Consider the following 56,306-nt stretch of genomic DNA (forward strand, 5'->3'; position numbering starts at 1 on the left):
TTGATACCGTATGGTATCAGTGGTAGGGGAGCGTTCTAAGGGCGTTGAAGCTAGATCGTAAGGACTGGTGGAGCGCTTAGAAGTGAGAATGCCGGTATGAGTAGCGAAAGACGGGTGAGAATCCCGTCCACCGTATGCCCAAGGTTTCCTGGGGAAGGCTCGTCCTCCCAGGGTTAGTCAGGACCTAAGCCGAGGCCGAAAGGCGTAGGCGATGGACAACAGGTTGATATTCCTGTACCACCTCATTTCCGTTTGAGCGATGGAGGGACGCAGAAAGATAGGGTAAGCGCGCTGCTGGATATGCGCGTCCAAGCAATTAGGCTGATGTGTAGGCAAATCCGCACATCATAAGGCTGAGTTGTGATGGCGAGGGAAATATAGTACCGAAGTTCCTGATTCTACACTGCCAAGAAAAGCTTCTAGCGAGGAAATAGGTGCCTGTACCGCAAACCGACACAGGTAGGCGAGGAGAGAATCCTAAGGTGAGCGAGAGAACTATGGTTAAGGAACTCGGCAAAATGACCCCGTAACTTCGGGAGAAGGGGTGCTCTTTTGGGTGCAAGCCCGGGAGAGCCGCAGTGAAAAGGCCCAAGCGACTGTTTAGCAAAAACACAGGTCTCTGCGAAGCCGCAAGGCGAAGTATAGGGGCTGACGCCTGCCCGGTGCTGGAAGGTTAAGAGGAGGGGTTATCCCTTACGGGAGAAGCTCTGAATTGAAGCCCCAGTAAACGGCGGCCGTAACTATAACGGTCCTAAGGTAGCGAAATTCCTTGTCGGGTAAGTTCCGACCCGCACGAAAGGCGTAACGATTTGGGCACTGTCTCAACCATAGACTCGGTGAAATTATAGTACCTGTGAAGATGCAGGTTACCCGCGACAGGACGGAAAGACCCCGTGGAGCTTTACTGCAGCTTGATATTGAATTTTGGTACAGCTTGTACAGGATAGGTAGGAGCCTGAGAAGCCGGAGCGCCAGCTTCGGTGGAGGCGTCGGTGGGATACTACCCTGGCTGTATTGAAATTCTAACCTAGAGCCGTTATCCGGCTCGGAGACAGTGTCAGGTGGGCAGTTTGACTGGGGCGGTCGCCTCCTAAAGAGTAACGGAGGCGCCCAAAGGTTCCCTCAGAATGGTTGGAAATCATTCGAAGAGTGTAAAGGCATAAGGGAGCTTGACTGCGAGACCTACAAGTCGAGCAGGGACGAAAGTCGGGCTTAGTGATCCGGTGGTTCCGCATGGAAGGGCCATCGCTCAACGGATAAAAGCTACCCCGGGGATAACAGGCTTATCTCCCCCAAGAGTCCACATCGACGGGGAGGTTTGGCACCTCGATGTCGGCTCATCGCATCCTGGGGCTGTAGTCGGTCCCAAGGGTTGGGCTGTTCGCCCATTAAAGCGGTACGCGAGCTGGGTTCAGAACGTCGTGAGACAGTTCGGTCCCTATCCGTCGTGGGCGCAGGAAATTTGAGAGGAGCTGTCCTTAGTACGAGAGGACCGGGATGGACACACCGCTGGTGTACCAGTTGTTCTGCCAAGAGCATGGCTGGGTAGCTATGTGTGGAAGGGATAAGTGCTGAAAGCATCTAAGCATGAAGCCCCCCTCAAGATGAGATTTCCCATAGCGTTAAGCTAGTAAGACCCCTGAGAGATGATCAGGTTGATAGGTCAGAGGTGGAAGCGTGGTGACACGTGGAGCTGACTGATACTAATCGGTCGAGGACTTAACTAACAAGTTTGATAATGACATTATCTAGTTTTGAGGGTACGAAGTACTCGAAATGAATATAAATCAGGTGATTATTGCGAAGAGGTCACACCCGTTCCCATACCGAACACGGCAGTTAAGCTCTTCAGCGTCGATGGTAGTTGGGGGTTTCCCCCTGTGAGAGTAGAACGTCGCCTGGTTAATTGAAAAACATCAGCTTATAGGCTGATGTTTTTTTGTGTTCAAGTTGAGAATTGACTCAAACGATTTCCGAGATGAAATGCAAGGACTAAGAGACTCCTGAGAGAAAGTCAGGCCACCTAGATTCAATAAAGTGTATGAACCAAAGGATAGTACGTCCACAGAGAGAGTGTGGATTTAAAAGGAAGTACCGTCAACTTTGACCAAGCTATGGGCTTTACGTGGTTATTAGGTTTGCTCATATATGAAAAAGAAAAAGCATTTACAATCATAAAGGAACTAAGGTTAAAACTGCGATATAAAAAACATCTTTAATTAAAATCTCAAAATGCAGCACCATATTAAAAGAATTTTCATATATTACAGAAAAATAGGCCATAAATTGTATAAAAAGTTTTTAATTTGCAAAACTAGTTAATAGACAAAATTGTTTAATCAATATAGCAGATTTTAAAAAAACTTTTCTGAGGAGGAATAAGGGTGAGTGTTTTAACAAAGTGTGTAATATGTGAAGAGAACAAAGAAAAAGGTATCCATGTAATACATGCATTTATTTGTTGCGAATGTGAAAAGGAAATAGTAACAACTGATACAAGTGAACCTGCTTATAATACGTTTATTGAAAAACTAAGAATTATTAATTCCGTGAAAGAAGAAATTGTGAACTAGTGATTTTTCGAATTTCATCGATATGCTAATTATTTCAAACAGACATTAGTTGTGGTCTAAGCGAGTATAGTAAGTTAAAATAATATTATAAGATGAAGGACCGATTATAAAATACAAGGTACCTCCACCATAGTTAATTACTTTGAGTTCTAGTTCCTAATTAGTAACTAGGGCTTATAGTAATGGTGAGTATTTGTATTAAAATCGGTTTTTATTTTGTGAAATAATAGTAAATAAAAATTAAAATTAATATCTTAAAAGTACTATAAATTAAATGTAAAATTGTCTATGTTGTAATATGTTAATATTCGATAGACTTAATAGAGTTAAAAAGGAAGCGTAAGAATAAATGGAAAATATGCCGCTAGTGAACGCATTAAAACACTTTGTTTCACGAAATACAATATCACTTCATGTCCCGGGACATAAAAATGGGAAGCATTCATATATAAATGAGTTAGAACTGCCAGATTTATTGAAATATGACGTTACAGAATTAAACGGTTTAGACGATATGCATTATCCATCTGAAGTTATTTATGAAGCCCAAAAACTTTTGTCAGATGTTTATGGAGCAGATGAGAGTTTCTTTCTTGTGAATGGATCGACCGTTGGGAATTTAGCATCTATTTTAGCCTTATGTAGTGAAAACGATGAAGTATTAGTTCAACGAAATTGTCATAAATCAGTTTTCCATGGTCTTTCAATTGCAGGAGTAAAGCCTATTTTTTTACCTTTAGATATAGATCAAGATTTAGGACAACCATTAGGGATAAGTACACTAAGAACAATGGATATTATTAATAGTAACCCGAATGTAAAAGCTGTTATTTTAACAAATCCGAATTATTATGGAATGTCACAGAATTTAGTTGAAGTGATCGATTTAGCACATAAAATGAATATTCCAGTCATTATTGATGAAGCACATGGCGCCCATTTTGTTATAGGAGACCCATTTCCAATTGATGCAATATCAATGGGAGCTGATATAGTTATCCAATCTGCTCATAAGACGCTTCCGGCGATGACAATGGGGTCATATTTACATATTAAATCGAACTTAGTAAGTGTAGACAAAATTAGAGAGATGTTAAGAATGCTACAGAGTAGCAGTCCTTCTTATCCAATAATGGCTTCACTTGATTACTCAAGAAACTTTGTAGAACAATTTTCAATCAATCATGTACGAAGACTTCAAAATACAATCAATCAATTTATAAAAGAACTGTGTGAGTTACCAGCAATAGAAGTAGTAACGACTAAACATTCTTCATATCAGCAAGATCTATTAAAAGTGACTTTAAAAAGCACATTAGGACATACAGGAAAACAACTGCAGGCCATACTTGAAGACGAAGGTATTTTTATAGAACTTTCAGATTGGGCACATGTCCTATTCATATTACCGCTAGACGAACAATTTAATTACAATGAATTGATAAACAGAATTAAAAATGCCACTTCTAAGTTAACAAGAGTTGAAAATGAGCATCCTCAAATTGTTGTACCAACCCTTAATAGTGAAGTGATATATAGTTATGCTTTATTAAAGAAAAAACAGAAAACCTTAAAAGATTTACAAGAATCAATCGGTGAAATTTCAGCAGAAAATATTGTACCATATCCACCAGGTGTGCCGGTTTTATTAAAAGGTGAGATAATAACAAAAGAGCATGTTGATTATATAGTGAAAATTTATCAATTCGGAATAACTATTCACAACCTATATGAAAATAAACAACTACAAATTGAAGTGCTAATCTAGGAGGGAAATGATTGAAATCTTTATTTATTACGTTTGAAGGACCTGAGGGTGCTGGGAAAACGACTATTATTAATATGATTACAGAAGAACTTTCTAAACGAGAGTTAAATTTTATTTCCACGCGTGAGCCAGGTGGAATACGTATAGCTGAAAGTATTAGAAATATCATCTTAAATCCAGAGAATATAGAAATGGATATACGTACGGAAGCACTTTTATATGCTGCTGCTCGTAGGCAACATTTAGCAGAAAAAGTAGTTCCTGCTTTAAAAGAGGGGAAACTAGTATTATGCGATCGATTTATTGACAGTTCTCTTGCATACCAAGGAGTTGGTAGAGGCATTGGAATAGATGAGATTTACCAAATTAACCAATTTGCAATCAATGGATTGATGCCGGATTTAACAATCTACTTTGAATTAGACCCTAAAATCGGCTTAAATAGAGTTCATCAATCTGATGAGAGGGAAGTAAACAGATTAGATCTAGAAGAATTAGATTTTCACATAAAAGTTCAAAGTGGTTACTCAGAAATAATGAATAGAGAACCAAATCGTTTTAAAAAAGTAGACGCATCCAAATCTATTGATGAAGTTTATCATAATACATTACAAATTATATTAGATAAACTAGCAGACAAAAAATAATTAACTTCGATAGTTAGATTACATGAACAATAAATTTATGAACTGGTATAATAGAGGAGAAATAAGTTTTGTACTTAATGGAGGTTCTTAAGTGAAAATCGATCAAAACTTAGTAGCAAAATTAAATAGTGAACGAAAAGATTTACGACAAACTCAAACAAACTCGACAAACTTCCAATCGCTAGTTCGAAAAAATGAATCAAAACTACAAATAGAACAATTAAATCGTTTAATTAGCGAGATAGAAGTTCAAGGAGAACGTTTAGCAAAAGGAAAAAATTTAAGAGATTTGGCTAGATTTAAACAATTAGTTAAACGCTTTTTAAAGGAAACAGTAGATCATGGAATGGATTTATCAGAGCACATTAGTTGGGGAGCTGGAGGATCAGTTTCATCCATGCAGATTGTGAAGTTAATTGATGAAAAACTAATCGAATTAACAGAGAATATGATGGAAAGCGAAAGTGAAAGCATCCATCTATTAAACAAAATTGGAGAAATAAAAGGATTATTAATCAATTTATATACATGAGTAGGTGAAACATGAATACATCTTGGGATGAACTAACTGAGCGTCAGCCAGTGGCTACAAAAATGTTAAAAAATGCTGTGATGAAAAACAGAGTGGCTCATGCTTATTTATTTGAAGGTCCAAGAGGAACTGGTAAGAGAGAGCTTGCCATATACTATACAAAGGTATTACTATGCGAAAATGTAAAAGAGGCAGCTCCTTGTGGGACTTGCCGAAACTGTAAGCGTGTCGATTCAGGTAACCATCCAAATGTTTATATCATTGAACCTGAAGAAACGTCGATAAAAAAACATCAGATTCAACAATTACAGGAAGAGTTTTCCAAAACAGCAGTAGAGTCAAACCGCAAAATATATATCATCGATCATGCAGATCGAATGACTTCGAATGCAGCAAACTCATTACTAAAGTTTTTGGAGGAGCCTGTTTCTATTACAACTGCTTTTTTATTAACTGAACAAATACAACAAATATTACCAACGATTCAATCCCGATGCCAATCAATACATTTTAACCCATTACCTATAAAATATTTCGAGGCACATTTAAATAATATTGATATACAACCTCAACTAATCCCACTACTATCAAGAGTTACCAATAGTGAATCTATAGCAGTCCAAATCGCACAAGAAGAATGGTTTGCACAAGCAAGAGATTTAGTGATAGAATTATATGAAGCATTAGTTACCACAAAAAAAGATAGTCTTTTAGTGTTACAACAAAATGTTTCTCGTCATTTTGATTCAAAAGATCAAATACAGATGATGCTAGATATGCTTGTATTAGCCTTTAAAGACATGCTATATATATATGCTGAGCAAGAAAAAAATGTTGTTTTCAAAAATGAAGAATCTTTAATGAGACAAGCATTAAACCGCTATTCATTAGAAAAGATAACGACTTGTTTAGAAATCATTCTTGATGCTAAAAAACGTTTAACATCAAACGCAAATATGGTGTTAGTTTTAGAGCAAATGATTATAGAGCTACAGGAGGGATTGTAGATTGTGTACGAAGTAGTCGGGGTACGGTTTAAAAAGGCAGGAAAAATCTATTATTTCGACCCAAATGGATTAACAATCCTTAAAGATACATTTGTCATCGTTGAGACGGTGAGAGGGATTGAATTCGGAAAAGTAGTTGTACCGAATAAAAAGGTTGGAGAAAATGATGTTGTCCTTCCTTTAAAAAAAGTTATGCGATTAGCTGATGAACATGATCGTACGATAGTTGACGAGAATAAACAATCGGCTAAAGAAGCTTATGAAGTTTGCTCAAGTAAGGTTATGCAACATGAACTAGATATGAAATTAGTTGATGTCGAATATACGTTTGACCGAAATAAAGTCATTTTTTATTTTACAGCAGATGGTAGAATAGACTTTAGAGAATTAGTAAAAGATTTAGCGGCGGTGTTTCGTACTCGAATTGAGCTTAGACAAATCGGTGTACGAGATGAAGCAAAAATGCTTGGTGGTATAGGACCATGTGGCAGAATGTTATGTTGTTCAACATTTTTAGGAGATTTTGAACCTGTATCGATTAAGATGGCAAAAGATCAAAATCTATCTTTAAACCCAGCAAAAATATCAGGACTATGCGGCCGATTAATGTGCTGCTTAAAATATGAAAATGATGAATATGAGGCAGCGAAAGAACAGCTACCTGATTTAGAAGATATCATTGAGACTACTGAAGGTCCTGGAAGAGTAGTTGGTTTAAACATCTTAGAACGAGTTATTCAAGTAGAATTGATTAAAAAAGAACGCGTTGTGGAGTATACCCTGGATGATTTAATTCACGAGGGAGTCGTTTCAATACAAACCACAGATTAAGAGGTGGTAAGATTGGACAAGAAGAATATATTCTTATCTCTTTCCAATATGGAAGAACAAATTCAAGATCTATCGAAACAGCTTAGTGACTTAAAACAGTATATTGCTGAGCTTCTAGAAGAAAACCACTACACAAAAATTGAGAATGACCATTTACGTCATCGCTTAGGTTTAGATCAACGTGTAGAAGAAAAAGAACAGATGAAAGACCCAAAGAAGAAAAAAGTTCAAAAAGACAAAGATCTTGGTGAAGGATACGATAATCTCGCTAGACTATACCAAGAAGGCTTTCATATTTGTAATCTTCATTATGGAAGTGTTCGTCACGATGAGGACTGTCTGTTTTGTTTATCTTTCTTTGATAAAAAGTAATATTAGGCTATTCCAGAAGAAGCGGGCGTTTACCTACTAATTGTAAACAATGAATATACAAATAATCATTGTTGCTAAGGTATTTGACGTAATTTCATATGGAATAGCCTCTTTGTATTCTTTTCTAGTTATTTATTGACTGAAAAGGTAATGATAAAAAGATAAAAATTAGTTAGAAGATCGAAAGGAATTAACTATGCTTAAGGGTGATGAACGTTTAGATTACTTATTAACCGATGATATGCGGATTATACAAAGTCCAACTGTATTTTCGTTTTCCTTAGATGCAGTTCTATTGTCGAATTTTACGTATGTGCCAATTCAAAAAGGCACGATTGTCGATTTATGCTCAGGTAATGGAGTAATTCCATTAATGTTACATAGAAGAAGCCATGCAAATATTATAGGCGTGGAAATACAAGAACGATTATATGATATGGCAAAACGAAGTATCGAATATAACAAATTAGAACAAAAAATTTCAATGATTCTTGATGATTTAAAAAATGCCCCTTCTATAATCGGAAGAGAATTTGTCGATGTTGTCACTTGTAATCCACCATATTTTCAAGATATCCCAACATCAGAACAGAACTTAAATGAACACTATGCGATAGCAAGACATGAAATAAAGACTAATTTAGATGAGGTAATAATTGCAAGCAAGCAGTTATTAAAGCATGGTGGTAAACTTTCAATGGTTCATCGTCCAGGTAGGTTGTTAGATATTGTTACGACAATGAGAAACCATGGAATTGAACCGAAAAGAATGCAATTCATCTATCCGAAAATGGGAAAAGAAGCAAATACACTTCTAATTGAAGGAATTAAAGGTGGTAAAGCGGATTTAAAGATTCTACCACCGATTTATGTATATGAAGAAAATAATGAGTACACATTGCCTATGAAGGAAATTTTATATGGAAAACAGTAAACATTATTTATATGTTTTAGAATGTAATGATGCATCCTTTTATGCCGGATATACGACTAATATTGAACGTCGAATTAAACAACACAATGATGGAAAAGGTGCAAAGTATACGAGAAGTAGAGTGCCTGTAAGATGTATATATCAAGAGGAGTTTTTATCAAAAAGAGAAGCGATGCAAGCGGAATACGCTTTCAAACAATTAACTAGAACGAATAAAGAACGATATATGAGAGAAGGAAAAAACAATGATAAAGAGCCAAAAGAGTTTTTTAAATGAAGAGATAGGATGTCTTTATTTAATACCAACTCCTATAGGTAATTTAGAAGATATGACCTTTCGAGCGGTACGCATACTAAAAGAAGTAGATTATATTGCAGCAGAGGATACTCGGAATTCAAAGAAACTGTGCAATCACTTTGAAATTTCTACTCATTTAGTTAGTTACCATGAACATAATAAGGAAAAAGCTGGGTTAAAAATTGTCGAAGATTTAAAGAAAGGTATGAAGGTAGGATTGATCAGTGATGCAGGTATGCCATGTATTAATGATCCAGGTTATGAGTTAGTACAACTTTGTTTAGAAGAAGGAATTTCAGTCATATCTCTACCTGGTGCAAACGCAGCATTAACATCATTAATATCTTCAGGTTTACCAACTGATTCATTTTTATATATAGGGTTTTTAGCTCGTCAAAAAAAGGATAAGAAAAAACAGCTCGAAACGTTAAAAGGGCAGCGTAGTACAGTATTATTGTATGAATCTCCACATCGCTTAAAAGAAACATTGCAAGCAATCGATGAAGTTTTAGGAAATCGAAAAATAGTACTTTGTAGGGAACTAACAAAGAAATTCGAAGAGTTTATACGTGGTTCAGTTAGCGAAGCGTTAAACTGGGCAATAAATGAAGAAGTGCGTGGAGAGTTTGTTATCGTTTTAGAAGGGGCTTCTGAAGAAGAAGCTAAAAACCAAGAAGACTGTTGGTGGGAAACTTTAACGATTAATGAACATGTCGACTTTTACATCAACGAAAAAAACGAAAAGAGTAAAGAAGCAATCAAACTGGTAGCTAAAGATCGTTCACTAAATAAAAGAGATGTTTATGCAGAGTATCATGAATTGTAAAATTTATAAAATGAAGTTGGCTGTCTAAGTAGTAAGTATTTCTCTTCTTTTTTTGCATCATGAGTTTAATCATATTTATTTAGTAAAAAGAAAGTACAAAAATTAGACAGCCTCTTCAAAATAGGATCTACTTTTCAGATAAAAACTGCTCAATTTCAAATTTTAACAGTTCTGCACCTTTTTTACTTAAAACAATTTTACCATCACTAAGTTCTAGATTTGTTTTTGAAATTTCACCAGTCATTAAACAAGTTAAATTTGGCTGGTATTTTTTAAGGACAATTCGATCTTCTTGAACAAATATTTCAAGTGTATCTCTTTCTGAGATGTTTAATGTTCTACGAAGTTCAATTGGTATAACGACACGACCTAGTTCGTCTACCTTTCGTACAATACCTGTTGATTTCATGTTTAGTCCTCCTATGCAAAGTATTTATTAAAGAAATTAATTTAATATCTTTAAGTGATCTGATTAAATATTGTCTAAAAACGTACTATTGTTTGAACATAACAAGAAAATGTATGTATATTTACGAGAAACAATAGAAATAGATGTTACTATTGTGTAAAATTTAACTTAGAAAATAAGCATGAAGAAGTAAATTGATGGAAAATGCAGATAACTTATTTTTCATTTTATAATGAAATGCAAATTCATGCGAATAATTTAGTGTCAATATTTAGAAATTATTTAAAGGAGGAGATTCTGGAATGAGTAATAAAACATTTTATATTACAACACCAATTTATTATCCGAGCGGAAAATTACATATAGGTCATGCATATACAACAGTAGCCGGAGATGCTATGGCTAGATACAAGAGGTTACAAGGGTTTGATGTCTTCTATTTAACAGGAACTGATGAACATGGTCAAAAAATTCAACGAAAAGCTGAAGAGTTAAACGTTTCACCCCAAGCATATTTAGATGACATCGTTGTTGGGATTAAGGATCTTTGGACGAAACTAGATATTTCATATGATGATTTTATCCGCACAACTGAAACTAGACATAAAGAGATTGTTGAGAAGATTTTTAAACAGTTACTCGATCAAGGTGATATTTATTTAGATGAGTATGAGGGATGGTATTCTGTACCGGATGAAACATTTTATACAGAAACGCAAATTGTAGACCCTCTTTATAATGAAGAAGGTAAAATAATTGGAGGTAAGAGCCCTGATAGCGGCCATCCAGTTGAATTAGTAAAAGAAGAATCTTATTTCTTTAAAATGAGTAAATACGCTGATCGACTTCTAAAGTATTATGAAGAAAATCCAGAATTTATCCAACCGGAGTCTCGTAAAAATGAGATGATTAATAATTTTATCAAACCAGGTTTAGAAGATTTAGCCGTTTCACGTACATCTTTTGACTGGGGTGTAAAGGTACCTGGAAACGCAAAACATGTTATATATGTTTGGATTGATGCGTTATCTAACTATATTACAGCTCTTGGTTATGGTTCAGATAATGAGGAAAACTATAAGAAATATTGGCCTGCAAATGTACATTTGGTCGGAAAAGAAATTGTACGTTTCCATACGATTTATTGGCCAATTATGTTAATGGCATTAGATTTACCATTACCTAAAAAGGTTTTTGCACATGGCTGGTTATTAATGAAAGACGGTAAAATGAGTAAATCAAAAGGAAATGTTGTAGATCCGGTTGTATTAATCGATCGCTATGGATTAGATGCACTACGCTATTACTTATTACGCGAAGTACCATTTGGTTCAGATGGAATATTCACTCCAGAAGGATTCGTAGACCGCATTAACTTTGATTTAGCAAATGATCTTGGAAATTTATTAAATCGTACAATTGCTATGATTGAGAAATATTTCGATGGAAATATCCCTTCGGTTAAAGGAGTATTTACTGCATTTGATGAGAATCTTCAACAAGTTGCAAAAAATGCAAGAGAATCTGTAGAAGAAGCAATGGAGAAGATGGAATTTTCGGTTGCATTAACAAATATTTGGCAATTTGTTAGTCGTACGAATAAATACATTGATGAAACACAACCATGGGTACTTGCTAAAGATGAAGAAAGAATTCAAGAACTAGCTTCTGTTATGGCGCATTTAGCAGAGTCATTAAGACAAGTGGGTATATTGTTAAAGCCATTTTTAACACAAACTCCAGCAAAAATATTCTCTCAATTAGGTTTAAGTGACGAAGCGATCTTGTCATGGAATAGTTTAAATGAATTTGGAGCTATTAATGAAGGAATTAAAGTTAAAAAAGGTGGACCAATATTCCCTCGCTTAGAAACTGAGGTTGAGGTTGCTTATATTAAAGAACAAATGCAGGGAACTGTAAAACCAGTTGAAGAAAAAATTGAAGAAGCAGTTCCTGAAATTACAATTGATGAATTCTTTAAGGTACAACTTAAAGTTGCAGAAGTAAAAGAAGCAAGTGCGGTAAAAGGAGCTAAAAAACTTCTTAAACTTCAATTAGATTTAGGCAATGAATCAAGACAGGTTATTTCGGGTATCGCTGAATACTATCAACCGGCGGATTTAGTTGGTAGAAAAGTAATCTGTGTTACAAACTTAAAGCCAGCTAAGTTAAGAGGCGAATTATCTGAAGGAATGATTCTTGCGGGGAGTATTGAAGGTAAACTTTCTCTTGCAACGATCGATCAAACTTTACCAAATGGTACGATTATAAAATAGTGTTACTAGGAAAAGTGTTTCGTGTAAAACTATACATGGGACACTTTTTCTTTTGTCATTTATTTTTCTGAAATAATTGTTATAACGTGATGAAATATGTAGTATTCTCTGTGAAACACTTAAAATGATATGAATTTGTTGGAATTTGGTAAATGTAACAGAAGTTTTGTTAGAATATGTCATTATATGAAGAAAATATTACAGGTAGATTACAATAGTAAAATTACGATAATTGTCTAATAATGTAACTCGTATAACCAAAGTCCTGGTTTTTCAGGGGCTTAACTTAAAAAAACACTAAAATTTTATTAGAAATTAATTAATTTTAGCTGTTTCTATTTGTAACGGAATTGTTAACTGTGCGTTAGGTAAGAAATTTATCGGTATGCTAGACTAAATCTCAGATGGACGAAGGAGAACTTAAAATGCTTTTTGATACACATGTACATTTAAACGCTGATCAATTTAAAGAAGACCTTGAAGAAGTTATCAAACGATCACTTGAAGCAGGAGTTGTTCATCAAGTAGTTGTTGGTTTTGATCGACCAACTATTACGAAAGCTATGGAATTAATAGAGCAATATGATTTTCTATATGCAGCGATTGGCTGGCATCCAGTTGATGCAATCGACGCAACTGAAGAAGATTTTGAATGGATTAAAGAGCTTTCTAAACATCCAAAAGTAGTAGCAATAGGCGAAACTGGATTAGATTATTACTGGGATAAGTCACCAAAGGAAATACAACAAGAAGTATTCCGCAGACAAATTCGCCTGGCGAAAGAGTGTGAATTACCAATCGTTATTCACAATCGTGACGCAACCGAAGATATTGTTACAATTTTAAAAGAAGAAAATGCATCAGAAGTAGGCGGCATAATGCACTGCTTCGGCGGAAGTGTGGAGACTGCAAAAGAATGTATCGATATGAACTTCTATATTTCTTTAGGAGGACCGGTTACATTTAAAAATGCAAAAAAACCAAAAGAAGTTGCGACTGAGATTCCGTTAGATAATCTGTTAATCGAAACGGACTGTCCATACTTAACTCCACATCCGCATAGAGGAAAAAGAAACGAACCTAGCTATGTATCACTTGTTGCTGATGAGATTGCACGTTTAAAAGGTATTTCAGTTGAAGAAGTTCAATTAAGAACATTTGAAAACGCATGTAAAATCTTTCAGATTAACAAATGATTTTATGAACTAGAGCGAATAGATTGGATTCGTCACAGTTCACGTATGAAGAGTTGAAGGATTTGTCGAAAAAAAACTCTTCTACTTCTAAATCTAGTAAACATACATTCAGTAGAGTAGAAGCACTAGTTAATAGGTTTGGAGCTAGTCAATCTTTTTTCTCAAAGTAAAGGAGGAGTAAATCGTGATAGACGCGAATAGGTTACTTTCTAGACTTGGGAGTAGTAAAAAACTAGCAGTACAACTTGCAGGAGCTTTAGTTTTCACTGGATCAGTAGGTACAGGAGCATATGAGGGACTTAAAGAACAAGTAACTCTTGAGGTAGACGGGAATGAACAGGTTATTCAAACACATGCAAACACTGTGGCTGAATTATTAAAAGAACAGAACTTAACAATAACGAATAATGATGAGATTTATCCTTCTGCTGATACAAAAATTTCAGATAAAATGGACGTCGTCATTCAACATGCAAAGTCTGTTAAATTTACAATTGATGGGCAAGAAAAAGTCATTATGACAACTGCTCAAACTGTCCAAGAATTATTAAAAGAACAAAAAATTAAAGTAAAACCCAATGATATTATCATGCCAGGGCCATCAACACCATTAAAAGAAAATGAAAATGTTACTTATGAGAAAGCTTTTCCAATAGTACTTAATGATGGTGGTGTACCTAAAAAAGTATTTTCAACTTCGACTACTGTCGCTGACTTTTTAGAAAAACAGCAAATTACATTAAATGAATATGATCGAGTTGAACCAGCGGTTGATGCAAAGGTTGAACAAAACGATACAGTTCGAGTGATACGCGTGGAAAAAGTCAACGATGTGGTGGAAGAATCATTAGATTACCGTGAAAAAGAAAAAGTGGATTCCTCAATGTATAAAGGGGAATCTGCAGTTATCACAGACGGTGTAAAAGGTCTTGTTAAACGTAACTTTGAATTGATCAAAGAAAACGGAAAAGTTGTTTCTAAAACACTTATTGATGAAACGATTTTAAAAGATCCTGTTGATCGAGTTGTTGCTGTCGGAACAAAATCAGTACCTTCTTCAAGTGCACTAGTTAAATCTAGCGCGCCTAAAGTAAATAGTAAGGTTAAAGAAATGTATGTAGAAGCAACTGCATATTCACCTTATGATGCTGGAATGAGTGGTACAACTGCAACTGGTATTAATATTCGTAAAAACCCTAATATGAAAATGATTGCGGTTGACCCGAATATTATTCCTCTTGGATCTAAAGTATGGGTAGAAGGCTATGGTGTTGCAATTGCTGGGGATACTGGCGGTGCAATAAAAGGTCGTAGAATTGATATTTTAATGCCTACAAAAGATGACTGTTTTGATTTTGGTCGTCGTACAGTGAAAATTCGTATTATAAGCTAATCTATTTAAAATAAATAGTTGAGATTGTAAAAGTAGAAGGATAAGTCCTTCTGCTTTTTTTTATACTATTTTTAACATGGTATGAAGTTTTTTTATCCTTATGGTATGATTACAATACTTGAATTGGTTGGAGGAACAAATGAAAATTAAAGAAATCATTGTCGTCGAAGGTAAAGATGATACAGCGGCAATAAAAAGAGCTGTTGATGCAGATACAATTGAAACAAGTGGATCTGCCATAAATAAGGAAACGTTACAATTAATTAAACATGCACAAGAGACAAGAGGGGTCATTGTATTTACTGATCCTGATTATCCTGGTCAACGTATACGATCAATTATTAAGGAAAATGTACCAGGTTGTAAACATGCTTTTTTACCAAAAGAAGAAGCGGTTCGTTCAGGTAAAAAAGGATTAGGTATTGAGCATGCGACAAGAGATTCGATTCGAAATGCCTTACTCCATGTTAAACAAGAATTTATCGAGGTTGAGTCTGAAATTACAAAAGAAGATTTAGTTGATGCGGGATTTATTGGGCATCCAAAGTCAAGCGAGAGACGAGATAAACTCGGTAAAATACTTAATATAGGATATACAAACGGAAAGCAGCTAGAGAAACGTCTACAAATGTTTCAAATTTCGAAAGAAGAGTTTGGGCAAGCTGTAAATAAAGTTTTAATGGAGGAAAAGTGATGAAGGATATTGCAACACCAAGTCGTACAAAGGAAATACTGGCAAAGTACGATTTCTTTTTTAAAAAAAGTTTTGGTCAAAATTTCTTGATTGATACAAATATACTAGAGAATATTGTAAGTTATGCTGACTTAACTGGAGAAAGTTGTGCAATTGAAATTGGTCCTGGGATTGGAGCTTTAACTGAACAAATTGCCAAACGTGCTAAAAAAGTTTTAGCATTTGAAATTGATAATCGACTAATACCGATTTTAGAAGATACATTGTCACCTTATGATAATATTCAAATTGTAAATGAAGATGTATTAAAAGCGGATGTAGAAAAAGCAATTGAAGAATATTTACCAAATGAAAAAGACATTATGGTGGTTGCCAATTTACCTTATTATGTGACGACACCAATTATTATGAAGTTATTAAAAGAGGGATTACCGATAAGAGGTATAGTCTGTATGCTTCAGAAGGAAGTTGCTGACCGCATTGCAGCTAAACCTGGAACAAAAGATTACGGATCACTTTCGATAGCAATCCAATTTTATACACATGCCTCAACAGTAATGACTGTACCTCGAACAGTATTTATGCCACAACCGAATGTTGATTCAGCTGTCATTAAGCTTGTGAAAAGAGATCAACCAGCAGCCGAGGTTATTGATGAAGCATTCTTTTTTGAAATTGTAAGAGCTAGTTTTGCACAACGTAGAAAAACGTTAAATAATAATTTGTTAAGTAATTTCTCACAACTGAAAAAAGATAAATCGATTCTTGAAACATGCCTAACAGAAGCTGGAATAGTAGGTACAAGAAGAGGCGAAACATTGTCCATACAGGAATTTGCTACGTTGAGTAATAGTCTATATAAGTATTTAAAATAACAAGTTTTTATAGGTAGAATCTAAACTTATTGATTAAATAAGTTTGGATTCTTTTTTTTGAGTCGATTTCAATAATTCAATCTAATCACCCTTTTCTAGGTCGATACATAATCTAAAAAAAGAGAGCAGAATCGTAGTGGGTACTTAAGTCATTTTGGAGGGGAAGGCATGAATATTAATATAGGAGATATCGTAGAGCGAGCATCTTATAAATATGACTTACTTTTTCGTGTAGTGGAGATAAAACAAAACGGTGATGAAGTAATTGCTATTTTATATGGTGACGATTTTCGTTTAATTGCTGATGCGCCTTTATCCGACCTGCGAGTGATTATAGAATCTGAGTATCGCGAAAAAGGTAGAAGATCTTCTGTAGAAATTGAACAGAATTACAAATTATTTAGAAGAGAGACGCTTGAACAAAAAGAAAAAAGAAGGTTTGAAGCAACAAACGGTTATCGAACTGACGTCAACTTATTTCAGATACCAGGTCGTGTACTTCATATAGATGGAGATCCACTTTATTTAAAAAAGTGTATTGAAATGTATAATAAAATGGGGGTACCTGTTGAAGGTATCTATTGTAAAGAAACAGAGCTACCAACAAAAATTGGGTATTATTTAGATCATTATCGTCCTGACATACTCGTTATTACAGGTCATGACGCATATACGAAAGCAAAAGGTGTAGTTACTGACTTAGATGCTTATCGACATTCAAAATACTTTGTTGATGCTGTAAAAGAAGCGAGAAGAAAAGTTCCATCATTGGATCATCTAGTTATTTTTGCTGGGGCATGCCAATCTCATTTTGAGGCGATTATTCGTGCTGGGGCAAATTTTGCTAGTTCACCAACTAGAGTCAATATCCATGCTTTAGATCCTGTCTACGTAGTCGGGAAAATAAGTTTCACATCATTTATGGATCGAGTGAATGTTTATGAGGTTGTGCGTAATACGATTACTGGAGAAAAAGGTCTAGGTGGGGTAGAGACAAAGGGAATACTAAGAACAGGATTGCCTTTTCAATCAATGGAAGAATAAAAATTTAGATTTTCTACATCAACGAGAACTCGTTAGTAGAAAATCTTTTTTTAATTTTCATACATAACTTTATGAATTATACAAATAATATATTGGACTTGAAAATTTTTATTGACAGGTATCTAGTCTCGTTGGTATAATTTTATGTTTTGTTGACGTAGTTTACATAATATGGTATACTTGTCAGAGTGAGGTGGTATGAAATGGCAAAGAAATTATCTGAAATAAAGGATACTTTAGATAGTCATGTTGGACAACGACTTACATTAAAAGCAAACAGCGGGCGCAGAAAAACTGTGGAACGCTCCGGTGTATTAGCAGAAACATATCCATCCATATTTGTAGTACAACTAGATCAAGAAGAGAACGCATTTGAACGCTTATCTTTTAGTTATGCAGATATTTTAACAGAAACAGTTGAATTGTTTTTCTGTGATGACCATACAAGTGAACTAATGGCGAACGGACAGTAGATTATCTACTGTCTCTTTTCTTTTTCTCTCTTTTCATTAAATAAAATTACATATATTACACATACTATGCGTGTCGAAGATGAAAAGGGGGTTGCTTTTTTTGGGTAGAAGAAGAGGCGTAATGTCAGAGAAGTTTAAAGAAGAGCTTGCAAAAGATCTTGGTTTCTATGACGTTGTTCAAAAAGAAGGCTGGGGAGGCATCCGAGCGAAGGATGCCGGGAACATGGTTAAAAGAGCAATCGAATTAGCTGAGTTACAATTATCAAATAAGCAACAGTAATGAATATTCACTTCGACAAAACCGAAGCAAGATGCTTCGGTTTTTTGTGACCTTTACAATCGAAAACCCAGCGAGAAATAGCACTTTCTAATGGTTACATTTTTCTTATGACTTAATTATGATACAATAGCAAAAAAAGTAGTGTTCATAAGAAGGTGAGAATAGTGAAGTTAATGGTGAAAGCTCCTGCGAAAATTAATCTTTCGTTGGATGTAGTAGGAAAAAGGAACGACGGATATCATGATGTGAAAATGATAATGACAACAATTGATTTAGCCGATCGAATCGAATTAGAGCTTCTTCAAGAGGATCGAATTATTGTTACGTCACATAATCGATATGTGCCTGATGACCAACGGAATTTAGCTTACCAAGCTGCTATCATATTAAAAGATATGTTCGGAGTTAAACAAGGAGCGCATATTTTTATTACTAAAAATATCCCTGTTGCTGCTGGTTTAGCAGGAGGAAGCTCAGATGCTGCAGCTGTTTTAAGAGGTTTAAATAAGCTTTGGAATCTAAATTGCACGTTAGATGAATTGGCTGAGATAGGATCGAAAATTGGTTCGGATGTTTCTTTTTGTGTTTATGGTGGAACAGCAATAGCAACTGGACGCGGTGAAAAAATTGAGCATATCGATGCGCCACCGCCGTGCTGGGTAATTCTAGCGAAACCAAGTCAAGGTGTTTCGACTGCGACGGTTTATCAAAAATTAAAACTAGATGATGTATCCCATCCAAATGTGGATAAAATGGTCCAAGCTATTTCTGAAAAGAAATATTACGACATTTGTTCTTCTTTAGGAAATGTATTAGAAACAGTTACTTTACAATTACATCCTGAAGTTGCAATGATTAAAGAACAAATGAAGCGTTTTGGAGCGGATGCAGTTTTAATGAGCGGAAGTGGACCGACGGTATTTGGTTTAGTAAGGCATGATTCAAGAATGAATCGTGTTTATAATGGATTAAAAGGTTTTTGTGACCAAGTTTATGCTGTTCGTATGCTTGGTGAACGTGAAAAACTTGATTAAAAACGAATATTATTATAAGATTTTGTTAAAATATTCGTGATTAGAGGTGCTCACATGAAAATTAGAAGAAGCTCTCGTCTTGTAGGTATGACCCATTATTTGTTGCATCATCCGCAACAGTTAGTATCATTAACTTTTTTTGCTGATTTGTATGCATCTGCAAAATCTTCAGTTAGTGAAGATTTAGGTATTATTAAGCAGACGTTTGAACAACAAGGAATTGGAACATTGATGACTGTGCCTGGAGCAGCGGGCGGAGTTAAATATATTCCTAGTATTAGCATTCAAGAAGTAAATAATTTAATTGAAGAGTTATGCGATTTACTTCAAAAACCAGACAGAGTATTGCCTGGTGGATATCTATATATGACAGACATACTAAGCAATCCTAACTATGTCAATAGTGTGGGACGTATGTTTGCATCGATTTTTGGTAAGAAAAAAGTGGATATTGTTATGACAATTGCAACTAAAGGAATACCACTTGCGTACGCAGTTGCAAATTATTTAAATGTACCAGTTGTTATCGTTCGTCAAGATAACAAAGTAACAGAAGGTTCAACTGTAAGTATTAATTATGTATCTGGTTCTTCAAAACGAATTCAGACGATGGCACTAACGAAAAGAAGCATTGAGGCCGGTTCAAATGTTTTAATCATCGATGACTTTATGAAAGCTGGCGGAACGATTACTGGCATGAAGAATTTATTAAAAGAATTCCAAGCAAACGTAGCTGGTATTGGTGTATTAGTAGAAGCCGTAAATATAGAAGAGCGATTAGTAGAAGATTATATCTCGCTTGTTAAATTATCAGAGGTAAATGAAAGAGAACAACTTATTCGAGTTGAAAAAGGTAATTTCCTAGAAGAATCATTTATTAAAACGGAATAGCACACAAATAATGTGTAAGCTAATTTCATAATAATAGAGGGGAAGAGTACATATGCAAATAATCCATACTGATCATGCACCAAAGGCAATTGGTCCATATTCCCAAGCAGTTATTGCTAATGGCCTATTATACACTTCAGGACAAATTCCTTTACGTGTAGATGGAACAATTGTTGAAGGCGGAATCGAAGAACAAACAAAACAAGTATTTGCTAACTTAAAAGCAGTTTTAGAAGAAGCAGGTACTGATTTAACGAAAGTAGTAAAAACAACTGTGTTCTTAAAAGACTTATCAACCTTCGTGAATTTCAATGGAATCTATGAGGAATTTTTCAATGAACACAAGCCAGCTAGAAGCTGTGTAGAGGTCGCAAAACTACCAAAAGATGTACTTGTAGAAATAGAATGTATAGCAATTGTTTAAAACCTGAAAATTTTTCAGGTTTTTTTTTGTAAATTCCTAAATTTTACATAAATATTTCCGATAAATTACTTGAGGCCTCTGATTTGATGAATTTTTTTAAAAATTAAATAAATTACATAAAAATTTTCCAAAAAGAAGGAAATTTTTGAAAATTGTTGAAACTAACTAGTATTGCTTAAAGATGAAAAAGGTGGTGAACAAGATGGAAGTGACAGACGTAAGACTACGCCGCGTAAACACGGAAGGTCGTATGAGAGCAATCGCATCAATCACTTTAGATCATGAATTTGTCGTTCATGATATTCGTGTAATTGATGGTAATAACGGTTTATTCGTAGCAATGCCAAGCAAACGTACTCCGGATGGAGAATTCCGTGATATCGCTCATCCGATTAACTCTTCAACTCGTAGCAAAATACAGGATTCTGTATTAGCTGAATATCACCGTGTAGGTGAGTTAGAAGAAGACTTTGAAGAAGCAGGTGCTTCTTAAAAATATGACCAAAAAGAACCCGTTAATGTATAATGGGTTCTTTTTTTATGGTATAATAACAAAGATGTAAATTTGATAAAAATTGTTAAAATTAGCATTTTAAGCTTTCTAGTATGGGTAGATAGATTGATGGAGGATGACTATGTCAAATAAATATGCGATTGTTCTAGCAGCAGGTAAGGGCACTAGAATGAAATCAAAATTATATAAAGTACTTCATCCTGTTTGTGGGAAACCAATGGTTCAGCATGTAGTCGATCATGTAAAATCAGTGGGCGTACATACTGTTGTAACTGTTGTTGGTCACGGAGCAGAATTAGTTAAAACACAATTGGGTGAAAATAGTGAATACGCTCTTCAAGCAGAGCAATTAGGAACTGCACATGCTGTAATTCAAGCAGCGCCACTTTTAAAGGATAAAGAAGGTACTACTTTAGTTATTTGTGGAGATACACCATTAATAACACCTGAAACAATTCAAGCCCTTTTTGAAGAGCATGAAAGATTGCAGGCAAAAGCTACCATTTTAACAGCTCACCTTGAGGATTCTACTGGTTATGGTAGAATAATTAGGAGCATAGATGGATCAGTACAAAGAATTGTTGAGCATAAGGATGCAACGCCTGATGAACTTACAATTCAAGAAATAAACACAGGCACATATTGCTTTGATAATAAAGCATTATTTGAAGTGTTAAATGATGTAAACAACGATAACTCACAAGGTGAATACTACTTACCCGACGTTATTGAACTACTAAAGGCTAAAGATGAAACTGTAGCCGCATACAAAACATCAAACTTTGATGAAACGTTAGGTGTTAACGATCGTTATGCCTTATCGTTTGCCGAAACACTAATGCGTAAAGAAATTAACAAGAAGCATATGCTAAATGGAGTAACAATTATTGATCCATTAAGCACTTATATTTCTGCTGATACTGTGATTGGCTCAGATACGATTCTTTACCCGGGCACGATGATTTATGGAAATAGTATTATTGGATCTGATTGTACAATTGGACCGAATACTGAAATCATCGATAGTGAAATTGGAAATGAAACAAGCATAAAACAATCAGTTGTACATGAGAGTAAAATTGGCGATTCAACGACTGTTGGACCATTTGCTCATATTCGTCCTGCAACGACATTAGGTAATGAAGTTCGTATTGGAAACTTCGTTGAAACAAAAAAAGTAACATTTGGTAATGGAAGTAAGGCTTCGCATTTGAGTTATATAGGTGATGCTGAAGTAGGTCAAGGTGTAAACATAGGCTGCGGTTCGATTACGGTAAACTATGATGGGAAAAATAAGTTTAAAACAATTATTGAAGATAATGTATTTGTTGGATGTAATTCGAACTTAATTGCTCCAGTTACAGTTAAAAAAGGTTCATATATTGCAGCTGGTTCAACGATTACAGATGAGGTTCCAGAAGATTCTCTTGCTATTGCAAGAGCAAGACAAGTGAACAAAGAAGGTTACTATAAAAATTAATTATAGATAAAAAGAAAAAAGCGGAGGGTACACGAAACATGCCTAATCAATATCCAGACAAGCATTTAAAAGTATTTACTCTTAATTCCAATCCTAAATTAGCAGAAGAAATTGCAAAGCATATTGGCGTAGAGCTTGGTAAATGTTCAGTTTCTCGTTTTAGCGACGGAGAAGTGCAAATTAATATAGAAGAAAGTATTCGTGGTTGTGATGTATTTATCATTCAATCGACTAGCTTCCCTGTAAATGAGAGTATTATGGAATTATTAATCATGATTGATGCGCTAAAACGTGCATCTGCTAAGACAATAAATCTAGTGATTCCTTACTATGGTTACGCTCGTCAAGATCGTAAAGCTCGTTCACGTGAGCCGATTACTTCTAAATTAGTTGCAAACCTACTTGAAACAGCAGGTTCTACTCGAGTAATTACTCTTGATTTGCATGCGCCACAAATTCAAGGATTCTTTGATATTCCAATCGATCATTTATTAGGTGTACCTATCCTTTCTGACTACTTTAGAAAAAAACAGCTTGAAGACATCGTAATTGTTTCTCCAGATCATGGTGGCGTAACAAGAGCTCGTAAAATGGCTGATCGTCTAAAAGCACCAATTGCAATCATTGATAAACGTCGTCCAAGACCAAATGTTTCGGAAGTTATGAATATCATTGGTAATATTGAGGGTAAAACTGCCATCTTAATTGATGACATTATTGATACAGCAGGAACAATTACACTTGCTGCCAACGCATTAGTTGAGCACGGTGCGAAAGATGTTTATGCTTGCTGTACACATCCTGTTTTGTCTGGACCAGCGATTGATCGTATTGAAAACTCTTGTATTAAAGAATTAGTTGTAACTAATTCAATTTGTCTTGCTGAAGAGAAGAAGACAGAAAAACTTGTAGAATTATCAGTTGCAGGCCTACTTGGTGAAGCAATTATTCGTGTATATGAAGAACAATCAGTAAGTACTTTATTTGATTAATAAAATTATATGGTATGATATCTTTAATTTAACGAAATGAGGACGTAGCCTGAAGTGGTTACGTCTTTTCGTAATATAACTGAGCGAATAGTAAAGTGTAAATAAGACAAATAAACGACTGGAGGGACACATGGATGAAAATGTTTGTCGGGTTAGGAAATCCTGGAAGAGAATATGAGAGAACAAGACATAATATAGGATTCATTGCGATTGATGAATTAGCTCACCGCTTTGGGATGCAATTGAACCAACAGAAATTTAATGGTGTATATTCATCTGGAATAGTAAATGGAGAAAAAGTTTTTTTAGTAAAGCCTCTTACATATATGAATTTATCTGGAGAATGCGTGAGACCCTTTATGGACTATTTTGGTGTGGAATTAGAAGACTTAATTGTACTTTATGATGAGATGGATATTCCAACAGGCAAATTACGTTTACGTACAAAAGGCAGTGCAGGTGGACATAATGGGATTAAATCTTTAATACAACATTTGGGGACACAAGAGTTTCAACGTATTCGTATTGGTGTGGACCGACCAAATGGTATGAGTGTAGTCAATCATGTACTTTCAAACTTTCATGAAGAGGAAGTAGCCGAAGTAGTAGATAGCGTCAAAAAAGCAGCAGATGCATGTGAATACTTTTTAAAACATCCATTTGTAGAAGTTATGAACCAATATAATAAAAAATAAGCTCAGCACTATTTTATTGTTTTTAGACAGAGAAGCCATGAAATACTGCGGAAAAATGAGAAGCAAAAGACCCCTGGACCATAAACGTGAAAGGACTTAGTTGTTTGTCCGCAGAAAAGAGTCGACTCTCGTGTATGTCAACAATATAGTTTAACAAAGCCAAAAAATAAAAAAACAGGAATTTAAGCCTCCGTATTGAATAAGTATAGTTAGTACAATCCATACTGTATATATGAATTTTTTGTTGTATGGAGGCATTATGGAATTATTAGAATGTCAATGTAGGTATTGTCAAAAATTAATAGGTAGATTTGAAAAACAGCAATTGCTACAGATTTCGTCTTATTATTGTCATTCATTTGATGCTGAATTAAGTGATTTTGTAAATTTTATTCAATCTCCTAACCAAGTTGTTCAAATAGTGTGTGAGGATTGCGAAATGGCTCTTACTGAATTTCCGCATTATCATCAATATAAGAATTTCATAAATTAAATTGCCTTTGGTTAGATACCTAAGGCGTTTTTCTGTTTTAAATTTCGAAATTATTACAAATATAAACTTCAACTAAGGGTATGTGTTGAGAAATAGACTTAGATTGACTGTTAGGGGAGATTAGCTTCGTGATTGGTTTAATCGAACAATTTAACCAGTATAAAGATATTAAAAAAGTAATAAAGGGAATTAAGGATGGACTAAGAGAACAATTGGTTACAAACTTAACAGGATCTGCAAAAACTTTGTTGGCTGGTGCAGTTTTTAAAGAGACTGGAAAAACGCAGTTAATCGTAACAAATAATCTTCTTCAAGCTCAAAAAGTATTCGAGGATTTAAAATCGGTTGTAGGAAAAGATAAGATATTTTTATATCCAGCAAATGAACTTATTGCGTCTGAGATTGCCGTTTCAAGTCCAGAACTTAGATCGCAAAGATTAATAGCGTTAAATAGTTTAATGTCAAATAAAGCATCTATTATTGTAACACCTGTAGCCGGTGTTGTAGGATTCCTTCCTTCTCCCGAACTATGGGCTAGTTATCAACTTCACTTTGAATTAGGTGAAGAAATTGATTTACCTAATTTGATTTCACAGTTTGTTCAAATGGGATATGAGCGAGTTGGTATGGTTGAAAGTAAAGGTGAATTTAGTGTGCGAGGCGGGATTCTAGATATATATCCTTTAACGTACGAAGATCCGATAAGAATTGAATTGTTTGATACAGAAATTGATTCAATCCGTTCTTTTTCGCCAGATAACCAGAGATCGATTAATAAGTATGACCGTGTACAAATCGGACCAGCAACAGAAAGAATTGTATCAAAAACCGACTTACAATTAGGAGTTCAACGAATTGAAGACGCATTTAAAGCAACACTTTCTAAAGCAAGCGATAATCAACTAAAAGAAAATCTAATGGCAAAAGTATCTTATGACCTTGAGCAACTTAGACAAGGGCACTTAATCGATCAAATCTATAAATACTTTGGTCTAATCTATGAAAAACAATTTAGTTTACTAGATTATGTTTCTCAAGATTCAATTGTTGTTATTGATGAAATTTCACGAGTTAATGAAGTAGTTGAACAGCTGAAAAAAGATGAGGCCGAGTGGTATACATCTTTACTAGCTGAAGGAAATGCATTACAAGGCGTTACGTTTTCGCATGAATTCTTCCATTTACTTCAATCAAGAAAACGTCAACAAATTCATACAAGTCTTTTCCCACGTAGAATCCATCATACGCATCCTGAACAAGTTGTTTCGATTCAATGTAAGTCGATGCAAGAGTTTCATGGTCAAATGAATTTATTGAAGAATGAACTTGATCGATGGAAGAAAAATAAATACACCATTGTTATGCTTGGTGAAAGTGACGAGAGAACTTATAAAATAGAAAATATATTAGCAGATTATAAAATGGAAGGTAAGATTGTATCTTCCATCGAGCAAATAAAAAGCGGCGAAGTTTATATAATGAAAGGTGAACTCAATTCAGGCTTTGAGCTTCCGTTGGAAAAATTTGTACTCATAACTGAGAGAGAGCTTTTTACTAAAAAAGCGAAGAAACAAAAGAGAATTAATTCTAAATTATCAAACGCTGAGCGTATTAAAAATTACTCAGAGCTTAAAGTCGGGGATTATGTTGTACACGTGAATCACGGTATTGGTAAATTCCTTGGCATTGAGACGCTTGAGATAAATGGAATTCATAAAGATTATTTACACATACGATACCACGGAGAAGATAAATTATTTGTTCCAATCGAACAAATTGATCAAGTGCAAAAATATGTAGGTTCTGAAGGGAAAGAACCGAAAATTTATAAACTTGGTGGTACTGATTGGAAAAAGGTTAAGAAAAAAGTTGAAGGATCTGTCCAAGATATTGCAGACGACTTAATTAAATTGTATGCAGAGCGTGAAGCTTCAAAAGGATATGCTTTTTCTCCTGACGGTTTAGAACAACAAGAGTTTGAATCATCATTCCCATATCAAGAAACAGATGATCAGCTTCGTTCTATCCATGAAATTAAGAAGGATATGGAGAAGGAACGCCCAATGGATCGATTATTATGTGGTGATGTTGGATATGGAAAAACTGAAGTGGCTATTCGAGCAGCATTTAAAGCAATAGTTGAGGGGAAACAAGTAGCATTTTTAGTTCCAACTACAATTCTTGCTCAACAGCATTTTGAAACATTGCGAGAAAGATTTCAAGATTTCCCAATTAACATAGGTTTATTAAATCGTTTCCGTTCACGTAAGCAACAGTTAGAAACGATGAAAGGGTTAAAAGAGGGTTCGGTAGATATAGTCGTAGGTACGCATCGATTATTATCAAAGGATATTATCTATAAAGATTTAGGTTTGTTAATCATTGATGAAGAGCAACGTTTTGGTGTTTCTCATAAAGAAAAAATTAAACAACTTAAAGCAAATATAGATGTATTAACTTTAACTGCTACTCCAATACCTCGTACACTACATATGTCGATGCTTGGTGTAAGGGATTTATCAGTAATTGAGACACCCCCTGAAAACCGTTTCCCGGTTCAAACATATGTTGTGGAGTATAATGCTGCTTTAGTTAGAGAAGCGATCGAAAGAGAATTATCTCGTGACGGACAAATTTATTTCTTATATAACCGTGTTGAAGATATCGAACGTATGGCTGAACGAATTTCAATGCTTGTTCCTGATGCAAAGGTTGCCGTTGCACATGGTCGTATGAATGAGGGTGAACTAGAATCTGTAATGTACGGTTTCTTAGATGGACAATACGATGTCCTTGTCAGCACTACGATCATTGAAACAGGTGTTGATATTCCAAATGTAAATACACTGATTGTGTATGATGCAGATCGAATGGGGTTATCTACACTTTATCAATTAAGAGGACGAGTAGGCAGATCAAATCGCGTGGCATATGCGTACTTCACATATAAACAAGATAAAGTACTAACAGAAGTTGCAGAAAAACGTCTACAAGCGATTAAAGAATTTACTGAGCTTGGCTCTGGATTTAAAATCGCAATGCGAGACTTATCAATAAGAGGTGCTGGAAATCTACTTGGTGCCCAACAACATGGATTTATTGATTCTGTTGGATTTGATTTATATTCTCAAATGCTAAAAGATGCAATTGAGCAACGTAGAGGTATAAAGAAAGAAGATTTAATCACGATCGAAATCGACGTAGAGGTAGATGCGTATTTACCGGATACGTATATCCAGGATAGTAAGCAAAAAATTGAGATGTATAAGCAATTTAGACGTTTGGAATCATTTGAGGAATTAAACGATTTACAAGATGAATTGATGGATCGATTTGGAGAGTTTCCTTTAGAAGTCGGTTATTTATGTCAAATCGCACATATAAAACTGTTAGCAAATGCAGAGAAAATTGAGCTAATTAAACAAGTGAAGTCAGAAGTTAGTGTGTATTTCTCTGAACAAGCTAGTACAAATATCGATGGTGCTAAACTTTTCCAATTATGTAACTCATTTGGAAGAGGCATTGGACTTGGTATGGATGGTTCAAAATTAAAGATTTCTTTAGATATTAAAGGAAAGAAACCTGCTGACTGGTTAACTACACTAGAAGGATTAATAACAGGTCTAAAAAATGTGAAAAAAGAAAGTGTAAATGCTTAAAGAAAAGTGGATGCGCCTTGTTCAGCTCCGACAAGCATAAGACAAAGCCCGATAAAGGTTGCCTTTTACCTTAATCGGTCTTGGGCTTATGACCTCGAGGAGCTAGGCGCAGGAACTAGACAAATCGAAAAGTGGATGCGCCTTGTTCAGCTCCGACAAGCATAAGACAAAGCCCGATAAAGGTTGCCTTTTACCTTAATCGGACTTGGGCTTATGACCTCGAGGAGCTAGGCGCAGGAACTAGACAGATCGAAAAGTGGATGCGCCTTGTTCAGCTCCGACAAGGGTATCGAATAAGGGTTTTCTTACCCTTCTTTTAGGACTCGCTTATGTCCTCCTAAAGAGAAGTTGCCGGAATAACACTAATAGAAATTTACCAAAATGTGCTTTTACTACTATATTTTTAGTAAAGGTGTCAAAAAATCTCACTTATTTTGTATAGAACGGAAGTTGTGTAGGATACTATCATTAATTAAGGGTGACCTTACCTCATTGTCACTCAAGTATCTTTCATCAACGTAGACATGCAAGTAAGTGAGGAGGCGCTTTACAAGTATGAAAGCAACAGGTATTGTTCGTCGTATTGACGATTTAGGTCGAGTGGTTATACCAAAAGAAATTCGGAGAACTTTGCGTATTCGTGAAGGTGATCCATTAGAAATATTTGTTGATCGAGATGGAGAAGTTATCCTAAAGAAATATTCACCTATCAGTGAGTTAAGTGATTTTGCGAAGGAATATGCTGATGCACTATATGATACGCTAGGTCATACAGTCATAATTAGTGACAGAGATTCAGTAGTTGCGGTTTCAGGAGGTTCTAAGAAAGAATACTTAAACAAAAATATAGGTGATATTATTGAAAAAACTATGACTGAGCGCAACTCGAAAGTCGTAAGTGAGCCTGGAGAGGCATCATTTATCGAAAGTGTGATTGAAAAATATCAATCCTATGCTGTTGGGGCAGTTATAGCTAGTGGAGACCCAATTGGGGCTGTAGTAATCTTCTCCAAAGATAAAACAATAACAGAGGTTGAGAAAAAAGCCATCGACACAGCAACGAACTTCTTAGCTAGACAAATGGAACAGTAAAGAAAAGTATGGCGACTGTTTAGCTCTGACAAGCATAAGAATAATAGCATGGAAAGTGTTTTTTACTTTCCGTGTTCTTATGCCTCGAGAGGTTATGCGCCAGGACTAAATATCATGGTATCTTCTTTTCTTAAGGAAATTTCGAACTTAAAGATGGAGTAATACCAAAGAGCTAGTTCATAGTTAGAAAGTACAAAAATTGGACCATTCCTTTACCAAACTTGGCTAAGGAATGGTTTTTCTTTTGGCAACTCTTTACATAAACCCCAATAATGTAATACATTAAAGGTTGAACCGTCTATTAAAGGAGTTGTAATCCTTTTGCAAAAAGCTAAGCAGAAAGCAGCCCTACAAGGGGCTTTATTCATCACTATAGCATCACTATTATCAAAAGTATTAAGTGCGTTTTATAAAATTCCATATCAAAATATTGCTGGCGACTTAGGTTACTATATTTATCAGCAGGTATATCCGGTTTATGCTATTGCATTAGCTTTTTCTACCTATGGTTTTCCTTTAGTTCTATCATCTTACGTAGCAGAACGCTTGGCTAAAAAAGATGAGAAGGGTGCCAAGGAGCTGGTATATGCTACATTTTTGATGCTGTTATTAATCGGTACTGCTTGTTTTATGACGTTATACATAGGAAGTAATAGTATTGCGCATTTTATGCGAGATAGTCATTTAGCAATGCTTATTAGAGTAGTAAGTGTTGGCTTTTTATTTGTGCCTATTACATCAGCTTTTCGCGGGTATTATCAGGGATTAGGTGATATGGGACCTACATCAGTAAGCCAAGTAATAGAGCAATTATTTCGTGTAGTTACTATTCTAGTTTTATCAATTTATTTACTGCAAACAACAGATAATCTTTATATTGTTGGTGCAGGGGCTGTATCAGGATCTATTTTAGGAAGTATCGCAGCAATTTTATACTTCTTTTACTGGGTCTCTTTTAAAGGATCTGGTTTAACGATTCCTAAAATTAGCTTAGTAAAAACATACCGTTCAGAATTAAAGACGATTTTATATCAAGGAATTCTACTTAGTTTAAGTAGCTTAGTACTTGTATTCATTCAATTTATTGATTCGATTTCGTTTTATCCATTACTAGTACAATATGGTTACCATGTTGAGGGTGCAAAGTTAGTTAAAGGTATCTATGATCGTGGATTTCCTTTAATTCAGCTAGGGGCGGTCATTGCTTCATCATTCTCACTAGCATTAATTCCATATCTCTCAAGTGAATTAGTAAGAAAAGAGCACAATTCAATAAATAATCGAATTTCTGCGGCAATAAGAGTAAGTATCGTTGTAGGAGCTGCGGCAACAATCGGTTTAATTTCCATCATACATCCGACGAACATCATGCTTTATCGAAATGATTTAGGAACTGATGTCCTTTCCATTTTATGTATCTCAATCTTTTTTGCTGGTATTTCAATTACAACCTCATCAATTGCACAAGGACTAGGGAAAAGTTTAATTCCGGCCCTAAATGTATTTATTGGTGGGTGTGTAAAATTTATAGGAAATGTCATATTAATGGAGCAAATTGGCTCAAAAGGAGCGGCCTATTCAACTGTGTTTGCTTTGATTATCGTGACAATCTTGAATTTAGCTTATATTTATAAGTTGTCTAGAGTAACTTTTTTTGGCTTAAAGTTTATTGGAAAACTTCTCGTCGCGTTAGCAATTATGTACGCTAGTGTTTATGTATATGAAATTGTATTTGAGAAGTATGCGATGATTATTAATCCTCTTCGTTTACGAATGTTAGTCGAAGCGCTAACGTCAGCAACAGTAGGAGCAATTGTGTTTGCGATTGTGTTAATAAAAATTAAGTTATTTACGGTAGAAGAGTTAAGCTCATTAGTTAAAAGTAAAAAATTACAAAAATGGCTCTCTTAAACGAACAGGAGGAGCAAATATGAACACAATTACAGTCTTAGGTTTAGGTGCAGGTGATATTGAGCAGCTTCCACTTGGAATTTATAAAGTATTGCAAAAAACTGAAAATCTATTTTTACGAACAAAAGACCATCCTGTTATACAAGAATTACAAAATGAAGGACTGACATACCAATCTTTTGATGCTGTTTATGAGAAACATGATCGTTTTGAAGATGTATATTCAGAAATCGTTGACCGATTAATTGAAGCCTCAACACACACATCAATTACATATGCAGTACCAGGGCATCCTTTAGTAGCCGAAAAAACAGTACAACTATTAATTGAACTGGCTAACGAGGGGGAAATTCATTTAGACATTAAAGGTGGACAAAGCTTCTTAGACGCTATGTTTACTAGTTTGCAGATTGATCCGATTGAAGGGTTTCAATTTATCGATGCAACTGATTTGGAAAATGAATATATAACTTATAGACAACATCTAATTATTTGCCAAGTCTATGATCAAATGACTGCTTCTCATACAAAATTAAAATTGATGGAGCAGCTTCCGGACGATTACGAAGTGTATATTGTTACAGCAGCGGGTAGTAAGGAAGAAATAATTAGTAAAGTTCCGTTATTTGAGCTTGACCGTGATACGTCTATTAATAATCTAACAAGTGTATATATACCACCTGTTAAACATGAAGAGGATTTATATCATCAATTTGAAACGCTTCGTTCTGTTATTGCTACTTTAAGAGGACCAGACGGATGTCCTTGGGATCAGAAGCAAACACATGAGTCGTTAAAGAAATACTTATTAGAAGAAGCATATGAACTACTAGAGGCAATTGATGAGGAAGATGATGAACATATCATCGAAGAACTTGGTGATGTATTACTTCAGGTGATGCTTCATGCACAAATCGGTGAAGATGATGGATATTTCTCAATACAAGATGTGATTAAAGGATTAGTAAGTAAATTGATTTATCGTCATCCACACGTATTTGGAAACGTTCATGTTGAAAATGAAGATGAAGTTGTCCAAAACTGGCAGCAACTAAAAGAAGCTGAAAAAGGAAAAGACGTTGAATCAATCCTTTCAGGTATCCCGAAAGAACTTTCTGGATTATTAAAAGCAGAAAAGCTTCAAAGCAGGGCTGCAAAAGTAGGATTTGATTGGACCGAATTAACACCAGTAGTTGATAAAATAAAAGAAGAAATAGCTGAAGTTCTTGCAGCTATTGAGTTAAAAGATCAATCAAAAATTGAGGCAGAACTAGGTGATGTTCTTTTTAGTATTGTTAATCTAGCACGATTTATTGATGTAAATCCTGAGGAAGCAATTTTAAAAACAAATTCGAAATTCACTAAGCGCTTCCAATTTATTGAATCAAGGCTAGGAGAAATGAATAAGTCATTTTCAGATGTATCTCTCGAGGAAATGGATGAGATATGGAATGAAGCTAAGAAGTTCGACTAATTTTTATGAAGGTTCTTTTCTAAAATGTTGTTGTTTTTTATATAGGCTTTGTTAAATTAAACTTTAATAAAGAAGATGATTGGAACGGAAGGTGCGAGACTACTGTGGGAGTTGCGGGACAGGTGAGACCCCGCAGGCGCGTATGCGCCGAGGAGGCTAAAGCAGCGCCCCACGAAAAGCGAGCATCCTGGAGTGGAAATCTAGAAAACTCCATGTTAAATAGAGCAATGAAATAAAAAGCGAGGAGTATTTATTATGAGACTTGATAAATTTTTAAAAGTGTCGAGAATTATTAAACGTCGTACACTTGCTAAAGAGGTAGCGGATCAAGGTAGAATTACAATTAATGGTACAGTTGCGAAAGCATCTACAGAAGTTAAAGTAGGTGACGAATTAAAAATTCGCTTTGGACAAAAAATTGTTACAGCAAAAGTGAATTTGTTAAAAGAAACCGTTCGTAAAGAAGAAGCAGATGCAATGTTTACGATTGTTGGCGAAGAAAAACTAACAGATAGCTTGTTCTAAAAATCTTGTCCCTTCATATACTTGTACAAATAAAACTGTATTATTTTAAAAATTACAGTCTATGTAAATGGAGGGACGATATGAATAATCCATATGAGCTAAATGCGAAGAGTTCAAGCCAAATAGTAGAACAGGATTTAGCGTTAAAAAGTAGAAGATACCTAGAAATAACAGGAGTAAAACAAGTAGAGAGTTTTGATAGTGAAGAATTCTTATTAGAAACGGCTTTAGGATTTTTGCATATTAAAGGTCATAATTTGCAAATGAAAAACCTCGATGTTGAAAAAGGTAATGTAGCCATAAAAGGGAAAATTAACGAATTAATCTATATTGATGAATACAATTCGGGGAAAGCTAAAGGAATCTTTAGCAAACTATTTAAATGAGCTTAAATGTTCAGTTTTACTCTATGGTTGCGATGGTTGGTATGGGTGCTTACCTTGGTATGGCGCTAGATACATACCATCGCTTTTTGTATCGAGGTAAAAGTAATAAATTTATCGTTTTTGGCACAGATATACTATTTTGGATCCTACAGGGATTACTAGTTTTCTATGTTCTATATTTAGTGAATGAAGGCGCATTAAGATTTTATTTATTATTAGCTTTACTATGTGGTTATGCTGCGTATAAAAGTTTGCTCCAATCGATTTATAAAAGAATATTAGAATTTATGATACAATTAGTTATTAGGATTTATTTGATTACCGTGAAGTTAATAAAAATCTTTATTATCATACCGATTAAATGGCTTATACACGTAATTATTTTAATTCTATTATTTATTTATAGTGTCCTTATTCGACTAATCCGTTTACTTTACAACTTCGTCCTATCAATTTTATTGTTTTTCGTCAGAGTATGTTGGTTTTTTGTGCCAAAACGAGTCAAAAACTTTTTAGCACGTTATAAAGGAGTTTTCGGAAAATTCAAGAATATCTTCCTTACTACTATTAAAAAAGTAAAAGATCTTTTAGATAGGAGGAAGAAATAGATGGAGCATGCTAGAAAATTAGATTTAACTAGCCAAGTTCAACCTAAGCAAAATATTGTTTTAGTTGAGGAACAATTTGTGACTCCGAAGAAAAGGAGTTTTAAAAAGTTTTTAATGCGTGTTTCATTATTCTTCATTTTTGCGGTTCCCCTTATTGTATTATTACAATCTCAGTTTCAAACTCAACAACATATTTATTCATCAAAAATGAATCAATTAAAACAAGTAAAAACAGATTTAGAAAAGACTAAAAGTGAAGTGAAGGATTCAAAACAATTAATTGATCAATTAAGTAACGATGAGTATATTATTGAAATTGCTCGGAAAAATTTATTTTTTTCAAAAGAAGGAGAAATAATCTTTCCCAATATTAAGTAATTATCGTTTCATTGACACGTGTTTTTATTATTTTATATAATATAGTAAATCCAGTTAAACAACTTAAGGAGGAGCATTTTTTTTATGTCAATTGAGGTAGGCAGCAAAGTTAGTGGGAAAGTTACAGGAATTACAAATTTTGGTGCTTTCGTAGAGTTACCAGAGGGAGTAACTGGACTTGTTCACATTAGTGAAGTAGCTGACAACTATGTTAAAGATATTAACGAACATTTAAAAGTTGGCGATGAAGTTGAAGTAAAAGTAATCAATGTTGAAAAAGACGGTAAAATCGGTCTTTCAATTAAAAAAGCGAAAGAACGTCCGCCAGTTAAAGAGGGAGAGCGTGAGCAAAGACCTCGCACAAGCAGACCTTCATACGGTGGTGGTAACGGTGGAGGAAACCGTGGCAAAAACCAAAACCGATCAGATCAACGTCCGGTTAAAGAAACATTTGATCAAAAAATGAGTAAATTTTTAAAAGACAGTGAAGATCGCCTAGCTTCTTTAAAACGTAACACAGAATCTAAGCGCGGTGGTCGTGGAGCTCGTCGAGGTTAATTTGCTACCTTGTCAGGACATAAATGATTATATAGAACACGCACTCATTAGTTGAGTGCGTTTTTGTATGTTTAATATAAGTAAAAATAATCTATTAATCTGTAGAAAAAACTGTTGACGTGTAAAATTGCCCATGTTAAGATAAAAATTGTCGTTTGAAGATAATGGCGGTGTAGCTCAGCTGGCTAGAGCGTACGGTTCATACCCGTGAGGTCGGGGGTTCGACTCCCTCCGCCGCTACCATTCCTTTTGACGGCCCGTTGGTCAAGCGGTTAAGACACCGCCCTTTCACGGCGGTAACACGGGTTCGAATCCCGTACGGGTCATACTTTTAGAAAAGAACGTCTAGTCTCTTAAAAGAGCTAGACGTTTTTTTGTCGTCCATTTCTATTTTTTATTTCATACAATTTCAACAATATACATTAACGGAATATTAAACTTCATTTTAGAACGATCTGATCTCATTAGTTTTCAGTTTATTCAGATTTTTTATAGACATATTATTTATAAAATGCGTTGGTTTTACTTGATTAGAGCAATTCTGATGATGGTATTACTCATATTTTGTAAAACAGTTGTAGCTTAAAGATTATATCGTCGAAGAAATCTTTGATTTTACTATGTCATTTTGACATTTTATTGCAATGGGACAAGTTAAAATATGGACAATAAAACAATTCGGATGGGGTGGAAAAATGACTAAACTACAAAGAGGGGCAACTAATACTACAACAAACTTGTTCCCTACGAGCGGATTTCAATCTATTTTTAGTAAATCTTCTAAATCAATAAAACCTAAATTAGAAAGAGCGTTATTCGACTGGGGACTATTAATCTTTTTGACTGGATTTTTGCTTGGACGAGCGCTGATCTTATCTCATATTCTACCTTTCGTATTACCTTTCTTTGCTTCAGTATATATGATGAAGCGAGAACGGACAGGGGTTGCATTTGTAGCTTTAATGTTAGGAGCAGTGACGGTATCGATTGAAACTGCTGCTTACGCATTTTCCACAGTCATCTTATTTTTTATCCTCAATATTTTCTTCTCGAGAGTGAAACGACATTATGTAGGTCTCGTCCCATTTCAAGTATTTCTATCAGTTTTTATTAGTCATCTTTTAATAGCATACGCTTTCCAACAGGAAGTTCTAATGTACGATGTTTTAATGGCTTCAGTTGAAGCCGGACTAAGCTTTATATTAACGATGATATTTTTTCAAAGTGTACCGTTATTGGCAATTCCTAAAAGAAAGCAACTTTTAGGGGTCGAAGAAATTGTTTGTTTAGTAATACTTTTAGCTTCGGTTGTGACGGGGACAACTGACTGGTATATCCAAGACTTATCAATTCAACATATTGTGACTAGATATATTGTTTTACTATTTGCTTTTGCAGCTGGAGGAACCGTTGGTTGTACGGTAGGTGTTGTAACGGGATTAATACTAAGTCTAGCAAGTGTATCAAGTCTATATCAAATGAGTTTATTAGCATTCTCCGGGTTACTAGGAGGTTTATTAAAAGAAGGTAAACGTTTAGGAGCATCAGCTGGCTTATTAATTGGAACATGTTTAATTAGCTTTTATGCGGAAAAGCAATCGGATATTATCTTTTCAATAATCGAATCAGGCATTGCAATTCTTTTATTTTTACTAACACCATCACTACTTTTAAAACAATTAGCTAAATTAGTGCCAGGTACTGAAGAGCACTCTACAGATCAGCAACAATATTTGCGTAAAATAAGAGATTTAACTGCGAATCGAATTACTCAATTTTCAAATGTATTCGAAGCTTTATCAGCAAGTTTTTCTCAACCGAGTCAATTTGCAAAAATTGAAGATGAATTAACAGATGAAGAGTTATTTATTTGTAGTATTTCAAATAAATGCTGTAATAGTTGTTTGAAAAAGGATCATTGTTGGTCGAATCATGGTGACCGAACGTATCAATACATGGAAAATATGATGGATTTAGTTGAAAAGGACAAGCTCATCAAAAATGGCCAATTTATGAGAGATTGGGAAAAGTATTGTCAACGCTCATCAAAAATGGCTGATTTAATGAAGCAAGAAGTATTTTATTTCCGCGCGAATCAGAGATTAAAAAAGCAAGTACAAGAAAGTAGAAGACTAGTCGCGGAACAATTAAGAGGAGTTTCTAAAGTAATGGTTGATTTTGCACAAGAAATTCAACGTGAAAAAGAAAACCATCAGCTACAAGAAGAGCAGATCCTTCAAGCACTATTAAATTTTGGAATAGATGTAAGCCAAGTGGAAATTTATAACTTAGAGCAAGGAAATATTGATATCGATATTTTAATTCCATTTGAAAATGAGTATGGCGAGTGCCAAAAATTAATTGCTCCTATACTTTCGGATATTTTAAAAGAAACAATTGTTGTTTTAAAAGAAGAATCGGCTAAAATACCAAATGGTAATTACTTAGTTACATTTGGTTCAGATAAAGCATTTATCATTGAAACGGGAGTGGCAACTGCAGCAAAAGGTGGCGGTTTTATTTCTGGAGACGCATTTAAAATTATGGATGTAGGCGCGGGGAAACATGCTATCGCAATAAGTGATGGAATGGGAAACGGAGAACGCGCGCATATAGAAAGTAATGAAACACTTAAGTTATTACAAAAAATACTAAACTCAGGTATTGAAGAAACCGTTGCTATTAAATCTATCAATTCAATTCTATCATTGCGTACGACAGAAGAAGTGTTTGCTACTTTAGATTTAGCAATGGTTGATTTACATGACGCATCTGCAAAGTTTTTGAAAATAGGTTCTTCTCCAAGTTTTGTTAAGCGAGGAAAACAAGTTATTAAAGTAGAAGGTAGTAATCTTCCAATTGGCATCATTGATGATTTTGATGTAGAGGTTGTAAGCGAGCAATTGAAAGCAGGAGATTTGTTAATTATGATGAGCGATGGAATTTTCGAAGGACCAAGACATGTCGAAAACTATGAAATGTGGATGAAACGAAAAATAAGTGAGTTAGAGACAGATGATCCTCAAGCGGTAGCTGAGCTGCTTCTAGAAGAGGTAATTCGTTCGAACACAGGAGATATAAATGACGATATGACAGTGGTAGTAGCAGTTGTAAAACAAAATATGCCTCAATGGACGTCTATTTCATCATATAGTGCGATGGCATAGTAAAAAAATAAATGTTTATCCCCTCCCAAATTTGGACAAGATGGTAACAACTTTTATGCGGAGGGGATTAAGTATGTATAAGGGAAAATTAAAGCAAATTTTATTAATTACGGATGGCTATTCAAATCATGGTGAGGATCCTTTAGCAGTCTCAAGTCTAGCTAAAGAATATGGAATTACAGTGAATGTAATTGGCATATTAGATGAACAAGTTAAAAGCGGAGACGGATTAAAGGAAATAGAAGAAATCGCTAAAGCTGGTGGGGGAATCAGTCAAATTGTCTATACGAAGCAACTTTCACAGACAGTACAAATGGTTACTAGAAAAGCTATGACTCAAACTATTCAAGGTTTTGTAAATAAGGAATTAAAGCAAATATTAGGTTCAAATAACTCAATCGAATCATTACCACCATCTAAACGTGAAGAAGTTTACGAGGTTGTAGAAGATATTGGTGAGACTGTGAGTTTAGAAGTTATTATATTAGTAGATACAAGTGCTAGTATGAAAGATAAATTAGAAACGGTTAAAGAATCGTTATTTGATTTACAAATTAGTTTAAACTCTCGAACTGGTGATAATGCATATTCGTTGTTTATATTTCCAGGGAAACACAACGATGTAGATAAATTGCTCGACTGGACACCGAAATTAGAGAAATTGAATACAATTTTCCCAAGGTTAACCATGGGAGGAATGACACCTACTGGTCCAGCTTTACGAGAAGCATTGAATTATTTTAATGACCAAAAGTATAGTAGAGGTAATTACAATGGCGATGATGAACAATCAATTGAATGGGCAGATTAATTTAGCAGCAGGTACCCTCATTACAGGGAAGTGGAATAAAAATCAATATAAGATTAAAGGCTTACTTGGCAATGGGGCAAATGGAACGGTATATTTAGCTGTATCGAAAGACGGAGAAGTTGCTTTGAAAATGAGCAAAGAGTCCACAAATATTACAAATGAAGTGAATGTTCTTAAAAAAATCACACAGGTCCAGGATACTTTCCTTGGACCTTCTTTTATAGATGTCGATGATTATATTAATCCATATACTAGAGAAAATTATTATTTTTATGTAATGGAATATGTTAAGGGTGTAAGTTTACCGAAATTTATTGAACGGAACGGGATGGAATGGAGTAGTATTTTTATCATTCAATTACTGTCTTTATTAGATCAACTTCATAATAAAGGATATATTTTTGGAGATTTAAAAACAGATAATTTACTTGTTACGAATGAACCGTATAAAATTCAGTGGATTGATTTTGGTGGAGTTACTCAAATGGGTCGGGCTGTTAAGGAATTCACGGAATTTTTTGATCGTGGATATTGGGGACTAGGCTCGAGAAAAGCTGAAATATCTTATGACTTATTTTCGATTGCAATGATTTTTATTCATTTACATTGCAAAAAACAATTTTTAAAAAATGGACAAGGTATAAAACAAATTGAACAGATGATTAATCAAACTGAATCACTAAAGCCATATAAAGAGTTTCTTTTAAAAGGGTTAAAAGGCGAATATACTTCGGCTAAAGAAATGAAACAATCCTTATTAATGTATGAACAAAAAATAACTGCAAATAAAAAGAAAATGAATAGTAGACCGCAAACTGCAAATTCTCAAATTGGGAATGGTAATCAAACGAGACAAACAACGATGAGGTCAAATGTGAAAGTAAGTCCAAAGAAAAAAAGAAGTCATTGGTTTGAGACTTCTACTATTCTTTTATTGCTAGGTTTGGCTTATGCTTTATATTTTTATTATCAGCTTTAAAAATAGTACTCCAAGTGTAGTAATGTTAACATATAGATATAATTTTCTTTTTCATTAGGAGTAGGAATAATGGTTATTAATACATTAAAGGATTTCATTAAACAAAATAGTATCCAGTCCAGTAGTATAATTGTGATTGGTGTTTCTGGTGGGCCAGATTCAATGGCATTGGCACACTCTTTTTTATCTATTAAAGATGAATACGACTTTAAGCTGATTATAGCTCATGTCGATCATATGTTTAGAGGTCAGGAATCGTTAGAAGATCTAGAATATGTAAGCAAGTGGTGTGAGATGAATTCAATTCAGTTTGAAGGTGGAAGACTGAATGTAAATAAATTTATTGAGGAATCAGGTTTAAGTAGTCAACAAGCGGCTAGAGAATGCCGTTATCGTTTTTTTGGTGATATCATGAAAAAATACGAGGCTAACTATTTAGCACTAGGACATCATGGTGAAGACCAGATAGAGACCATTTTAATGAGGTTAGTAAGAGGTAGTTCAACTATTGGATATGCAGGTATTAGGGAGAAACGTTCTTTTAGTAATGGTGAAATTTTGAGACCGTTTTTAGAATTAAGAAAACAAGACCTCATTCATTATTGTCGGGAACAGGGTATTATCCCACGCATAGACCCATCTAATGAAAAAGATGTATATACTAGAAACAGGTTTAGACATAATATGCTGCCGTTTATTTTTGAGGAAAATCCGACAGCTCAAAAAAGATTTCAACAATTCAGTAGACACCAAGTGGAAGACGAACTGTATTTAATGGAATTAACTAAAGATAAATTGAATACAGTTATAAAAAATAAACAAAAACAAGCAGTAACAATCGATATATCACAGTTTTTAAAAATGCCTATATCTTTACAAAGAAGATGTATTCAACTAATATTAGAATATGTTTACCTACATATACCTAATGGCTTGACACAAGGACATATAAATTCAATTTTGACGTTGTTGATTAACGGGAAAACAGCTTGGGAACAGCATTTACCTGAAGGTCTGTTCGTATATCGCTCATATAATGATTGCACGTTTACATTCGAACCTATGAATGTGAAACATTATACTATTTCAATTACCGAGCCAGGTGTTTATCCTATTTCGAATGATTTTTCAATTAAAGTTGAATTGACTAATAAAAGTCTGGAGCCGAAAAACGATACGTTTGTTTGTTCAATAAAGGATGTATCTTTTCCACTCATCGTTCGAAATCGAAAGAATGGTGATCGAATGTCATTAAAGGGTATGAATGGGTCAAAAAAGATAAAAGATATATTTATTGACGAAAAAATGAAACAATCATTACGTGATGAATGGCCAATTGTTACGGATAGTCTAAATAATATTTTATGGATACCGTTCGTAAAAAAATCTGCTTTTGAAAGAAACTTTTCAACAGATGAGTCACTCATTGCAATACAGGTGGTTTCAAAGAGTTTCTAGGAGGAAAAGATGAAACAAGACATTCAGCAAGTATTAGTAAGCGAAGAGGAAATTCAGGGTAAAGTAAAAGAATTAGGTAAAGTACTAACAGAAGAGTACAAAGACCGTTTTCCACTAGTAGTGGGTGTTCTAAAAGGAGCTCTTCCTTTCATGTCTGACTTAATTAAACATATTGATACATATATAGAAATCGATTTTATGGATGTTTCAAGTTATGGACATAGTACTGTATCTTCTGGTGAAGTTAAAATCGTTAAAGACTTAAATACTTCTGTAGAAGGTAGAGATGTAGTCATTTTAGAAGATATTATCGATAGTGGTCTTACATTAAACTACTTGGTTGAATTATTTAAACATCGTAAAGCAAACACTGTAAAAATTGTTACATTATTAGACAAGCCAAGCGGACGTAAAGCAAATATTGAAGCTGACTTAGTTGGTTTTGAAGTGCCTGACGCATTTGTTGTAGGATATGGTTTAGATTATATCGAACGTTACCGAAACCTGCCGTATGTTGGCGTTTTAAAGCCTGAAGTTTATACGAAATAAGTCAAGTTTTATTCGTTTGTTTACATAGTATAACTATGCTACTATATAAAGTAATCAAATCGAAAGAGAGGAGGTTTGGAATGAATCGAATTTTCCGTAATACAGTCTTTTACATATTAATCTTTTTGGTTGTTATCGGTGTTGTTACATATTTCAATGGTCCTGAATCTCAAGTAAAGAAAATAAGTTACGATAAATTTTATACTGCTTTACAACAAGGTGACGTTAAGGATCTATCAACCCAACCTAAAAATGGAGTATACATAGTAAAAGGGCATTTAAACGATGCTAAAAAGGGAGAATCTTTCCAAACTCAAGTTCCAATTAGTGATGAAACAACTAAATTAATAAATAATGCGATTGATAAAAAACTAACTAAAAAAGTCGATTTAGCTCAAGCTGAAACGACAAGTGCATTGGTACAAATTTTAACATCACTTATTCCATTTGTGATTATTTTCATTCTTTTCTTCTTCTTAATGAATCAAGCACAAGGTGGCGGTAGCCGTGTTATGAATTTTGGGAAGAGTAAAGCACGTCTTTATAATGATGAAAAGAAGAAAGTGCGTTTTAAAGATGTTGCTGGTGCAGATGAAGAGAAACAAGAACTTGTCGAAGTTGTTGAGTTCTTAAAAGATCCACGTAAATTCTCTGAATTAGGTGCAAGAATTCCTAAAGGGGTACTATTAGTAGGACCTCCAGGTACTGGTAAAACATTATTAGCAAGAGCTGTTGCAGGAGAAGCTGGAGTACCATTCTTCTCAATTAGTGGTTCTGATTTCGTTGAGATGTTCGTTGGGGTAGGTGCTTCACGTGTTCGTGATTTATTCGAAAATGCGAAGAAAAATGCTCCTTGTATCATTTTCATTGATGAAATCGATGCAGTAGGTCGTCAACGTGGTGCTGGATTGGGTGGAGGTCACGATGAGCGTGAACAAACATTAAACCAGTTACTTGTTGAAATGGATGGATTTGGAGCAAACGAGGGTATTATTATCATCGCTGCAACAAACCGTGCTGATGTATTAGACCCTGCATTATTACGTCCAGGTCGTTTTGACCGACAAATTACAGTTGACCGTCCAGATGTTATTGGACGTGAAGCAGTATTAAAAGTTCATTCAAGAAACAAACCATTATCTCCGGATGTTGACTTAAAAGCAATCGCTCAAAGAACTCCTGGATTTTCTGGTGCAGACTTAGAAAACTTACTAAACGAAGCGGCATTAGTAGCTGCTCGTCGTGATAAAAAGAAAATAGATATGCTGGATATTGATGAGGCTACGGATCGTGTAATAGCTGGTCCAGCTAAGAAAAATAAAGTCATATCTGCAAAAGAACGTAAAATTGTAGCATTCCATGAAGCTGGTCATACGGTTATTGGTCAGGTGTTAGATGATGCTGAAATCGTACACAAAGTAACAATCGTACCTCGTGGTCAAGCTGGGGGATATGCAGTAATGCTACCAAAAGAAGATCGATACTTTATGACGAAACCAGAATTACTTGATAAAATTACAGGTCTACTAGGTGGGCGTGTAGCTGAAGAAGTAGTATTTGGTGAAGTAAGTACAGGCGCTCATAATGACTTCCAACGTGCTACTGCTATTGCTCGTCGTATGGTTACAGAATTTGGAATGAGTGATAAACTAGGTCCACTTCAATTTGGTCAATCTCAAGGTGGAAATGTGTTCCTTGGAAGAGACTTTAACAATGAGCAAAATTACAGTGATAAAATTGCTTATGAAATTGATGTGGAAATTCAAACAATCATTAAAGAATGTTATGCAAAAGCAACAGACATTATCAAGGAACACCGTGATAAATTAGACTTGCTTGCAAATACATTATTAGAAGTAGAAACGTTAGATGCAAAAGGAATTAATAGTCTTTGGGAACAAGGAACACTTCCAACATCTACAGCTTCTACAGATGAAGTTAAAGTTAACATCGCTCCGAAAAAGGACGATGAACCAACTGAACCTAAAATTACTGAATAATATTAAAGAGTGTCTTTTTAGACACTCTTTATTTTGTTTAGATTATTTTTAAAAAATTTTTGTCTTTTTAAATCATATTGTTGAAAAAAATTTGAGTGGAGCGGATATGCGAGACTCCTATATGAGCAGCGAGACAGGTGAGACCCCACAGTGGTCAAAAAGGTAGGCAAGCTAATACCACTACGTCCTGCCGTTACGCATGCATGACCCACATCGTGTAGGCCCAAGGATGCTCACCGACCGCCCCTGGAAAAGATCCTTCCTAAATGTAATAAAGTTTACGAACAGCCATTATTTTTTAACAAAAAGCATCTATTTTTAAACTGTAAACAACTTGTGATATGATTGTTTTTATAGTGATAAAAAATGCGGTTGAAACTAAAAATACATAAAACAATATCGGTTTTATTTTCGAAATGGAGAGACGGTGGATAATATGTTATTTGTAATTGATGTTGGGAATACAAATACTGTTCTAGGTGTTTATCAAGAAGATGAATTAATACATCATTGGAGAATTGAAACGAATCGATACAAAACAGAGGATGAGTATGGTATGATAATCGGCTCATTACTTAAGTATGCAGATATTCGATTTGATGAATTTCACGCTGTGATCATCTCTTCGGTTGTACCTCCGATTATGTTCGCTTTAGAAAGAATGGCAACGAAGTATTTCAAACAGAAACCACTTATTGTAGGACCTGGAATAAAAACGGGTTTAAATATTAAATATGATAATCCTAAAGAGGTCGGGGCAGATCGAATTGTAAATGCTGTTGCCGGTATTGCACAATATGGTAGTCCACTTATTATTGTGGATTTTGGTACTGCAACTACATATTGTTATATTGATGAGAATAAAAATTATATAGGTGGTGCGATTGCGCCAGGAATTAATATATCAACGGAAGCTCTTTATACTAAGGCTTCTAAATTACCAAGGATTGAGCTTTCAAGACCTTCTAATATCGTCGGACGTACTACTGTGGAAGCTATGCAAGTAGGTATTCTTTATGGATATGTTGGACAGGTTGAAGGGATTGTTAAACGTATGAAAGCTCAAGCAAAAGTGGAACCTACTGTTATAGCGACAGGTGGACTTGCATCACTTATCTCAAAAGAATCAGATATTATTGATGTAATGGATCCGTATTTAACGTTAAAAGGTCTTCATTTAATTTATAAACGAAATTCATAAAAAAGGGGTACATCATGAAAGATTATTTAGTAAAAGCATTAGCTTTTAATGGTGAAGTGCGTGCGTATAGTGTTAGATCAACTAACATTGTGAAAGAAGCTCAAGTACGTCATGATACTTGGTCAAATGCATCTGCGGCTTTAGGTCGTACTTTAACAGCAGGCGCAATGATGGGTGCGATGCTTAAGGGCGAAGAAAAATTAACCTTAAAAGTTGAAGGCAATGGTCCACTTGGCCATATTTTAGTTGATAGTAATGCGAAAGGTGAGGTTCGCGGCTATGTTGCTAACCCACATGTTCAAACGGAATTAAATCAATTTGGTAAAATTGATGTTGCAAAAGCAGTTGGAACTGCAGGAACTGTTTCAGTTGTGAAGGACATTGGTATGAAAGAACCATTCACAGGTCAAGTGCCGATTGTTTCAGGTGAACTTGGTGAAGATTTCACTTACTATTTCGCAGTATCTGAACAAACTCCATCTTCAGTTGGAGTAGGTGTTTTAGTAAACCCGGATCATACGATTTTAGCTAGCGGAGGATTTATTATTCAAATCCTACCTGGAGCAAGTGATGAGTGCATTACTAAAATTGAAAATCATTTAAAAACGATTAAACCAGTTTCAAAGTTAGTTGAAGAAGGACTTTCTCCTGAAGAGATTTTATATGAAGTATTAGGGAAAGATGAAGTTCAAATTTTAGAAACAATGGATGTGAAATTCCAATGCCAATGCTCTAGAGATCGAATTGAAGGTGCTCTTTTAAGCATTGGGAAGCATGAATTACAACTAATACTGGAAGAAGATGGTGAAGCAGAAGTTAAATGTCATTTCTGTAATGAGGCATATCACTACTCTGAAGAACAGCTTAAAGAATTAATCGAACAAATATAAGTGGAAATTGTAGGAATTTGTCACATTTTCTTTTCATAATTTACTGTGTAATTCATACAAGTTATGTATAAGAGAAAGTGTTTGACAGATTCTTTTCTTTTTAACATAATGTATATTAAACAGGTCAATATACTAGGGATTAGGAGTGAAGAAAAATGAAGGTTGCAAATTCAGTTTATGAATTAATCGGTCAGACTCCAATTGTGAAACTTAACAGATTAGTTGACGAGGACAGCGCGGAAATTTACTTGAAATTAGAATTTATGAATCCAGGAAGCAGTGTTAAGGATCGTATCGCTTTAGCAATGATTGAGGATTCAGAGAAAAAAGGTTTGTTAAAATCGGGCGATACAATCATTGAACCGACAAGTGGTAATACAGGTATCGGTCTTGCAATGGTTGCTGCAGCAAAAGGATATAAATCGATTCTAGTTATGCCAGAAACAATGAGTATTGAAAGACGTAATCTTCTACGTGCATATGGTGCAGAGTTAGTATTAACACCTGGTCCAGAAGGTATGGGTGGGGCAATTCGTAAGGCGGATGAACTTGCAAAAGAGCACGGATATTTCATTCCTCAACAATTTAAAAATGTTTCAAATCCAGAAGTTCACCGTTTAACAACTGGACCTGAAATCGTAGATCAAATGGGTGATCAATTAGATGCGTTTATTTCAGGTGTAGGAACAGGTGGGACGATTACAGGTGCAGGTTCGGTATTAAAAGAAGCTTATCCAGGAATCAAAATTGTGGCTGTTGAGCCAGAAGATTCACCTGTATTATCAGGTGGGAAACCAGGGCCTCATAAGATTCAAGGGATCGGCGCAGGATTTATTCCTGAAATCTTAAACACTGAGATTTACGATGAAGTAATTCAAATTAAAAATGATGTAGCAATGGAAACAGCTAGAAAAGTTGCAAAAGAAGAAGGGATTTTAGTAGGTATTTCTTCTGGAGCTGCAATTAATGCTGCATTACAAGTTGCAAAAAGTCTTGGAAAAGGTAAAAAAGTACTTGCGATTATCCCTAGTAACGGAGAGCGCTATTTAAGTACAGCCTTATATCAATTTGAATAAATATTAAAGTTCACACTAAAATATAATCACTTATAAATCGAATTTAATCCCTTTGCTAATTTTGCAAAGGGGTTTTTTGTTTCTTTTATCTAAAATGCTTTGATGTATAGTTCCTGATTTTTGTGTAAAATGAGAAAAGAAGCAATCAGAGGGGGATTTCACGTGAACTATGAGATTTTTTCAAGAGTAATAAATTATTCAGTACCATTTTTTCATCACTTTACTGATTTGGCTAAAAAGAAAAATAACGCCGTTCTTCTAGAAAGTGGACGTGATGGGAGATATTCGATTATGGCTTCGAATCCCATCGCTAAAATTTATGGTAAGAATAATACATTAACTATAGAAGATTTTACAGGGAAAAAAGAATATACAGGTAATCCAATTGATTTAGCAAAAAACTATTTATCAGATTTTACTGTCACTAAAAAGGATGAGTTACCACCATTTCAGGGCGGAGCAATTGGTTATTTCACCTACGATTGTAACCGTTACATTGAAGACTTACCGAATACTACAGAAGACGTTTACAATATTCCTGACGTTTACTTATTAATCTATCATGAAGCAGTTATCTTTGATCACCAAGAACAGTTATTATATTTAATAGCGATAGATGACGTCAAAAACGAAAATAAAGCCTTAGCTAAGCTGGATTCATTAGAAGCATTCTTTGCCGAAGAAGTGGAAAAGATAGATCTAGCTAAAATAACTTCAGATAGTGAAATTAAAAAAACAGTTTATATGTCTGAAGAGAACTTTACAGAAGCTGTAGGAGTTGTGAAAGAATATATTGGAGCTGGGGATGTATTTCAAGTGAATTTATCCGTACTTCAATCAGAAACTTTAGTAACTGAACCACTTCATATTTATGAGCAATTAAGAATGATTAATCCTTCACCATACATGTCTTATTTGAATTTCGATGAGTTCCAAATTGTAAGTTGTTCTCCTGAATTACTTGTAGCGAAACGTGATCAAGAAGTTTGGACAAGACCAATTGCTGGTACTAGATCAAGAGGAAAGACAGTAGAAGAAGAAATGCAACTCATGGAAGAATTACGTTCGAATGAAAAAGAACAGGCTGAGCATATTATGCTAGTTGATTTGGAACGTAACGATTTAGGACGAGTTTGTGAATATGGAACGGTTGAAGTAGATGAGCTATTAGTCATCGAAAAGTATTCACATGTTATGCATCTTGTATCAAACGTTAGAGGAGTATTGCAAAAAGATAAAGATTCATTCGATTTATTAAAAGCAGTATTTCCCGGGGGAACAATTACAGGTGCACCTAAAATCCGCACAATGGAAATTATAGAAGAACTAGAACCAACTAAGCGTGGAATCTATACAGGTTCTGTGGGGTGGATTAGTTTTAACGGAGATATGGAATTAAATATTACAATACGAACCATGATTACAAAAGATCAACAAGCATTTGTTCAAGCAGGTGCTGGTATCGTAATCGACTCAAATCCTAAGCATGAGTATTTAGAAAGCTTAAAGAAAGCACAAGCATTATGGACTGCAAAGAAAGCTAGTGAAGATAAAGCGATGTTAGGTGGTAATAAAAATGATTCTAATGATTGATAACTATGATTCTTTTACTTACAATTTAGTTCAATATTTAGGTGAACTGGGAGAAGAATTAATTGTAAAACGTAATGATGAAATCACACTGGAGGAAATTGAAGAACTATCCCCAACTTATTTAATGATTTCTCCAGGTCCTTGTACGCCAAATGAGGCTGGAATAAGTTTAAAAGCAATTGAATACTTCACAGGTAAGATACCGATTTTAGGGGTTTGTCTAGGTCATCAAGCTATTGCACAAGTATTTGGTGGTGAAGTTGTCCGCGCTGAGCGATTAATGCATGGTAAGACATCTGCCATTTCGCATGAAGGGTTAGGTCTATTTAGTGATCTACCATCACCAATCGATGTGACGAGATATCATTCTTTAATTGTTAAGAAAGAAACATTCCCTGATGAACTAGAAATAACAGCCTGGACGAAAGATGATGAAATTATGGCTTTAAAACATAAAACATTGCCGATTGAAGGAGTGCAGTTTCATCCTGAATCAATCATGTCCCAGTTTGGTAAAGAAATGCTTAGAAACTTTTTAGAACTATACAAACCTTTACGGAGTAATGTATGAGGATTTATTTCAATGGAGACTATGTTAACGACTTTGAAGTGAAAATTTCTCCATATGATCATGGCTTCTTATATGGTTTAGGAGTGTTTGAAACATTCAGAATCTATAATGGACATCCATTTCTATTATTTGATCACTTAGAACGTTTACGGAGTTCGTTAGACAAATTAAATATCGAATGGAACGTTTCAAATGAAGAAGTTCAAGTTATTTTATCTAACTTAGTTGACTTAAACGAATTAAAAGACGCCTATATTCGTTTAAATGTTTCAGCTGGTGATGGAGAAATTGGACTTTATACTGGAATCTATTCAAATCCTAATACGATTATTTTTGTTAAACCGATACACCCATCTAATATTTTGGAGAAGGAAGGGGTTATTTTAAATACCCCTAGAAACTCTCCTGAAGGAAAAGAGAGATTGAAGTCTCACCATTATTTAAATAATATCATTGGAAAGAAAGAAATCGGTAATTCTCCAAAATTAGAAGGGATTTTTCTAACAAAAGAAGGTTTTCTATCTGAGGGAATCGTTTCAAATCTCTTTTTTATAAAGGATGATATCCTTTTTACACCTCATATTGAAACTGGCATATTGAATGGAATAACTAGACAGTTTGTTATTAAATGGGCAAAAATAAATGGTATTTTAATTGAAGAGGGTTTTTACACGGAAAATGATTTATTAGAAAGTGATGAGGTGTTTATTACAAATTCAATTCAAGAAATTCTTCCAATTACAGTTATTGGCGAGCGTTTCTATAGAGTGAGTGATAATAGTTTAATTAATAAACTTCATAGAGATTATCAGCACTATCGATCATTTTTGATGAGTATGAATGAGATAGAAAGAAGTGAATAAGGATGAGAAGAGCAACGAAACCTTTGCTTTGTGGAAATTACACATTACCTATTCAAAATGAAACAATCGTAATGGGCATCTTGAATATGACGCCAGATTCATTTTCTGATGGTGGTAAATATAACGAAATCGAGTCAGCGATACAACATGCGAAGAAATTAATTGCCGATGGTGCAAAAATTATTGATGTTGGTGGAGAATCAACTAGACCAGGAGCTGCAATCGTAGATGTTGATGAGGAGCTTAGAAGAGTTGTTCCTATTATAAAAGCTTTATCGAATGAGATTGATGTGCCGATTTCAATTGATACATATAAATCTGAAGTAGCAAAACAGGCTGTAGAAGCAGGCGCTACGATAATTAATGATGTATGGGGAGCTAAAAAGGACCCGAGGATTGCTGAAGTAGCTGCAACGTATAATGTCCCAATTTGTTTAATGCATAATCGAACAAATGAAGATTATTACAGTTTAATGAGTGATGTTGTCTGTGATCTAGTAGAAAGTATTAACATTGCAAAGCGTGCAGGTGTAAAAGATGAAATGATTATTTTAGATCCAGGGATCGGATTTGCAAAATCTATGCAGCAAAATCTAGAAGTGATGAATCAACTAGAACAAATAAAAGCATTGGACTATCCTGTATTACTTGGTACTTCTCGTAAAAGGTTCATTGGAGAAGTTCTTGGCACAGAAGTAGATGAGCGAATGGAAGGAACAGGAGCAACGGTCTGCCTAGGTATTACAAAAGGATGTGAAATTGTAAGAGTACATGATGTACTGGCAATTTCCCGAATGTCTAAAATGATGGACGCAATGCTAAAGGTAGGAGTATAGAATGGATAAAATTTATGTCAATGGAATGAAATTTTACGGTTATCATGGTGTCTTTAAAGAGGAAAAAAAATTGGGACAACGATTTAATGTTGATTTAATCGTTGAATTAAATACAAAAAAAGCAGGAGAAACGGACGATTTGTCGTATTCTGTAAACTATGCGGATTTGTATAATACTTGTGAAGAAGTTATCCAGGGGAAACCATATGATTTAGTTGAATCAGTGGCAGAGGAGATTGCAAAACAAATATTGGGTACATATGAATTAATTCAACAATGCACTGTTAAAGTAATCAAACCAGATCCACCAATACCTGGTCATTACGATTATGTTGCTGTCGAAATAACAAGGTGTCGCTCATGAAGAATGAAGCTTATATAAGTTTAGGTACGAATATTGGAGACCGAGAAGCGTATTTAAAAAATGCCATTCAGGAATTAGGGCAACAATCCGATATTCACTTGGAACAAATATCTTCAATCTATGAAACGGATCCAGTTGGCTATTTAGATCAAGATCCTTTTTTAAATTTGGTCTTAAAAATTTCTACCAATTTAACACCACTGCAATTGCTTGAAGTAACACAAGGGATTGAACAATTTCTTGGTAGAAAAAGGGAATTACGATGGGGTCCAAGAACAATCGACCTTGACATTTTACTCTACAATCAAGAGAATATAGAAGTTGAGCACCTAAGAATACCTCACCCTAGAATGTTTGAAAGAAGCTTTGTTTTAATTCCTTTAAAAGAAATTAACCAATCATATCAGGTTGAAAATAAATTGTTAGAAGATAAAGGAGTACGATTATGGAAGCTGAAAAGTGGGGGAGACGGATTAGGGCTTTTAGAAAATTAAAAGGCTATACGCAAGAGGGCTTTGCGAGAAATCTAGGCGTATCCGTTTCTGTATTAGGTGAAGTGGAGCGAGGAAATCGCATGCCATCAGAACAGTTTTTGCATGATTGTGCAAAGCAGTTAAAGGTAAGTGTAGAGGAATTATCAATATAGATTTTAAAGAAGTGGAAGGGGGATGGGATGTGCTTAAAATTGGCGACATCGAGATGAAAAATCCCGTCGTACTAGCCCCGATGGCTGGTGTATGTAACTCAGCTTTTCGATTAACGGTAAAAGAGTTTGGTGCAGGATTAGTTTGTGCAGAAATGGTAAGTGATAAAGCTATCCTTCATAATAATCAAAGAACGTTAGATATGTTATATATGGATGAGCGTGAAAAACCGTTAAGCTTACAAATTTTTGGTGGAGAAAAATCATCTCTAGTAGAAGCGGCTAAGTACGTAGATGAGAATACAAATGCTGATATTATTGATATAAATATGGGGTGTCCTGTTCCTAAAATAACAAAAGTAGATGCAGGAGCAAAATGGCTGTTAGACCCAGATAAAATTCATGAAATGGTATATGCTGTAGCGCAAAATGTTAGTAAACCGGTAACTGTAAAAATGCGTCTTGGTTGGGATGACGATCATATTTATGTAATTGACAACGCTAAAGCTGTAGAAGCAGCGGGTGGAAAAGCTGTTGCAATTCATGGCCGTACGCGTTATCAAATGTATGAAGGTAAGTCTGACTGGAACTGGATAAAAGAAGTTAAAAAGAATGTATCAATTCCAGTTATCGGAAATGGTGATGTAGAAACACCTCAGGATGCGAAGCGTATGTTAGATGAAACAGGCTGCGATGGAGTGATGATTGGTCGAGCTGCCTTAGGGAATCCTTGGATGATTTATCGTACAGTTAAATATCTGGAAACTGGAGAATTAATGCCAGAACCAGCTCCACGTGAAAAAATCGACGTGTGTTTATTGCATTTAGATCGTTTAATCGATTTAAAAAATGAACATATAGCTGTATTGGAAATGAGAAAACATGCTGCTTGGTATTTAAAAGGCATGAAGGGAAATGCGGAGGTTCGTAACCAAATCAATGAAGTGAATACACGTTCGGAGATGGTCGGCGTATTAACTACTTACGTTAATGAAGTAGAAGCTAAGATGAGAGCCGTTCAAGCTTTGTAAGTTTGACAGGTTTCCCTTGACAAAATATAATAAACTATAGTAAACAAAACTGCCAGATTGAATAACTGGCAGTTTTTCTATTAAAATCATATTGTATTTATATACTTAATGAATAATAACGTGGAGTTGAGAAGATGAGTCACGAAGAATTAAACGACCAAGCCCTAATTCGTAGGGAGAAACTTAAAACGCTTGAAGAAAAAGGTATCGATCCATTCGGTAAGAAATTTGTCCGAACACATTCATCTAATGAATTATTAGCGCAATTTGACCAATTTTCTAAAGAAGAATTAGAAGAGAAGTCTATCCAAGTAACATTTGCAGGGCGCGTAATGACCAAACGTGGTAAAGGTAAAGCTGGATTTGCTCACGTACAGGATTTACATGGACAAGTTCAAATTTATGTACGTAAAGATGCTGTTGGTGAAGAACAATATGAAATTTTTGATATTACCGACTTAGGTGATATTGTCGGCGTAACTGGTGAAGTATTTAAAACGAATGTTGGAGAATTATCTATTAAGGTAAAAGATTATACATTCCTTTCGAAAGCTTTATTACCACTACCTGATAAATTCCACGGTCTACAAGATGTTGAACAGCGTTACCGTCAACGCTATCTAGACTTAATGAATATGGAAAGTCGTCAAACTTTCATTTCACGTAGTAAAATCATTCAATCAATGAGACGTTATTTAGATAGTCAAGGTTATTTAGAAGTAGAAACTCCAATGTTACATGCAATTGCAGGTGGAGCTTCTGCTAGACCTTTTATTACTCATCATAATGCTCTTGATATGGAATTATTTATGCGTATCGCGATTGAACTACACTTAAAACGTTTAATTGTTGGTGGGCTTGAAAAGGTATATGAAATTGGTCGTGTATTCCGTAATGAAGGAATCTCAACTCGTCATAACCCAGAGTTTACAATGATCGAATTATATGAAGCATATGCTGATTATGAAGATATCATGGAACTTACTGAAAACTTAATTGCTCATATCTCTAGAGAAGTTTTAGGTACTACTACTATTCCTTATGGGGAGTACACAGTGAACTTAGAGCCAAAATGGACAAGACTTCATATGGTTGATGCGATTAAAGAAGCTTGTGGTGTTGATTTCTGGCCTGAAATGTCAGTTGAACAAGCAAGAGAATATGCAAAACAACATAATGTAGAAATTAACAACAATATGACTGTTGGCCATATTATTAATGAATTCTTCGAACAAAAAGTAGAAGAAACTTTAATTCAGCCTACATTTATTTATGGGCATCCTGTTGAAATTTCTCCTTTGGCGAAAAAGAATGCAGATGATCCACGTTTCACTGATCGTTTTGAATTATTTATCGTGGCTCGTGAGCATGCAAATGCATTCACCGAGTTAAATGATCCAATCGATCAAAAACAACGATTTGAAGCTCAACTTAAAGAGCGTGAACTTGGAAATGATGAAGCGCACATGATGGATGATGATTATATTGAAGCATTAGAGCACGGAATGCCACCAACTGGGGGACTAGGTATTGGTATTGACAGATTAGTTATGCTGTTAACGAACTCGCCTTCTATTCGTGATGTACTGTTATTCCCATTAATGAGACATAAATAATTGATTTGAAAAACTGACTGTAAAAGTAATTAATTACAGTCAGTTTTTTTTATGTATTTTTAACCCTGTTTTATCTAATATTAATACTCTGGTAATTGATTAAAAGGACTTGATTGAATCGATTTAATTCTGAATATAAAGAATTTGAATTTAGCTATTGTAATTGTGTGTTCTTGATGTTATATTATTAAACGTTGTCACAATAAAACGTTGTTGATAACAAACGAAAAAGTTTTAAAAAAACGTTGACATCATTCGATGTGAAATGTTATGATGTTTAAGTCGCTTACGAGCGATAGTGAACTTTGAAAACTAAACAAAACATGAAGTAAAACGTCAATTATTAGTTTTAGAGCAAAACAAGATTTAAACTTAACTATTATGGAGAGTTTGATCCTGGCTCAGGACGAACGCTGGCGGCGTGCCTAATACATGCAAGTCGAGCGGACTTGTAGGAGCTTGCTCCTGCAGGTTAGCGGCGGACGGGTGAGTAACACGTGGGCAACCTACCTATAAGACTGGGATAACTTCGGGAAACCGGAGCTAATACCGGATGACACAAAGGAACTCCTGTTCCTTTGTTGAAAGATGGCTTCGGCTATCACTTATAGATGGGCCCGCGGCGCATTAGCTAGTTGGTGAGGTAACGGCTCACCAAGGCGACGATGCGTAGCCGACCTGAGAGGGTGATCGGCCACACTGGGACTGAGACACGGCCCAGACTCCTACGGGAGGCAGCAGTAGGGAATCTTCCGCAATGGACGAAAGTCTGACGGAGCAACGCCGCGTGAACGATGAAGGCCTTCGGGTCGTAAAGTTCTGTTGTTAGGGAAGAACAAGTGCTAGTTAAATAAGCTGGCACCTTGACGGTACCTAACCAGAAAGCCACGGCTAACTACGTGCCAGCAGCCGCGGTAATACGTAGGTGGCAAGCGTTGTCCGGAATTATTGGGCGTAAAGCGCGCGCAGGCGGTTTCTTAAGTCTGATGTGAAAGCCCCCGGCTCAACCGGGGAGGGTCATTGGAAACTGGGAAACTTGAGTGCAGAAGAGGAAAGTGGAATTCCAAGTGTAGCGGTGAAATGCGTAGAGATTTGGAGGAACACCAGTGGCGAAGG

The 56,306-nt window shown here is 35.1% G+C and carries 54 protein-coding genes, 2 tRNA genes and 3 rRNA genes (1 of these 59 only partly in view); 58 read left to right on the forward strand and 1 reads right to left on the reverse strand.

All coding sequences use genetic code 11. From position 1 onward, the window contains the following. The 12 genes from B7R65_RS14525 to rsmI form a co-directional block, all read left to right on the forward strand. Positions 1-1,727: ribosomal RNA gene (locus B7R65_RS14525) — 23S ribosomal RNA — on the forward strand; it begins 1,212 nt to the left of the window's first position. A gap of 60 nt (positions 1,728-1,787) precedes the next feature. Then, a 5S ribosomal RNA gene (gene rrf, locus B7R65_RS14530) occupies positions 1,788-1,903 on the forward strand. 481 nt (positions 1,904-2,384) lie between these two features. Continuing rightward, positions 2,385-2,573, forward strand: a complete 189-nt coding sequence (locus B7R65_RS14535) for a sigma factor G inhibitor Gin (RefSeq protein WP_256941331.1) — start codon at positions 2,385-2,387, stop codon at positions 2,571-2,573. Positions 2,574-2,922: 349 nt separating this feature from the next. Next, the gene (locus tag B7R65_RS14540) at positions 2,923-4,341 is read left to right on the forward strand and encodes an aminotransferase class I/II-fold pyridoxal phosphate-dependent enzyme (RefSeq protein ID WP_088043517.1); all 1,419 of its coding nucleotides are present in this window, start codon (positions 2,923-2,925) and stop codon (positions 4,339-4,341) included. Positions 4,342-4,352: 11 nt separating this feature from the next. After that, positions 4,353-4,988: a dTMP kinase gene (gene tmk, locus B7R65_RS14545; RefSeq protein ID WP_088043518.1), complete on the forward strand. Its 636-nt coding sequence runs from the start codon at positions 4,353-4,355 to the stop codon at positions 4,986-4,988. A 91-nt stretch (positions 4,989-5,079) separates the two neighbouring features. Then, on the forward strand, positions 5,080-5,520 hold the full coding sequence (locus B7R65_RS14550; RefSeq protein ID WP_088043519.1) for a YaaR family protein: 441 nt from the start codon (positions 5,080-5,082) through the stop codon (positions 5,518-5,520). A gap of 11 nt (positions 5,521-5,531) precedes the next feature. Then, complete coding sequence (holB, locus tag B7R65_RS14555) at positions 5,532-6,527, forward strand: DNA polymerase III subunit delta' (RefSeq protein ID WP_088043520.1); 996 nt, start codon at positions 5,532-5,534, stop codon at positions 6,525-6,527. Positions 6,528-6,530: 3 nt separating this feature from the next. After that, positions 6,531-7,358, forward strand: coding sequence for a PSP1 domain-containing protein (locus tag B7R65_RS14560; protein ID WP_088043521.1), 828 nt, complete (start codon positions 6,531-6,533; stop codon positions 7,356-7,358). 12 nt (positions 7,359-7,370) lie between these two features. Then, positions 7,371-7,730 (forward strand): DNA replication initiation control protein YabA, encoded by a 360-nt coding sequence (yabA, locus tag B7R65_RS14565; protein ID WP_142288258.1) that lies wholly within the window; start codon positions 7,371-7,373, stop codon positions 7,728-7,730. Between the two features lie 196 nt (positions 7,731-7,926). Beyond that, complete coding sequence (locus B7R65_RS14570; protein ID WP_088043522.1) at positions 7,927-8,664, forward strand: tRNA1(Val) (adenine(37)-N6)-methyltransferase; 738 nt, start codon at positions 7,927-7,929, stop codon at positions 8,662-8,664. After that, complete coding sequence (locus tag B7R65_RS14575) at positions 8,651-8,941, forward strand: GIY-YIG nuclease family protein (protein ID WP_088043523.1); 291 nt, start codon at positions 8,651-8,653, stop codon at positions 8,939-8,941. The genes B7R65_RS14570 and B7R65_RS14575 overlap by 14 nt, the downstream gene beginning before the upstream one ends. Then, positions 8,913-9,788, forward strand: a complete 876-nt coding sequence (rsmI, locus tag B7R65_RS14580; RefSeq protein ID WP_088043572.1) for a 16S rRNA (cytidine(1402)-2'-O)-methyltransferase — start codon at positions 8,913-8,915, stop codon at positions 9,786-9,788. The genes B7R65_RS14575 and rsmI overlap by 29 nt, the downstream gene beginning before the upstream one ends. Before the next feature lie 127 nt (positions 9,789-9,915). On the opposite strand, the gene B7R65_RS14585 is transcribed toward rsmI, so the two are convergent. Next, positions 9,916-10,197, reverse strand: coding sequence for an AbrB/MazE/SpoVT family DNA-binding domain-containing protein (locus tag B7R65_RS14585; protein WP_088043524.1), 282 nt, complete (start codon positions 10,195-10,197; stop codon positions 9,916-9,918). A gap of 302 nt (positions 10,198-10,499) precedes the next feature. Here B7R65_RS14585 and metG point away from each other — a divergent pair, with 302 nt between their 5' ends. The 46 genes from metG to B7R65_RS14815 all read left to right on the forward strand — a co-directional run. Then, positions 10,500-12,473: a methionine--tRNA ligase gene (gene metG / locus B7R65_RS14590; RefSeq protein ID WP_088043525.1), complete on the forward strand. Its 1,974-nt coding sequence runs from the start codon at positions 10,500-10,502 to the stop codon at positions 12,471-12,473. A 425-nt stretch (positions 12,474-12,898) separates the two neighbouring features. Next, positions 12,899-13,669 (forward strand): TatD family hydrolase, encoded by a 771-nt coding sequence (locus B7R65_RS14595; RefSeq protein WP_088043526.1) that lies wholly within the window; start codon positions 12,899-12,901, stop codon positions 13,667-13,669. Between the two features lie 184 nt (positions 13,670-13,853). Next, on the forward strand, positions 13,854-15,062 hold the full coding sequence (locus B7R65_RS14600; protein ID WP_256941333.1) for a G5 and 3D domain-containing protein: 1,209 nt from the start codon (positions 13,854-13,856) through the stop codon (positions 15,060-15,062). A 139-nt stretch (positions 15,063-15,201) separates the two neighbouring features. Next, the gene (gene rnmV, locus B7R65_RS14605) at positions 15,202-15,756 is read left to right on the forward strand and encodes a ribonuclease M5 (RefSeq protein ID WP_088043528.1); all 555 of its coding nucleotides are present in this window, start codon (positions 15,202-15,204) and stop codon (positions 15,754-15,756) included. Next, a complete protein-coding gene (gene rsmA / locus B7R65_RS14610) occupies positions 15,756-16,631 on the forward strand; it encodes a 16S rRNA (adenine(1518)-N(6)/adenine(1519)-N(6))-dimethyltransferase RsmA (protein ID WP_088043529.1) in 876 nt (291 codons plus the stop codon). Before rnmV ends, rsmA begins: the two co-directional genes overlap by 1 nt. Before the next feature lie 168 nt (positions 16,632-16,799). Continuing rightward, positions 16,800-17,675, forward strand: a complete 876-nt coding sequence (gene yabG, locus B7R65_RS14615) for a sporulation peptidase YabG (RefSeq protein ID WP_088043530.1) — start codon at positions 16,800-16,802, stop codon at positions 17,673-17,675. Positions 17,676-17,878: 203 nt separating this feature from the next. Continuing rightward, positions 17,879-18,148: a biofilm formation stimulator Veg gene (gene veg / locus B7R65_RS14620; RefSeq protein ID WP_088043531.1), complete on the forward strand. Its 270-nt coding sequence runs from the start codon at positions 17,879-17,881 to the stop codon at positions 18,146-18,148. Positions 18,149-18,248: 100 nt separating this feature from the next. After that, positions 18,249-18,428, forward strand: coding sequence for a small, acid-soluble spore protein, alpha/beta type (locus B7R65_RS14625; RefSeq protein WP_088043532.1), 180 nt, complete (start codon positions 18,249-18,251; stop codon positions 18,426-18,428). 164 nt (positions 18,429-18,592) lie between these two features. Further along, on the forward strand, positions 18,593-19,462 hold the full coding sequence (ispE, locus tag B7R65_RS14630) for a 4-(cytidine 5'-diphospho)-2-C-methyl-D-erythritol kinase (protein ID WP_088043533.1): 870 nt from the start codon (positions 18,593-18,595) through the stop codon (positions 19,460-19,462). Between the two features lie 54 nt (positions 19,463-19,516). Beyond that, positions 19,517-20,353, forward strand: coding sequence for a pur operon repressor (gene purR, locus B7R65_RS14635; RefSeq protein WP_088043534.1), 837 nt, complete (start codon positions 19,517-19,519; stop codon positions 20,351-20,353). Positions 20,354-20,405: 52 nt separating this feature from the next. After that, positions 20,406-20,777 carry a RidA family protein gene (locus B7R65_RS14640; protein ID WP_088043535.1) on the forward strand — a complete coding sequence of 124 codons (372 nt, stop codon included), beginning with the start codon at positions 20,406-20,408 and terminating at the stop codon, positions 20,775-20,777. A 202-nt stretch (positions 20,778-20,979) separates the two neighbouring features. Further along, complete coding sequence (gene spoVG, locus B7R65_RS14645) at positions 20,980-21,270, forward strand: septation regulator SpoVG (RefSeq protein ID WP_056474486.1); 291 nt, start codon at positions 20,980-20,982, stop codon at positions 21,268-21,270. 142 nt (positions 21,271-21,412) lie between these two features. Continuing rightward, on the forward strand, positions 21,413-22,771 hold the full coding sequence (glmU, locus tag B7R65_RS14650) for a bifunctional UDP-N-acetylglucosamine diphosphorylase/glucosamine-1-phosphate N-acetyltransferase GlmU (protein ID WP_088043536.1): 1,359 nt from the start codon (positions 21,413-21,415) through the stop codon (positions 22,769-22,771). A gap of 38 nt (positions 22,772-22,809) precedes the next feature. After that, positions 22,810-23,763, forward strand: coding sequence for a ribose-phosphate diphosphokinase (locus tag B7R65_RS14655; protein ID WP_088043537.1), 954 nt, complete (start codon positions 22,810-22,812; stop codon positions 23,761-23,763). Between the two features lie 134 nt (positions 23,764-23,897). Continuing rightward, positions 23,898-24,458: an aminoacyl-tRNA hydrolase gene (gene pth / locus B7R65_RS14660; protein ID WP_088043538.1), complete on the forward strand. Its 561-nt coding sequence runs from the start codon at positions 23,898-23,900 to the stop codon at positions 24,456-24,458. A gap of 259 nt (positions 24,459-24,717) precedes the next feature. Then, entirely contained in the window at positions 24,718-24,951 is a 234-nt protein-coding gene (locus B7R65_RS22010; RefSeq protein WP_179194886.1) for an anti-sigma-F factor Fin, read from the forward strand. Between the two features lie 128 nt (positions 24,952-25,079). Then, positions 25,080-28,610: a transcription-repair coupling factor gene (mfd, locus tag B7R65_RS14670; RefSeq protein WP_088043540.1), complete on the forward strand. Its 3,531-nt coding sequence runs from the start codon at positions 25,080-25,082 to the stop codon at positions 28,608-28,610. A gap of 555 nt (positions 28,611-29,165) precedes the next feature. Beyond that, on the forward strand, positions 29,166-29,702 hold the full coding sequence (gene spoVT / locus B7R65_RS14675; protein WP_088043541.1) for a stage V sporulation protein T: 537 nt from the start codon (positions 29,166-29,168) through the stop codon (positions 29,700-29,702). A 321-nt stretch (positions 29,703-30,023) separates the two neighbouring features. Further along, a complete protein-coding gene (locus B7R65_RS14680) occupies positions 30,024-31,613 on the forward strand; it encodes a putative polysaccharide biosynthesis protein (RefSeq protein ID WP_088043542.1) in 1,590 nt (529 codons plus the stop codon). Between the two features lie 19 nt (positions 31,614-31,632). Then, positions 31,633-33,087, forward strand: coding sequence for a bifunctional methyltransferase/pyrophosphohydrolase YabN (gene yabN / locus B7R65_RS14685; RefSeq protein ID WP_088043543.1), 1,455 nt, complete (start codon positions 31,633-31,635; stop codon positions 33,085-33,087). A gap of 255 nt (positions 33,088-33,342) precedes the next feature. Further along, the gene (locus tag B7R65_RS14690) at positions 33,343-33,612 is read left to right on the forward strand and encodes an RNA-binding S4 domain-containing protein (RefSeq protein WP_088043544.1); all 270 of its coding nucleotides are present in this window, start codon (positions 33,343-33,345) and stop codon (positions 33,610-33,612) included. Between the two features lie 80 nt (positions 33,613-33,692). Continuing rightward, complete coding sequence (yabP, locus tag B7R65_RS14695) at positions 33,693-33,998, forward strand: sporulation protein YabP (RefSeq protein ID WP_088043545.1); 306 nt, start codon at positions 33,693-33,695, stop codon at positions 33,996-33,998. Then, entirely contained in the window at positions 33,995-34,606 is a 612-nt protein-coding gene (gene yabQ, locus B7R65_RS14700; RefSeq protein ID WP_088043546.1) for a spore cortex biosynthesis protein YabQ, read from the forward strand. Before yabP ends, yabQ begins: the two co-directional genes overlap by 4 nt. Continuing rightward, positions 34,607-34,984 carry an FtsB family cell division protein gene (locus B7R65_RS14705; protein ID WP_088043547.1) on the forward strand — a complete coding sequence of 126 codons (378 nt, stop codon included), beginning with the start codon at positions 34,607-34,609 and terminating at the stop codon, positions 34,982-34,984. An 84-nt stretch (positions 34,985-35,068) separates the two neighbouring features. After that, entirely contained in the window at positions 35,069-35,542 is a 474-nt protein-coding gene (locus tag B7R65_RS14710; protein ID WP_088043548.1) for a S1 domain-containing RNA-binding protein, read from the forward strand. 166 nt (positions 35,543-35,708) lie between these two features. Next, positions 35,709-35,785: transfer RNA gene (locus B7R65_RS14715), tRNA-Met, on the forward strand. A gap of 11 nt (positions 35,786-35,796) precedes the next feature. Further along, positions 35,797-35,868 (forward strand) — tRNA-Glu (locus tag B7R65_RS14720). Between the two features lie 369 nt (positions 35,869-36,237). Further along, on the forward strand, positions 36,238-38,709 hold the full coding sequence (gene spoIIE, locus B7R65_RS14725; RefSeq protein WP_088043549.1) for a stage II sporulation protein E: 2,472 nt from the start codon (positions 36,238-36,240) through the stop codon (positions 38,707-38,709). A 55-nt stretch (positions 38,710-38,764) separates the two neighbouring features. Continuing rightward, on the forward strand, positions 38,765-39,520 hold the full coding sequence (locus B7R65_RS14730; protein WP_373419588.1) for a vWA domain-containing protein: 756 nt from the start codon (positions 38,765-38,767) through the stop codon (positions 39,518-39,520). Then, positions 39,453-40,499 carry a protein kinase domain-containing protein gene (locus B7R65_RS14735; RefSeq protein ID WP_088043551.1) on the forward strand — a complete coding sequence of 349 codons (1,047 nt, stop codon included), beginning with the start codon at positions 39,453-39,455 and terminating at the stop codon, positions 40,497-40,499. Before B7R65_RS14730 ends, B7R65_RS14735 begins: the two co-directional genes overlap by 68 nt. A 69-nt stretch (positions 40,500-40,568) precedes the next feature. Continuing rightward, positions 40,569-41,957 (forward strand): tRNA lysidine(34) synthetase TilS, encoded by a 1,389-nt coding sequence (gene tilS, locus B7R65_RS14740; RefSeq protein ID WP_088043552.1) that lies wholly within the window; start codon positions 40,569-40,571, stop codon positions 41,955-41,957. A 9-nt stretch (positions 41,958-41,966) separates the two neighbouring features. Further along, positions 41,967-42,506: a hypoxanthine phosphoribosyltransferase gene (hpt, locus tag B7R65_RS14745; protein ID WP_088043553.1), complete on the forward strand. Its 540-nt coding sequence runs from the start codon at positions 41,967-41,969 to the stop codon at positions 42,504-42,506. Positions 42,507-42,586: 80 nt separating this feature from the next. Beyond that, positions 42,587-44,506 (forward strand): ATP-dependent zinc metalloprotease FtsH, encoded by a 1,920-nt coding sequence (gene ftsH / locus B7R65_RS14750; RefSeq protein WP_088043554.1) that lies wholly within the window; start codon positions 42,587-42,589, stop codon positions 44,504-44,506. 436 nt (positions 44,507-44,942) lie between these two features. Next, entirely contained in the window at positions 44,943-45,707 is a 765-nt protein-coding gene (locus B7R65_RS14755) for a type III pantothenate kinase (protein ID WP_088043555.1), read from the forward strand. Between the two features lie 14 nt (positions 45,708-45,721). Next, positions 45,722-46,597: an Hsp33 family molecular chaperone HslO gene (gene hslO / locus B7R65_RS14760; RefSeq protein WP_088043556.1), complete on the forward strand. Its 876-nt coding sequence runs from the start codon at positions 45,722-45,724 to the stop codon at positions 46,595-46,597. A 155-nt stretch (positions 46,598-46,752) separates the two neighbouring features. Beyond that, complete coding sequence (gene cysK / locus B7R65_RS14765) at positions 46,753-47,673, forward strand: cysteine synthase A (RefSeq protein WP_088043557.1); 921 nt, start codon at positions 46,753-46,755, stop codon at positions 47,671-47,673. Positions 47,674-47,835: 162 nt separating this feature from the next. After that, entirely contained in the window at positions 47,836-49,266 is a 1,431-nt protein-coding gene (locus B7R65_RS14770; protein WP_256941334.1) for an anthranilate synthase component I family protein, read from the forward strand. Beyond that, the gene (gene pabA / locus B7R65_RS14775) at positions 49,250-49,837 is read left to right on the forward strand and encodes an aminodeoxychorismate/anthranilate synthase component II (RefSeq protein ID WP_088043559.1); all 588 of its coding nucleotides are present in this window, start codon (positions 49,250-49,252) and stop codon (positions 49,835-49,837) included. The genes B7R65_RS14770 and pabA overlap by 17 nt, the downstream gene beginning before the upstream one ends. Next, positions 49,834-50,700 carry an aminodeoxychorismate lyase gene (gene pabC / locus B7R65_RS14780; protein WP_088043560.1) on the forward strand — a complete coding sequence of 289 codons (867 nt, stop codon included), beginning with the start codon at positions 49,834-49,836 and terminating at the stop codon, positions 50,698-50,700. Before pabA ends, pabC begins: the two co-directional genes overlap by 4 nt. Positions 50,701-50,702: 2 nt before the next feature. Further along, entirely contained in the window at positions 50,703-51,536 is an 834-nt protein-coding gene (gene folP / locus B7R65_RS14785) for a dihydropteroate synthase (protein ID WP_088043561.1), read from the forward strand. Between the two features lies 1 nt (position 51,537). After that, the gene (gene folB / locus B7R65_RS14790; protein ID WP_088043562.1) at positions 51,538-51,900 is read left to right on the forward strand and encodes a dihydroneopterin aldolase; all 363 of its coding nucleotides are present in this window, start codon (positions 51,538-51,540) and stop codon (positions 51,898-51,900) included. Continuing rightward, on the forward strand, positions 51,897-52,394 hold the full coding sequence (folK, locus tag B7R65_RS14795; RefSeq protein ID WP_088043563.1) for a 2-amino-4-hydroxy-6-hydroxymethyldihydropteridine diphosphokinase: 498 nt from the start codon (positions 51,897-51,899) through the stop codon (positions 52,392-52,394). Before folB ends, folK begins: the two co-directional genes overlap by 4 nt. Then, a complete protein-coding gene (locus tag B7R65_RS14800) occupies positions 52,346-52,546 on the forward strand; it encodes a helix-turn-helix domain-containing protein (RefSeq protein WP_088043564.1) in 201 nt (66 codons plus the stop codon). Before folK ends, B7R65_RS14800 begins: the two co-directional genes overlap by 49 nt. 29 nt (positions 52,547-52,575) lie before the next feature. Next, on the forward strand, positions 52,576-53,574 hold the full coding sequence (dusB, locus tag B7R65_RS14805) for a tRNA dihydrouridine synthase DusB (protein WP_088043565.1): 999 nt from the start codon (positions 52,576-52,578) through the stop codon (positions 53,572-53,574). Positions 53,575-53,708: 134 nt separating this feature from the next. Further along, positions 53,709-55,190: a lysine--tRNA ligase gene (gene lysS, locus B7R65_RS14810; protein WP_088043566.1), complete on the forward strand. Its 1,482-nt coding sequence runs from the start codon at positions 53,709-53,711 to the stop codon at positions 55,188-55,190. A 378-nt stretch (positions 55,191-55,568) separates the two neighbouring features. Next, positions 55,569-56,306, forward strand: a 16S ribosomal RNA gene (locus B7R65_RS14815); the annotation flags it as partial.

The sequence above is a fragment of the Bacillus sp. EAC genome (assembly GCF_002156875.1).
GTDB lineage: Bacteria > Bacillota > Bacilli > Bacillales > Bacillaceae_G > Gottfriedia.

What these genes read in the sequence shown, in the direction of transcription:
- B7R65_RS14800 (WP_088043564.1), top strand. Translation starts at nt 52,346, where the DNA reads ATGGAAGCTGAAAAGTGGGGGAGACGGATTAGGGCTTTTAGAAAATTA.
- B7R65_RS14735 (WP_088043551.1), top strand. Translation starts at nt 39,453, where the DNA reads ATGACCAAAAGTATAGTAGAGGTAATTACAATGGCGATGATGAACAAT.
- B7R65_RS14655 (WP_088043537.1), top strand. Translation starts at nt 22,810, where the DNA reads ATGCCTAATCAATATCCAGACAAGCATTTAAAAGTATTTACTCTTAAT.
- B7R65_RS14570 (WP_088043522.1), top strand. Translation starts at nt 7,927, where the DNA reads ATGCTTAAGGGTGATGAACGTTTAGATTACTTATTAACCGATGATATG.
- pabC (WP_088043560.1), top strand. Translation starts at nt 49,834, where the DNA reads ATGAGGATTTATTTCAATGGAGACTATGTTAACGACTTTGAAGTGAAA.
- B7R65_RS14705 (WP_088043547.1), top strand. Translation starts at nt 34,607, where the DNA reads ATGGAGCATGCTAGAAAATTAGATTTAACTAGCCAAGTTCAACCTAAG.
- spoVG (WP_056474486.1), top strand. Translation starts at nt 20,980, where the DNA reads ATGGAAGTGACAGACGTAAGACTACGCCGCGTAAACACGGAAGGTCGT.
- spoIIE (WP_088043549.1), top strand. Translation starts at nt 36,238, where the DNA reads ATGACTAAACTACAAAGAGGGGCAACTAATACTACAACAAACTTGTTC.
- metG (WP_088043525.1), top strand. Translation starts at nt 10,500, where the DNA reads ATGAGTAATAAAACATTTTATATTACAACACCAATTTATTATCCGAGC.
- ftsH (WP_088043554.1), top strand. Translation starts at nt 42,587, where the DNA reads ATGAATCGAATTTTCCGTAATACAGTCTTTTACATATTAATCTTTTTG.
- yabP (WP_088043545.1), top strand. Translation starts at nt 33,693, where the DNA reads ATGAATAATCCATATGAGCTAAATGCGAAGAGTTCAAGCCAAATAGTA.
- B7R65_RS14730 (WP_373419588.1), top strand. Translation starts at nt 38,765, where the DNA reads ATGCGGAGGGGATTAAGTATGTATAAGGGAAAATTAAAGCAAATTTTA.
- B7R65_RS14595 (WP_088043526.1), top strand. Translation starts at nt 12,899, where the DNA reads ATGCTTTTTGATACACATGTACATTTAAACGCTGATCAATTTAAAGAA.
- B7R65_RS14710 (WP_088043548.1), top strand. Translation starts at nt 35,069, where the DNA reads ATGTCAATTGAGGTAGGCAGCAAAGTTAGTGGGAAAGTTACAGGAATT.
- folP (WP_088043561.1), top strand. Translation starts at nt 50,703, where the DNA reads ATGAGAAGAGCAACGAAACCTTTGCTTTGTGGAAATTACACATTACCT.
- holB (WP_088043520.1), top strand. Translation starts at nt 5,532, where the DNA reads ATGAATACATCTTGGGATGAACTAACTGAGCGTCAGCCAGTGGCTACA.
- rnmV (WP_088043528.1), top strand. Translation starts at nt 15,202, where the DNA reads ATGAAAATTAAAGAAATCATTGTCGTCGAAGGTAAAGATGATACAGCG.
- B7R65_RS14540 (WP_088043517.1), top strand. Translation starts at nt 2,923, where the DNA reads ATGGAAAATATGCCGCTAGTGAACGCATTAAAACACTTTGTTTCACGA.
- folK (WP_088043563.1), top strand. Translation starts at nt 51,897, where the DNA reads ATGAAGAATGAAGCTTATATAAGTTTAGGTACGAATATTGGAGACCGA.
- B7R65_RS14585 (WP_088043524.1), bottom strand. Translation starts at nt 10,197, where the DNA reads ATGAAATCAACAGGTATTGTACGAAAGGTAGACGAACTAGGTCGTGTC.
- glmU (WP_088043536.1), top strand. Translation starts at nt 21,413, where the DNA reads ATGTCAAATAAATATGCGATTGTTCTAGCAGCAGGTAAGGGCACTAGA.
- veg (WP_088043531.1), top strand. Translation starts at nt 17,879, where the DNA reads ATGGCAAAGAAATTATCTGAAATAAAGGATACTTTAGATAGTCATGTT.
- hpt (WP_088043553.1), top strand. Translation starts at nt 41,967, where the DNA reads ATGAAACAAGACATTCAGCAAGTATTAGTAAGCGAAGAGGAAATTCAG.
- cysK (WP_088043557.1), top strand. Translation starts at nt 46,753, where the DNA reads ATGAAGGTTGCAAATTCAGTTTATGAATTAATCGGTCAGACTCCAATT.
- pabA (WP_088043559.1), top strand. Translation starts at nt 49,250, where the DNA reads ATGATTCTAATGATTGATAACTATGATTCTTTTACTTACAATTTAGTT.
- B7R65_RS14575 (WP_088043523.1), top strand. Translation starts at nt 8,651, where the DNA reads ATGGAAAACAGTAAACATTATTTATATGTTTTAGAATGTAATGATGCA.
- hslO (WP_088043556.1), top strand. Translation starts at nt 45,722, where the DNA reads ATGAAAGATTATTTAGTAAAAGCATTAGCTTTTAATGGTGAAGTGCGT.
- rsmA (WP_088043529.1), top strand. Translation starts at nt 15,756, where the DNA reads ATGAAGGATATTGCAACACCAAGTCGTACAAAGGAAATACTGGCAAAG.
- purR (WP_088043534.1), top strand. Translation starts at nt 19,517, where the DNA reads ATGAAAATTAGAAGAAGCTCTCGTCTTGTAGGTATGACCCATTATTTG.
- lysS (WP_088043566.1), top strand. Translation starts at nt 53,709, where the DNA reads ATGAGTCACGAAGAATTAAACGACCAAGCCCTAATTCGTAGGGAGAAA.
- B7R65_RS14755 (WP_088043555.1), top strand. Translation starts at nt 44,943, where the DNA reads ATGTTATTTGTAATTGATGTTGGGAATACAAATACTGTTCTAGGTGTT.
- spoVT (WP_088043541.1), top strand. Translation starts at nt 29,166, where the DNA reads ATGAAAGCAACAGGTATTGTTCGTCGTATTGACGATTTAGGTCGAGTG.
- tilS (WP_088043552.1), top strand. Translation starts at nt 40,569, where the DNA reads ATGGTTATTAATACATTAAAGGATTTCATTAAACAAAATAGTATCCAG.
- pth (WP_088043538.1), top strand. Translation starts at nt 23,898, where the DNA reads ATGAAAATGTTTGTCGGGTTAGGAAATCCTGGAAGAGAATATGAGAGA.
- yabN (WP_088043543.1), top strand. Translation starts at nt 31,633, where the DNA reads ATGAACACAATTACAGTCTTAGGTTTAGGTGCAGGTGATATTGAGCAG.
- B7R65_RS14640 (WP_088043535.1), top strand. Translation starts at nt 20,406, where the DNA reads ATGCAAATAATCCATACTGATCATGCACCAAAGGCAATTGGTCCATAT.
- yabQ (WP_088043546.1), top strand. Translation starts at nt 33,995, where the DNA reads ATGAGCTTAAATGTTCAGTTTTACTCTATGGTTGCGATGGTTGGTATG.
- folB (WP_088043562.1), top strand. Translation starts at nt 51,538, where the DNA reads ATGGATAAAATTTATGTCAATGGAATGAAATTTTACGGTTATCATGGT.
- B7R65_RS14690 (WP_088043544.1), top strand. Translation starts at nt 33,343, where the DNA reads ATGAGACTTGATAAATTTTTAAAAGTGTCGAGAATTATTAAACGTCGT.
- yabG (WP_088043530.1), top strand. Translation starts at nt 16,800, where the DNA reads ATGAATATTAATATAGGAGATATCGTAGAGCGAGCATCTTATAAATAT.
- B7R65_RS22010 (WP_179194886.1), top strand. Translation starts at nt 24,718, where the DNA reads ATGGAATTATTAGAATGTCAATGTAGGTATTGTCAAAAATTAATAGGT.